Origin of the sequence: Nostoc sp., assembly GCF_036917395.1 — a bacterium.
Taxonomy (GTDB): domain Bacteria; phylum Cyanobacteriota; class Cyanobacteriia; order Cyanobacteriales; family Nostocaceae; genus Nostoc.
On record NZ_JBALDI010000073.1, the window covers coordinates 1 to 57,671 of the forward strand.

Sequence of the window (57,671 nt, forward strand, 5' to 3'; positions counted from 1 at the left end):
TAATCCTTCTTTCTATTCACTCTACTTTAGTTCCTATGTACTACTAAAGAGACTTTTTATTGATGTGTGACAGTTAGGGTGCGGAAGGTGGGCTATATGAGGTATGGCGGGAGAAACGGCGGTGATTTTCTCAAGAGTGGATGATTGAGGAATATCTTGGGCAACTGCTACCATTACCTGGCAAAGCGATCGCTTTAATCCTTCTGCCTGTTCTAAACCTGTAAGCTTATATTGGAAAAACTCCCTTAGCAGCTGATGTAGTTGGTAAATTCCCTCACCTTTGCGCTGAAGTAAATACAAATTTAACAACTTATCATCTCTAATTTCCTCTATTTCTTCCTCATCTTCCTCTGATACACACAGTTCCACCAACTTCCAAGGTATAGGTGCGGCGGCAAATAAACTTAGCAAACAACCAAGCTGCTTGTCATCATCCTCTAATTCCTGCCAACTTAACTCAAAGGCTGCCAACACACCCCGTTGTGCTGTCATGTTATCTTCTGACTTGGGCTTAGAGAGGGAACGCTCATCTAGTCGTTTTTCTTTCAATCGCCGTAACATTTCTGTTACAGACAAATCCCGTTTCCGCGTTAGATATCGCCCGACTAATTCCAAACCCAAAGGCAAATATCCCAGCCACTCACACAATTGATTTGCTACAGCTAATTCTTTTTCAATTCGCTCTGGTGTATCTTTTAGTAAAGACTTTAATAACTCCAGCGCCGCTTCTGGTTGCAGCACATCCAAAGATAATTGTGCTATGCCTCCAAAGTACTGACGTGTAGTCATCAGCACTTTAAACCGGGAAGATGGCGATGATAGATAAGGCTTGACTTGCTCGTAATCGCTGACATCATCCAACACTAGCAGCACATTACCCTCACGCCAATGCCGAAAGCAATATTGGACTTGCGCGAGTAATTTTTGGTTAGAATCTTCTGTTAAATTCTCTGCCGGGTTTAAGTCAAGCTGCGTTCTAGCAAACTGCACAATTTGAATACCCACATCTCCAGCCTTTGCCAGCAACCAGCAAATTCCACCTTTGTAAATTTCACGGTGAGCCATTGCATATTGTAAGGCCAGTTCTGTTTTACCCAGTCCACCCATGCCAGCGATCGCAGCAATGGCTACCTGATTATTTTCCTGCAACATCTGATGCAGGTTTTGCAGTTCATCTTCACGTCCAACAAACTTCATCACTCCACTCAGGGGTAAATTCTCGTAGCGTGTAGGAGTGGGTTTGGCTTTTCTAGCTTCAGTACGCTGTACACCTGGTAATTTTTCTCTACGGCGTTGCCATTCTTCACCAAACTGACGCAGGTTCCCTTCTTTATCATCTTTGTTTTGCCAAAGCGTCAGCTTAAAGTGCCAGTCCTCCGAACCTCGTGGATGTACGCGCAAATCTTCCAGAACACCCAAAAAATCTTTAAGTGCATTTAGCGCTTCTCGAACTTGTTCTTTCTCTAAACCAGCAAGTTCCGCCAAAACTCTTAGCTGTGTCCTCACAACTAGTTGCTTTGATGTTTGCCAGTTAAAGTCAATTTTAAAACGCTCACTGTTTTCTATCTCATCATTGGCATAAGCCAACAACGTTTTTAATAGCTGCCTTACCCGGGCTTCGACAACCTCACCATAGCTATCACGCGTCATCAGTCACTTTTGTTCAAATTTGGACAAAGTTTCGGGAATCCCCAAACTTAATCTAGCATCCCCAAACTCAAATCTCTGGGTATTCACTCATTACAGCCAACAGACAACTGCATTTGCTTTCACCGACTACCCCAAATTTACCGTTGCCTCAGCGTTAAAGGTAAAACCAATGAAGGCGACGAAATCGTTCAATATCAAAAAACTAGTGGCAGTTTTGTTATTTGTAATTCCCCTAATTGCAGACTGCTTAATGCCAGGTTCAGGTATTGTAATTGAGCTTGCATTCCTAATTTGGGAATTGTTGGAACTAGAAGAGACAGAAATAAAGGGAGATGATTTGAAAAAATAACTATAACGGTTCTCGTTTACGTAAGGTACATTTGTAGGGGCACGGCACTGCCGTGCCCCTACACCTCGCAATATAATGTTGTACCCCATCTGAATGGGAACCGCTATAGTAATTGCCCTTACAACACCATCATTCCAACTCAGAACACGAAACTTCGACCTCTGAACTCGGAATTTTGACCTTTCAGCTCGGAACTCTGACCTTTTAACTCGGAAGTTCGACCTCTGAACTCGGAAGTTCGACCTCTGAACTCGGAATTTTGACCTTTAAGCTTGGATGTTCCACCTTTTAACTCGGAACTCCAACCTTTTAACTCGGAACTTCGACCTTTGAACACGAAACTCTGAGATAAAAGCTTGAACGTTGAGGTTGAGAATTTGAATTTTACTACTTTGACGTGAAGCAATGCTTGAGTTGGGCTACACCTACGCAAAAAATTGCTGGAACCACAGGAGATAGAGGCGGATGATTTGAAGAAATAACCGATAAAAATTACATTTTCCACTGTAACAAACCCTTACCCCCAGACCCATTCCTTACAATAGAAAGGGATTTTATTCACTTTCCTTCTTGAGGGAATCTCAAAGTCAACACACCAACAGATGCAATTTGATACCCAACTGCTACCACGCATTAATGCCACATCCAAGAGAGAAAATGGTAAACAATATTATGTAGATGCCAACGGAAATCGTTTTCCTAGCGTTACTACAATCCTTAATGCCACCAAATCACAAGCAGACAGAGACAGATTATCAAACTGGAAAGCGCGTGTTGGTACAGAAGAAGCTACCCGCATTACTACATCTGCTAGTCGTCGGGGAACCCAAACACACAAACAAATTGAGCGCTACCTCCTTGGACAAAACCCTGTTTGTTCCGAAGCGAGTCGCCCTTATTGGGAGAGTATCAAGCCGGTTTTACAAGAAATCGACACAGTTAGACTGGTAGAAGGCTCTGTTTTTCATCATGATTTGAGCTATTCTGGCAAAGTTGATTGTATAGCCAGCTATCAAGGTATTCCCTGTATTTGCGAGTGGAAAACAGCAGACAAACCCAAAGGCTCAATTGAGCATTTATATGAACATCCACTGCAACTTACGGCGTACATAGGAGCAGCTAACGAATATTATCGAGATTATGGCATTCAGCTAAAGCACGCTCTCTTGGTAGTAGCGATTCCAGAAATGCCAGCAGAGGTATTTTGGTTTGAATCAGCAGTCATCAAAGATTACTGGGAGGAGTGGGAAAAAAGAGTCGCCCAGTTTTGGGAACGCAAAAGTGTTTGGGGTTAATCAACCCCTTCCCTACGGGACGCTACGCGAACGGGGAAGTCAAAAGTCAAAATTAATACCAATTTAAAAAAAGAATGCAACAAATAGACCATTTGTAGAGACGCGATGAATCGCGTCTTCACCCAAGGATGTGTTGCAATCATTAATTGAATTGGTATAAGAATCCCATAAATAAATTTAGTTAAAGCCAAAAACCAAAACCAGTGTAGGTTGGGTTTGACTTCGTTCAACCCAACCTACAAATATCTTTAACCCAAGCGTATTGGCATTGCAGAGAAGTTTTTAGCAGATATGGAAATTTCCCAATTTTAAGGTAGAGTCAATTATTAGTAATTAAAGTAAAGGAGTCAGCAATCGAGCCACTCTCACAGCTAACTTGAACGAAAAAGGTTTTTTATCGTACTCATCAAGATCAACAGGAACACAGACAGTTAAATCATCCTCTAACATATTTTTCACACTTTGGACAAACCGAGGGTCGGTAACAAAAGCCATAACTTCAAAGTTGAGGGAAAAAGAGCGACTATCTAAGTTAACAGTTCCTACCCCAGCTATATTTTCATCAATGACTATAATTTTCTGGTGCATAAACCCATTTTTGTAACGATACAACTTGATACCGATTTTTTCCATTTCGGTGTAGTAAGAGAAGGAACATAAATAAACAAATAAGTGATCAGGTCGATTTGGTAATAGAATTCGCACATCTACACCTCGCATTGCTGCCAGTTTTAAAGCTGACAAAGTTGCCTCGTCCGGTACAAAATATGGACTAGCAATCCAGAGATGAGTTTGAGCTTGATTAATTAGTTCAACGAAAAAAAGCTTACAAGCTGGTAGCGTATCTGCGGGGCCTGTAGGAAGAATGAATGCAGTTTGATTAGTTTCCTGATTAATTTTTACTTGCCAATTAACTTCGAGAAGTTTTTGAGTCGCCCAATACCAATCTCGCACAAAAGAGTTTTGTAGGCTTTGCACAGTTGGGCCTTCGAGCATCATGTGGGTATCACGCCAGGGACTCAAGCGAGGATTCTTTCCTAAATATTCGTCACCAATATTCAGTCCACCTACAAATGCTATTTCTCCATCCACCACCAAAATTTTCCGATGATTGCGAAAATTATATTGGAATCGATTACCCTGTCCTTTTGTGGTGTTAAATGCACTTACTGCAATTCCATGCTGTTCTAGAGACTCGATATAAGGGCGAGATAGTTTCTTGGAACCAATTTCATCGTAGAGAAAGTAGATATTTATTCCTTTCTTAGCTTTAGCAATCAATGCTTCTTTAAACTCATTACCAGCTTGGTCATCGTTAACAGTATAAAATTGGAACAAAATATAATTTGTCGCCGATGCAATCTTTTTCAGCATCGCTTCAAAGGTTTGCTGACCATTAATCAGTAATTCGGCAGCATTACCTGATGTGAAAGGAATTTCTGTAAAAGCCTCCGCTAATGGTTGCAACTCGGCTAGATTATTTGGTGGTGCAACCTGAAATTTAATAATTTCACTATAAATCGGCTGAATAAGGTTGTAGTGTTGTGCATAGACTGAGCGCAGTGTTTCAGCATATCCATGAAATTTAGTTCTTCCTAAAATCCAATACAACGGAATAGCTAGCCAGGGAAAGGTAATTAGAGAAATGCTCCAGGCGATCGCCCCTTGGGAAGAACGCACATTCATCACTGCATGGGCTGCATGTGCAACTCCTACCACATGAACAACAACTGTAGTTGTGCTAAAAATAGCTAGAATACCAGCATCTACAAGCATTTTAATTTTTTGGAGGATTGATATAAGTAAATTCTGCCAGCAATGGCTTATGATCCGATGAACAAATTTGGTCTAGCACCTTAGCACTGGCTTTCTTCACACTGAGATTTCGATAAAAGATATGATCTAAAGGGGGTGATAAGAGGAAGCGTTTAATTTTCTCCTTTTCATGAGGTGCGAAAATTACAGGCGTTAATCCCAATTGAGTTATTACTTGATTGAGGATAACTGCTCTTTTTTGACTCCAAGTATTGAAATCTCCCGAAAATATTAGTGGCCCACGATGTGTAGATAACACTACCTCTAATTCATTTAATTGTATTTTAAATTTATTTAAATCTACGAAATTGATCAGATGACTATTTATTGTCAGGATAGTGGTGCTTTTATCAGATAGCAGATACTCCGTAACTAAAGAAATTTTAGGAGTTTTAACAATTGGTTCATAATGTTTAGTAGTTATAACTTTTTTTGTAATTGGACTGATTGTAGCTGCTGTGAAAATTCCCGAATAAATTTTGTGATGAATATCTACAAAGTTCGGGGCAAAATTCCAATTCATTTTCAGCCAGGTTTCTAATTTATCTGCTTCTAACTTTAGAGAAAACTCTTGTAAAAATATGAGATTGGGTTGGTAGGTTTCAATTATTGTTGAAAAATCCTTTAACCAAATTTTATTATAGTTTTGTTTAGCAATATTCCAACTGAGAACTTTAATTGAGTTACTATTAATTTCTCTTTGAAGAGAATTATTTTTATCAATTGTGAGTTCTTGTAGACGAAGAAATCTATAATATGGAATAAATTTTGTAACGAGAGTGTTTACGTGTTCTTGAATATTAGGCATCTCATTTATCCTTAATCAATCCATCACAGCTAACACAGCTTTCGGCAATAATTTATCTTTAAACCAAACAATTCTCGCGGGAACATCATTTAATTTTACTCCCGCTTTTTCTAAATTAAGTCGCTCGGAAATTGCCAAAATTAAGTCGTCACGTTCAGCCCGCCGTACCTGAGAAAACTTCTTTTGTAAATATTCTGGCCGCCAATAACCAACAATTTCTAATAAAAAGGTGCGTCCATCAGAATGTACCAAGCGAAAATCAGGAATCATCACGCTACCCGGGATTGGGATCAAATCAACTTCTCGCTCTAGCGCCCAACCACTTTTCAACGCATCCCACTTATCAGCAAAGGATGCTTCTAGCATACTATCGTATGGCTTGCCTGGTGGATAATGGGATACCAAACCACATTCAGAATTAAGGGTGAAACGTCCAGTTTTCCAAGTATTTGTATAGGCGTCGCGGCTTTGGAGAATGGACGAAAGACTCCATTTGGTAACGTGAAGTAAAGCGGGAATAAGTTTTGCGATCGCTAATCCATATCGCGTACTAGGATTAAACAAACTCGTCGGCCCATCTATCGTAATTGTAAACCCGTGGTCAGCATCGCCCTCAATATAAGCCATCAATTGAAACAATTTTAAATAGCGAAACAACAGCTTATATTCACCCGGAACATTCCGATGAGCATTTAACACCAATTGACTGGCTTTATAAAACACACCCTGCACCTGAGATAAATTATATCTATTTAACAAATCTGGCGCTGTTGGTGCATCAAAAACAGTCAAAATCTTATTTTCAGATAAATCAGCATATAGTCCATTCCGAACCTGTTCTAGTAAAACTTCCCGTTCAAGTTCTTGAGTTAACTCATCAGCAACTTTCCCAAGAGTAACTTGTGTTGATTCCCGACTATAAACAGACTTTGAAGCCAACGAAAATACCCGTTCTCTTAACATTTGTGGTTCCAAAGGACTAATCACCTCAAAAGTGCAAAAACTACTTTTGAGAATATAAGCTAATCCCCGCTTTACCCGATAATCTGTAGAATCTCCTTCAAAATCAGTCAGCTGTCGCTCAAGCACACCCTGAGTCTTCCCCACCGCTGATTGAAAATAATTGATTAACTCAATCGCCAACTCCGAAGTTTTCTGATCAATCTTCAGTCTCTTCGGAATAATCTCCTCCCCGTTTTGGCGATGCATCAGTAAATCTGTCGGTAACATCTGAATTTTGGTTTTTAGATTTTGAACTTCCAGTTGAATAATTAATTTCTAGCTGTTCCGCAGCCTTCAAACTCCTTTCCTTCCCACTCCCATACACAACCTGTAACTTCCCTTTCTTCTCCTCCTCCTCTCTGCGTCCTCCGCGTCTCTGCGGTTCGTTTTCTCTTTCCACACCTCTTCGCCTAGCCGAAGTCCCCTCCTCACTCGTATCCTCCGCCACCACCTCATATAAAATCGCCTGTTTATTCTCAATATTTCCCTTCCGTAAAATCCTCCCCAACCGCTGAGTATACTCCCTAGCCGAACCAGTTCCCGATAAAATAATCGCCACAGAAGCCGCCGGCACATCAACACCTTCATTCAACACATGAGAAGCAACCAAAGTATTATATTTACCCTCTCGAAACTTTGTTAATATCTCATGCCGTTCCTTCACAGGAGTTTGATGAGTAATTGCTGGAATTAGCAACTCTTGAGAAATGCGGTAAACCGTCGCATTATCCGCAGTGAAAATCAAAATTCTTGCCGGATAATGTTCCGCCAATAAATTCACCAAAATTCGCAACTTCCCATCAGTCCCCAAAGCGATATCTTTCGCTTCCCGGTGTGCTAACATAGCTCTCCGTCCAGATTGCGATCTAGCACTCATTTGCACGAACATTTGCCAACCTTGAAGACTCCCCAAAGAAATCCGAGATTGCTTTAAAAAGTCGTTGCGCGTTTGAATTAATTGGTTGTATCTTTCCCGCTCAAGTTGCGATAACTTTACCTTAATTTGGACAATTTCATGTTCTGCTAACGCCTTCCCCGCCAAATCTTCAGCGCGTTTGCGATATACTTCTTCACCAATGAGGATATTTAAGTCAGCGTGTTTACCATCAGTGCGTTCTGGTGTAGCAGAAAGTCCAAGACGATAAGGTGCGATCGCATATTCAGCAATCACCCGATTAAAATCTGTCGGTAAATGATGACATTCGTCAAAAACAATCAACCCATATTGATTCCCTAACGTTTCGGCGTGAATTGCTGCACTATCATAAGTTGCAACTAAAATAGCTGTTCTATCCCGTGAACCACCCCCCAGCAATCCCACCTCAGCATCAGGGAAAGCCGCTACCAAATGTGCATACCACTGATGCATTAAATCCAAAGTTGGCACTACAATCAGCGTCGTGCGTGGCGTTGACTGCATCGCCATTTGCGCCAAATAAGTCTTTCCCGCCGCCGTGGGAAGCACAACGACCCCTTGTCTACCCGCCAGTTTCCAAGCCGCTAACGCCTCAGTCTGGTGAGGATAGGGTTCCATTTCCAGACTGGGAACCAAATCTATAGGATAAAATTTCTTTGCCTCATCAATAAAATTAACATCTTCCGCTTGTAGTGCTTCCACTAGCGATCGGTATCTAATCGCTGGAATGCGGAATTTTTGAACTCTATCATCCCATGTAGCATAGTCCATCCAACCTTTGCCACGTGGTGGTGGATGCAAAATTAATGTGCCACGATCAAAATTTAATGTAGGAGTACGAGCCATTTATGGGGATTGGGTATTGGGTATTGGTGGGGATTGGGTATTAGAAAAACTCTTCCTTATCTGCCTAGTCCCTATTTCCTAGTCCCCAATGCCACTCTATTGATTACTAATAACGCAAAAAGGTATCGGCTCAATCAATAATTTGGGGCAAGCAGTTACTGCATCTGCCAATTTTGGATTTTGGACTTTCCTGCGGAACGCTACGCGTAGCTTGCTTCCACGTTCGCGGAGCGTCTCGTAGAGAAGTGGTACGGCTACGCTCAGTCGAACGATTTTGGATTTTGGTGAAGCAGCGCGGTCTTCTCCCTACAGCCCTTTGGGCATCCTACGGCAGGCGTTAGCCTCTCCCAATGTGAGAAGGGGAGACGATGCCGCGCATAACGCAGGGGTAGCGAGCCTGCGTTATGCGCGTCTCGTAGAGAGCATTTGGGGGTTTCCCCCATGAGTCACTGCTGTTAGCGCAGCAGTAGCGTTAGCGAAGCGGTAGCGATAGCGCAGCGTTAGCGACGTAGGAGCGTCGGAACGAGCGTCCGTAGGAGCGTCAACCGTTCGCGCAGCGTCTCCGACAGGAGAAGGGATTGACCCCGGCAAGATTGAGTGTGGGGCAAGCCGAATTTTGGATTTTGGATAATGGAATTGTTCCGCCCACGCAACGTTGGGGCATGAACCGAAATAATTTTTAATTTTTCAATTCTTTCTTCTATTATTTAAAATCTAAAATTGTTACGAGTCGTGGCAACCAGGGACATCAAAGTATCCCAAGCCTTGGTTCCATCAGAGGTCTGAGTGCCATAACTAATGTATCGGCACTTTAAATACAAAAAAACCAGCCTCCCACAGCTGGTCTGAAAAATGTTTTTTTGTGTTGTCTTCTCAAGAGAGTTAAAACCCAATTGCGCGTTCCCAAAATGCAACAGGCAACTTTTCTTAACAATATTGTAACAGCCAACACAGATTTTTCTTGAATATTCATCAAAAAAAGATATGAGCAAAGCTAAAAAGCCTCTATCTATCAGGATAATTCAGCAAATTGTAGGGTATAGATGGAGAAGGTGAGCGGCAGCAGAGGGGAAAGATGTAATTTTTCATTCTGCCCCATGCCCAATGATGACCATTTGTGGTTTTCCCCAGAGGATGCTCTCCTGCTTGTAAATTGCAATTCCCGGTTTTGCTCCTTTGGGTTTGTAGACGTGTTTTAGCTGAGTGTAAACTACTGGCACTTGATCACTCTGACGGGCGCGACTGTAGTATGCAGCAAGATTAGCTACAAATTGCAAATCAGCTTCTTCTGCAACAGCACCCGGTTCTAGACGTAGTAGTACATGGCTCCCTGGAATTTCTTGAGCGTGGAACCATAAGTCATAATCTCCAGCTACACGAAAGGTCAATTGGTCATTCTGGCGATTGTTACGACCAATTAATACTTCAAAGCCGCTGGGAGTAAGGTAACGATGAAAGTTGGTGCTGGGGACTTCATTGGCGCTGCGGCTGCGGTATTCTGGATCTTCTAGATACTTTTGTCCAATCAACTCTTCGCGGATTTCTTCTAAAGTTCGCAAATCTTCTGCTGTTTGGTAGGTGTCTATCTGAGCGATCGCAGCCTCTACTTGCTCTAAATACTCAATTTCTGTCTGCACTGACAACAGTAGCGGTTCGACAGCAGAACGAGCGCGTTTGAGCTTTTGGTGCTGTTTGTAAAGACTTTGGGCATTTTGGACAGCATTTTTATCTGGCTGGAGGGCGATCGCTACTGGCAAACTTGTATCAAAATCAGAAAGGATAATTTCCTTCATCCCCGGTTCCCAGTTTTGCAGGTGAGCCATCAATAAATCAGCTTTTTGTCGATACTCATCGGCTTGATCTGATTGCTGCAAGCGCGTCTTAAAGGTTTGAGCTTTATTCCGTAATTTCGTCAGAATATTATTCAATTTCTGACTCAACTGATGGCGCAATTGAGAAAATAGCTGTTGATTGATCTGGTTACTGTAGTAGCGGTTAAGTAACTCCTGAATATCTTTGACGTTTTCAACTCCACCCCAACCCATTACGGTGTAGCCATCTTTTGTCCAAGCTGGTTGAAACTTACTGGAATCCAAGGCTTGCAGCCATTCTTGCCAGCGCTCAAATAGCCGTTGCCAATCGTCGGGGTGGAGAGTATCGGTGGATGTTTCTGGTGCAATATTTGCTTCTAATAGCATTAACTCCAGTAGGGCTGCACTCAAACCACTATAACTTTTTAGTAATTGCCGCTTGATTGCTCCTGGCACTAAACTTACCCGTTCTTGCCAACGTTGTTGGGATTCGCTCAAACTGGGGACAGTTCCAGTCAGTTTCGGTGGTGTTTCATAAGGTTGTCCGGTTTGGATGGGACGGACACTAGATTGTTGCTGACTGACTTGATGGGCTGCGGTGATAATTATATTGCTGGCGTCGGTGAGAATGACGTTACTATACTTGCCCATGATTTCTGCATAGACATGATATAGGGCGCTTTCTCCGGGACGACGGGCAAATTGCAAATCAATAACCCGCTCCCAAGGGGCGATCGCTTCAATAGCCACCAATGCCAAACCACTCAATTGATGTATCAGTTGTTGGCTAAAGGTAAAGGTATCTGGCGATCGTGGTGGTGGATCGCCAATACAAATATGTGCAGCTTGGGGATGCCAAGAAATCTGTAGCCAATCGCGCTGTTTGAGAGTGCGTAATGCCATAGCAATAGTGTAGCGATCGCGCTGGTAAACCTGTTCTAAGCGTGATGGTAGCCAGTTAGCGCGGATTTCGCTACAAGCAGCTGTGAGAGTGGTAAAGTCAACTGGTTGCAAAGCGATTAGTTATTAACATTCAAATGGTAGCGATCGCTATGCTTTTATTTTCGTTTAGTCAAAGCATAGCAGACCTCAACTATCATAGCGGTTACTTGGTTTGGTGATAGCTGCGAATAAAAAAAACGCAGAAATCTATTATAAAATAGACTTCTGCACTTATACAATAAAGTAATTTTTTATACAAATTACTTTTAATATCTAGTTTTGCTAGCTGAAGCGATCGCTGCCAAAGTTAAACCCAAAGTACTGTAATTGTCACTGCTTTAATTTTATAAGCAAGATGGGATTCTGTAAGTGTTATAACAATAAATGTAATTTTTATAACATTAAAACTGAAGTTATAAGTTTAGATTACACAGACATACACTTATGGTTACTAACGCAATTAATTCGGCAGGAAGTCTTGGTGAATTTACGATTGCTATTAATAACAGTTAAAAATGCAAATTTGTCAACCAAGTTATATACAAACAAATAGGCTAATTAATTCCCACTAATTAAACCAATAGTGCAAATCACTCACCCTAGAGAAATATTTAGAAGAAATGATTGAGTAATGGTGACTGAAGACTAGGAAAAGAAAATTATTGCTTACTTCCGAGTTACCCACTCACCATTATCTGTTACACAAGAGAATTATTTAGTAACCAAAGCTGGCTGTTTTACTGTTGACTGCACTAATTCGGCTGTTGACTCCACTAGTTCTTTTGCTGTTGATTGCACTAATTCGGCTGTTGACTGCACTAGTTCTTTTGCTATTGACGCTACTGGTTGTGGCTGCAACAGTTGGGTGTAAAGTTCACTCAGTTGATTTGCTACGCCATCCCAGCTAAACTGAGTTTCGACGCGCTTTCTACCAGCTTTACCTAATTCATCTCGCCATTCTGGATTTAAGAGAATTCGGTCAATGGCAGACGCAAAAGCATCTACATCTTGTGGTGGTGCCAATAAACCAGTTTCTTCATCAACCACAGTAAACTGAAGTCCGCCGACATCACTAGCGACAACTGGTGTACCGCTTGCCATCGCTTCGATCGCCACGAGTCCAAAGGGTTCGTAGTGACTGGCAACAACGCAAACATCGGCAGCTGCGTAATAAGTTGGTAAAATATCTTGACTGAGACGACCGGCAAAAGTGGTCAAGTCGCTCATCCCCAATTCGTTGACGATTTGCTCAATGCGATCGCGCTCAATCCCGTCGCTGTTACCTGGAGTACTACCACCACCAATAATTAGCTGGAGATTGTTGGAGTCCCGTAGCCCAGACTCGTTTACTGCACGTACCAAGGTTTCTATACCTTTGCGTGAGTCAAAACGTCCTACATATAATACAACTTTGGCTTCTTTCTCAATACCCAATTTATCTCTGGCTGCTTCTCTTGCAATCGAACCAAACCGCTGAATATCTGTACCGCAGGGAATGATGTCAATATTGCCTTTAGTGGAAACTAGCGATCGCATATGTTCCTTCTCTTGCGGACTTGTCGCCACAATTCGATCTGCTATTTCCAAAACCTGTTTTTCCACTGCTAATCGCTTACTAGCAATCAGAGGAATATTTTCTATAGTGTTATATTTGATTGCTCCTAAGGAGTGGTAGGTGTGAACCTGTTTACTTTTTTGGATTTTATTTAACTCCATCCCCACCCAACTAGAGTGCCAATAGTTAGTGTGAACTAACTGGTATATAGTGTCATTTTTTACTTGGAATTTAAGGAAATTTTCTATAAATTCTGGCAGAAAATCAAAAAGCTCATCTCGTGGCACAAACTCAAGGGGGCCAGCTTTTAAACGAATAGTTCGACAATTGTCGCTATGTTCAACAATTGAGTCTTGCTCCAAACTCACTTTGCGGGTAAACATATCAACTTGCCATCCTAGCTGCGCTAGTGCTTCACCCACGTGGCGCACATAAACATTTTGTCCCCCAGCTTCTTCTTTCCCTATTTCAATCGCCGGGTCTCCGTGGACGGAAATCAAGGCAATACGTTTTTCGGTGGTAGAGTTCATAGTTTGTGTGGTGCTGATTTTAACAAAGTTTTCGGCTATTCCAAGTCCGTGTATAGCACACTTTCCTAAATTGTTTAGGAACTTTGATTAATATTGATTTTAATTTACTATGTCTAATATTTTTTTACATCTTCTGCCAGAAGTATACTCTTAGGGCAAATATTTGTATTTAATTTCTATAGATGAAATTACTATAGTTATATCTAATACTTTTGATAGATGAAAATTATATTTTTTTCTTGTGTAGATAAAATTCCATAGATGAGATGCATTGACGTGAGTTCGACGAAGTTACAGTTGGAGTCAGGATTTAAAAAGGTTTTTTATCAGGCTTGTAGACCAAAGCACGTAGCTTACTAACTTGCAATCCGCTGTAAAAAGCAGTCACAGGCAGAGTAGCTAAACCTTTTAGGTCAATATTTAAAGAAGGTTTATTTTTTTAATAGACTGTGGCAGAAGTTTGCCTACCTTTAACTAGTTGCTCAGAACAACTTGTCTAGTTAATTGAAATGGTAGCTGGACTTACGGCAAACTGTACTAGTAGGTGTAAGCAACCAGCCCAGCTAAAAGATTGACCACACAATTAAGTACACTTAGTATTATACGTGTTCAAAAAACATTATTTTTTATAGATATTGTTGCGATCGCCAAATAAATTACTAAGACTTAATAGTGTTGTTTTTTACCCGTAATTAATTCTTCTTAGCATTTGATAATCCGGTATAATTTAAAACTAAAAAATGCCTACTTCTCACATTGAAGTTCAAACCAGTTACCACAGTCAACTCACCCCGTTGAACTCACATTGTATTAAGTAGTAAGAATAACTGTTAAATATTGATGCAAAATTGGGTGCTTTCTGGAATTTGCTTCGGAAAGTTTCAGATTATATTTTCAATCATTAATAAATTTCAGGAGCAAATCAGGTGTTTACTTCAACCTTACTCGCTGCTGCAACTACACCTCTGCAATGGAGTCCGACAGTTGGACTGATTATCATTATTGCCAATATCATTGCCATTGTCATTGGCAAATCTACCATCAAGTATCCCAACGCAGAACCAAAACTACCCTCAGTCAATTTCCTGGGTAATTTTGGTTTACCAGCCCTTTTAGCAAGTACCGCCTTTGGTCATATTTTAGGAGTGGGCGCTGTCTTAGGGCTGCATAACCTGGGAAGAATTTAGGTTTTTACCTAAGTTAGCCTTTATTTGATGATTCTTTTGTCTCCAGCTTTGAGCCAGAAAGTTAGTTCTCTGGCTCTTTATTTATTGAATACTGAGTTTTAATGTCTTAAATAGTGAGTGCAATCATAAGATATGGCTCTATTGTAGGGATCAATAATAAAAGCAAGTAACAGATTTTTTTAGCTGGATGAAACTTATTATCCTGTAGAGCTTTCTGAGAGTGCTTGCTATTCCAGATATTAACCAACTATTGCTATCCCTTTGAGAAGATATTTGAAAAATCGTAAAGTATACTAAAAACCCCACTTCCAAACCTCTTCCCCCTTGACTCTAACTTTTAACAAATGTCCACTTTAGCACCTTCATGGGGGCTTGTTGTAGTGCTTGAGTTAATTCAGTGCTGCTCTCAAATTTTACCTGAGAGATATCGCAGGCTTCGACGTTGACTGTGAATTTATCGTCCTGGAAGGTTTTGATTTTAAGTTGAATTAATTTCTGAAGTCAGAAATGTTAATGTAGATATTGAAGGGCGATCGCTCTGACTTCTTTAGTGTGGCTTAATATCTTTAGCCATTCTCAATTGAGTGTTAGATAGTCTATTGTTTATGGCGCAGATATATGTATGCACAGTATATATTGTACCAAAATTAATATCAGCAAATACTGCTCAGTTTAGATTCCCGACTTCTTAAAGAAGCCGGGAATCTAAGGGTCCAAAAATGATTTAAGATTGCTATAGGTTGAATATAGCTAAATTCTACCTAAAAAATCTTTGGTGTGGGCAAACAATGCAATAATTGCAAAATAAAGTTGGCTATTTGCCCACTGGATGATTGAGAATTTTCAACAATCTGTCAAAAACATTTGTGCCTCAAATCAACCTATACTCTAACTACAGCCTATGCAATTAAGAGTGACTTTGTAGCGGATCAGCAACGTATTTGAATGTTGGCTCAGAATTCCAAGGGCCACGCTCATCTTTACCATTACCGTTTGTAGATAAGTTGTAGTAAAGAGCAACAGTTTCATCTGGCTTAACATTACCAAAGAATGGTTCTGTCAACTTACCCAGTGAATCTAGAGCTTTCATAAACATCTGAGTATGAGAAATTTCTCGTGTTAACAGATGGACTAAAGTCTCTTGGGTTCCTTGGTCGGTTGCCAACTTGATCAATGCTTCGTAAGTCTGACGAGCACCAGCTTCTGCTGCAATGTTAGCTCTCAAATCACGCACTACATCTCCGCCTTCATTTAAGTAACTAGCAGTCCAAGTATTACCCTGGCTATCTAGAAAATGAGGTCCCACTCCTCGAACTGCAAATAGAGTGCTCTTAAAAGCCTCTGTTTGATCCACATCTTTGGTATGAGCTTCGATGAGTTTACCAACCATTTCTAAATGGCCGAATTCCTCGAGCGCGATATCTTGGAGCATATCTCTAATTCCAGCATTTTCAACATGGAATGATTGAACCCAATATTGCAGGGCTGCGCTAAGTTCTCCAGTAGCTCCACCAAACTGCTCTAGAAGTAATTGAGCATAACGAGGATTTGGTTCGCTAATCTTTACTGTATGGATCGGGTCTTTTTTGTGAAAAAACATGCTGTTATTCTTCCGAAAATAGTGTTCTTACAGGATGGATCGACTGAATTTTTTATCTGCGAGGATTTTTCAAGTTTTTTCTAGCTAATTGGAGACTTTATATGTTTCTAAAGCTGTTAGCTAGAAGACTGAAAAAACACAGTATTCGTTTAATGGTTGATAACTACCGATAAACAGTTAAGCATTGCTGCTTCTTCTGATTAATCCCCATAGATAAATAGCAACAATTGCGCCGAGCACAGCCACTAAAATACCAGGAAGAGTTAAAGCAACAGCCGCAGTATTTTGCAGAGTTCCTGCTTGTATCAAGGTAAATAGACTTCCACCGACGAAAGCACCAATGATACCCAAAACCATTGTGGAGACAATTCCACCACCTTGATAATCAGGATAAGTAGCCTTAGCAATCGCACCTGCCAAAAGTCCTAAAACTACCCAAGCAATAATACTCATAACTGCCTCAACCATTTCACTTATATATAACTTATCAACTTTTATTCACAATTCTTTCTACCACATGGGATAAATGCTAAATCCAAAAGTTAGACAAAAAATTTTACATCCAGATTGGATATAAATCTGCCTTATACCATTAAAATGCTAAATAAAAGTTTTTTCTAGATTAAGTCATGAATTATTCAAAATATAATCTTAGTCCTGATTGACTCCTAAACATAGATAATATTAACAAATTAATTTATCTTATTTTATATCTCTCTTAAGAGAGAAACATTTTATCTAACTTTTTGGGGATGCATCAAAAATATTTACTTACAAATAAAATATATATTTTCTGTGATAATTCATTATTAATTATATGTTATTGCATATAATAATCAACTAGGCTTTTTCTACAACTTTTATTTAACAACTTTATAAACTGAGCAAAGAGTAATTTTCTTAATCACTAATGTTTTGCGAAAATTAGCAAGAGCTTTTATGAAAAGCCAGATTTAGCCCAATACGCTTGGGTTAGAGCCTGGGGAGCCACAGCAACCAAGCGGTTTCCCGACGAGCCTTGCAAGCGGCATTTGAGGAACGAAACCCAACCTAAATTATCCTTAAATGAACTGTATTGAGATTTCATCAAAAATTTATTGTATGAAATTACACAAAAATTGCTCACACTAATTCTTGTAAATATTGAATATATAGCAATCCTAAATCATTCGTGAAAAGTTAGATCCCTGACAACTTTTACGAAGTCGGGGATCTGGACAGCGCAAATTTGAACGAAATCAAATAGGATTGCTATATCATATTCCCTCAACCTTTATTTTGAAGGTAGATTGAGGAGATAATATGTAGCCAAAATTTGCAGAAGTTATCTCAAATGGCACGGGAGAATTTTGTCTCTCGCGTTCTTGTGTGAGTATCAAATATTACGGCAATATTTCTGACTAGTAATCTACCGATATCTGTAATATGGATATGATTTTTTGATAAACTGACCAGGCTATCGGCTTCTAATGGTTTTAACGCCTCTAGTTCATCAGAGAAATATTCATCAAAATTGATATGATATTTGTTTTCAATATCTTGCTTATGAAGCTGAAAGTGAGACATAATCCCCATGATTACATCCCGTCTGATAATATCATTTTGAGTAAGTTTGATACCTTTACTAACAGGTAAAGCACCCGCTGCAAGTGTTTGATAATAATCCTTTAATTCCTTGTGGTTTTGAGCATAAGCATCTTCTAGCATACTGATGGATGTAGCACCAAAACCAAACAGTTCTGTTTCAGCATGGGTAGTGTAGCCCTGGAAGTTCCGCTTGAGAGTACCATTCCGTTGAGCGATCGCTAATTCATCATTAGTTTTAGCAAAATGATCCATCCCAATAAATAGATATTGGTTATTCGTTAATTCTTCAATGGTCATTTTCAGAATCTCTAACTTTTCTTCTGCTGGGGGTAGCGCCTCTTGAGGGATATTTTTTTGCGTTGGTTTTAGCCACGGTACATAGGCAAAGTTAAACACAACAATTCGGTCAGGGTCTAACTCAATAGTCTTTTTCACCGTCTCCCGAAATGTCTCACGGGTTTGATAGGGTAAACCATAAATAAGGTCTACATTCACACTTTCAAACTTAGCTTCTTTGACCCAACTCATGACATCAAAAAGCATTTCTTCTGGCTGGACACGATTAACAGCTACTTGAACTTGGCGATTAAAATCCTGAATGCCAAAACTAATGCGGTTAAACCCAATCTGTCTGAGAAATAAAATGTAGTTTCTATCGATATAGCGGGGATTAATCTCAATTGAGATTTCTGCTTGTGGATCGATGTTGAAATAGCGATTGATGTTTTTCCATAAATATTCTACTTGGTAACGATCCAAGTAATTAGGAGTACCGCCTCCCCAGTGGATTTGCAGCACTTTTCTGTCTGGATCGATTAAAGCTGAGGTGTTTTTGATGTCTTGAATTAAAGACTCTAGGTAAGGTTTGGCAATATTTTTGTTGTTGGAAATTACTGTGTTACAGCCACAGAAATAGCAAGCACTTTGGCAAAAGGGGATGTGGAAATATAAAGAAAGAGGGGTTTGACGTTGATTCGAGGCTGCGATCGCGGCTTTAAAATCAGTTTCAGTGAATGTTTCGCTTAACTCTGTAGCGGGCGGGTAACTGGTGTATCTGGGGGCGCGAGTGTCGTACTTTTGGATCAGATCCAGATCAAATTTTACATTAGGTAATACAAAAACCATTGAGTTGCTTTCCAATAAATGTGTGAGGGGAAAGGGGGATGAGAGAGGCAAAAATAATTACTGACAGACGCGATTAATCGCGTCTCCTAGCCGCAGCTATTTCGTGCTTTGATTAAACTTCCCTCTAACTCCTGAGCCATCTGTAAATTGAACCGAAAGGCATTATTAGCTTCTGCAACAATCCGTTCTGCTGTTATATCATCAATGGATAATGCATTTAATGCCTGACGATACTTATCCTTAAATGCCTTTTTGTCAGGAATTTGCTCAAAATTGTAAAAGGACGTGCCTTCATAGCCAGAAAGCTTTAGGGCTGACTGAGCAACTTTTTGTAGCATTTGACCCCTGAGAGATCGCCCATGTAGCGAGTGTAGGCATGACCTAGCAATAAGGCTGCGTTCACTAGTAGAAATTTCCCGAATGCAGTCAATGTAGCTCTGAGCAGCAGGTGAGGGTGTAATTTGCTCTCTCCAATTATCCCCACAATGTGCTTTTTGTCCGCACAGGAATTAGCGATCGCGGTGATGTGATTGATCTGGTCAAGAAAGAGGAGGCGGAGCCTCCCAAAATAGTTTCCCAGCCTGGAGGCTGGGAACGAGGGCAAAACAAGACTTTGGACTTATCTTAGTGCCATTCGGGTGAGAAACTAGATAGGAGCGTTCGCATTTGCTATTTCGGCGTTCGCATTTGTTATTTCGGCGTTCGCATTTGTTATTTCGGCGTTCGCATTTGCTATTTCGGCGAACTCATTTGTTATTTCGGCGTTCGCATTTGCTATTTCGGCGTTCGCATTTGTTATTTCGGCGTTCGCATTTGTTATTTCGGCGTTCGCATTTGTTATTTCGGCGAACTCATTTGTTATTTCGGCGTTCGCATTTGTTATTTCGGCGACTGGGTTGTTTGAGTGGCTGTGAAATGATCTGCCGATTACTTGCACCTTACTTTTGTCTCAAATCATCACAAATTGCTTGTAAGTCGTAGTTGAAAGCCTTTGCATGTTCTTCTCGTATTCTATCAGGACTTACGCACGGGTCATGAAAGAACGAACCACAGAGACACAGAGTACACAGAGGAATGAGAGTTTGAGAGGTTTTTTGCGTAAGTCCTATCTATAAATCTCTTCAAGAATTTCATCTTTCCACATATCTACTCTCCCCTTAGTAGGAAACTTGTGCAATTATATTTGAGGCTCTTGCAAGAAAAGTTTTTAGCTTTAATTCTGTAGAACCTGTGCGATCGCCTGAGAAATCGGTAAGCCAGGACAGCGTTCTAACCAGAAAAACTCGCCAACTGGGTTAACCTCAAGAAATACATGACGACCATCAGGAGTCAAAATAATATCAATAGCTCCGTAGTTCAAACGAAATTCTGCCATGAGTTTGAGCAGTTTCTCTTCGACATCTTCAGGCAGAGTGTATGACTCCCAAGCATCGAGTAACGCAATTCCCTGTTTGCGCCAATCGTAACGCGCCTGATCCAAAGCTTGAGAATCAACCGCAGCTGTCAGCACACGCTTACCGACAATAATTGTCCGCAATTCTAATGCCTTGGGGATTTTTTCTTGAAATGTCATTGGGCAGAAACGTAATCCATCGAGGTTGTCCAGATCCTCAGATGAAATTGGATTTGTAAACACAACTTTTTCTCGTCCTTGTTCATCGTAAATGGCAAAGGAAGAGAGCATCTTTGTAATCATTCCCTGCTTACACTCTTGGGCAAATTGCTTCACTGCCACTGAATTGTTTGTAGTTAGAGTGCGTGGCGTATCTAAACCTACCTCTCGTGCTATTTGTAATTGCAGTTGCTTATTTTCGGCTCGGCGAATATTTGGCAGAGGGTCGAGATGGAAACCCTTAATACTGGCAATCATTCCCTCAATGGTGACGCGAGATTCTTTCAGTGAGGCTTGTCTGAGTTGCTTGTCCATCGAGTCAGGAATTCTTGACCCAATTGCAATACGGCGATACCAAACTGCTGACACTTCACTCAAATCTAATGTTTGGTCATCTACGAGCAGAGTAACTCGTTCACTTCCAGCATAGTAAACATCTAAGGTGATTTCTGTGGGAAATCGGTCTGTGTCAAAACGAAATGCTTTCCCTCCTTGGGCTTCAATTGCCTGAATAACTAGAGGAATACTTTCGTTGTCTTGGCTGTGAGTAATGATTAAAACAGTCATTTAAAGGATGAATAATGAAGTACGGTACAGATAAATATAGGGGCTACAAGTTGGTTTTTAATTTTTAAGTAAGGGTATTATATTTAGGACTTGTTGAAAGTAGTGCATCTGCGATCGCATCTGCAATTGGGTATTCCAAATCTTTTTCCAGCATCCCCCACTCTCCTGTAGGATTAATTTCTAAAAAAACGTATTCCCCTGATGGCGTTTTGATGAAGTCAAATGCTCCGAAAATCAGTCCAAACCTTGCCATAAAAGCATCCAGGCAACGGATTAGTTTATCAGGTAATTGATATGGTTGCCAGGTAAGAACTTCTTTTGTCCCACGTCGCCAATCTTGGGTGGATGCTGCATATTCAGACGCATCCAGTGCGCCGACGAAGAGATTACCATTCACATACACTGCACGTAGTTCTAGCTGTTTGGGGATTTGTTCTTGAAACACAACTGGACAATAGCGCAGTGTTTCAGCATCAAGTAAGTCTTCTTCTTTAACGGCGCTAGTATACATGAAAAAAGAAGAGGCTTGCATCCCGTAAGAAAGAGGTCTGAGTAGCTTGGCAACCATTTTTCCTTTTACTTCCCCAAAAAACTCTCGTGTTTGTTGAGGATTGTTGGTGACGATAGTCCGAGGTATGACAAGACCAACTTCTGATGCAATTCTCAGTTGGCGTAACTTGTTTTCAGCTGCACTGATTCGTTGTAAATCATCCACCCAGGTAGCTCCCCTCAGACTGTCCCAAAAGCCATCTAAGACTGCGAGTGATTCACTAGAGCAGGCTGCTTGGAATTGTGGAGCCAATTCTTTACCTAAATCAGGTTGCCAGATCCGCCGCATCCATACAGCTTGTACTTGCTCGGTGTTCAGGGAGCGATCGCCATATTCCAGTTTATGATTACTGCCAGAGTTACTTAAATTCGCCTCGATTTGTACTGTCATCGGAAACTTATCAGTATTAAGGCGAAATGGCTGTGCGCCTCGTTTTGATACAGCTTCTGCAACTCTATCTATTGTAAAGTAATCACCACTATGGGTGATTAATAAAACTACATCACGGTCAACGTGCATAAAATATCTTCATTGAGTTCTTGTATTGTCAACTATTAAAAAAATAAAGCATTAAAAAAGTAAACTTAATTTTAATGGGAAGCCAACCCCTAGATGGAGTTGGCACTAACAGTCTTTTTATTCTAAGAATATTGTTCAAAACCACATCTCTGGTGTACTCAAAAGTATGCAGTTATTGTATTGCCCCTCCATGCTCGTCGCTGTCTGAAGGGGACTTCAAAGTAGTAAAAACCTGTTCATCACTATCAGAGGGAGCCTTTTTCGTTACTACATCTTCTTGATCGGATGGGTACTTCCGAGTTTCCCTCAATTCATCTTTTTTATGCTTATTGGTTACACCACAACGTCCGCCGCCAATCCCTTCTGATTCTTGATCAGATAGGTCTTCAAAGTTTTGCCCTTCTAAAAATCGGGCAAAGAAGGGTACTGCTTGTGAATTTAGTTCTTCTGGTTTATTTTCAGACATAATTTTTTCCTCAGTTTAAGTAATATAAATTTACACTGTTATCAATGATATTACATAGTGTTCCATCTATTAAGCATTAATTTCATGTGAAATTATTTGTAACATTTTGACCCTATTAAGTACTTCGCTGCAAAAGAGAATTAAGATTTAAGAGTGATCAAAGCCAAGCCATCGCTAGCCTCTAAGCTGGATTTATCCCCTTGGACTGCACTCTCGCAGACATTAGTGCAATTACCTTAACCTCTCACGAATGGGCTGTGAGTAAAATCATTTGATTCTCCTGTGCAAATATTCAATAACCCAATGGATGGCGGAAATCACCAACCACTTTGTCAAGTTGTTGAGCGATCGCCAACAACTCCATCTCGCGCCATCGCTTTCCCACAATCTGCATTCCAATCGGTAAGCCATTGTGAGTTTGCCCTATGGGAATCACCACCGCCGGATGACCACTAAGATTAAATGGTATGGTGTAAGCTCCGTTTGCCACCGCATGAGGATAGGATTTGCCCTCAATATCAATGGCGCTCCAAGCCGGACGATGAGTAAATGCAGGGGTTGCTGTCACAGGAGTAAGCCATACATCCCATGCTTCTAAGGCTTCATCGATTTGGGCAATGAAGCGATCGCGCTCGGTGAGTGTCTCGAAATATCCTCTTAAGCTGGGATTCAAAAGTTCTGGGAGAAAGCTGCTGAAATTTCCCAAGTTTCGCAGTTTTTTGTCACCTTGAGTTGCGGTGCGAAAGAGTAACTCTAAACTGCGTCGCAGATTATAGCCATCCTTGGGTTGGGCGTAGTTGTTGATGTATGCTTCCATCCTCCCGTGGAGGTTCCACACTGTCGATAGATCAAAGTCTTTGGGAAGCCAGCGTTCAATATGAGTACCTGCTTGAGCAAGTTTTTGCACGGCTGTCTGTACTGCGCCTCGAATTTGTGCAGCAACAGGAACCTCCACCCATTCATCAATCCAAGCAATTTTAAGCTCCTGCAAAGACTTGCCTGATGGGGTATCAAGGGGAATCGGTGGCACATCTGGGCGACGCAGATCCGCACCAGCGATCAGCGAGAAACAAAGGCGAATATCTTCGAGCGATCGCCCAAAACAGCCAATAGTCAACATTTGTCGCAAACATAGCGGCATTCCCGGTACTTCAGGGATACTTCCTGCGGTGGAAATACGGCGATCTGTTGGCTTTAAACCATACACACCACAGAAAGTTGCAGGCTGGCGCACGGAACCCGCAATATCGTTGCCTATATCTAATGGTGAAAGCCCGGCTGCAACAGCAGCAGCACTGCCTCCAGAACTCCCACCTGCTGTGTAGTCAAGATTCCAGGGATTATTTACCCGAGGAAACAGAGAATTTGTACTTTGAAAATCACCAGCCAGTTCGGCCATGTTCGTTTTTCCAAGGATAACGGCTCCTGCTGCCCGCAGCCTTGCTACAACGGTGGCATCCTGTTGAGGAATGTAGTCTTTGAGAGGAATATAACCTGCTGTGGTACGGAGTCCTACTGTTTCAAAAATATCTTTGATGGTTACAGGGACACCGTGCAGAGCGCCCCAGTGTTCACCTCTAGCTAGGGCTTCATCAGCAAGCTTTGCTGTAGCACGAGCATTGTCTTCGTCTAACGTGCAAATTGCATTCAGCTTTGAGTTATGTTTAGAAATCTGCGCCAGGTAAGCATCGAACACTTCAACAGCAGAGACTTGGCGATCGCGAATCATCTGAGCAAGTTGATGAGCGGGTAGGAAAACTAAGTCACTCATAGGTCGATTTCACCTCATTAATCCAGTCTTTGATTGCGATAAAGCCTTTGTTTCCCGTAGCAACCACCAAGGTGAATAAGGCAAGGCACAGAGGGAGGCTATGGCACTTTATAGACTAATTTTTCCCTGTTTATTATATTTTTACTAATATTACTAAATGCTTAATAATTCTACAGCACAATTAATCGTTCCTGAAACCTTAAAAAAACTCCCTACTTTTCCTACATGAATTCCTACTCGTATAGAATTCATAACTACTGGTTGTTAGGCTGAGAAATCAAGTACACACACTGAATTTTACGCAGAAACCTGTTTCTACCAAAAATCGTTTGAATAGTTCTCACAGCGAGCTTTATTAAAACTATACATAAGAAGCACTGGGTTTATGGTAAGTTTACGCTAGACAAAATTTGTTTCTCAATTTGCGCTTACAAATAATACCCCTTTTTGAAGAAATTTCCGATCATGTTTAGACAAGTTGCTTTTAAAACGCTTGCTGTTACAGTTAGTTGTGGAGTTTTTTAGTTGGTATTACGGTAAAAGCTCCCAAGGTAGATGCAGCTTCATTTGGATCAATTTCTCAAATTTATGTCTTTGGCGATAGCTATTCAGATAACGGAGCAGCATTGCAAATTTCAACCAATGCCGTTAATGCAGGTGTGCCCGATTCAACTCTTTTACCTGCCGATCCAGCTTTAGGATTGTATGATGTAGGGGGACGCTGGACTAATGGATCAACAGCAGTTGAAGTGTTAGCTAGAAACCTCCAACTAAACCTGACAGATTACGCGGTGGGTGGTGCTAAGAGTGGAAATGGAAATTATTACACTTGGCTAGATCCATACCAAAATACTGGCGTATTCGGTCAAATCGACCAATACAAGGCAGGACTTCAGGGACAAACTGCCGATAAGAATGCTCTATATATTATCTTCGCCTCAGCAAATGACTACTTTCAGTATAATGACTTTAATCAGCCTGGTACAATTACACAACTTTCCGCCCAAGGTGTAAGCAATATTGAAGAAGACGTGTCTAAACTAGCTGCACTAGGTGCAAAGCAATTTTTGGTAGTGAATTCTTTAAATCCTGCTATAGTGCCTGCGATAGTAGATGAAAATAAAGTTGATCAAGCAACTGAGTTTAGGGATTCATTTAATACGCTTCTTCGCTCCCGATTAAATGCTTTTAGTCAGCAGTTAGGCGTTGAAATTGCTGAGTACGATTATACTGGCATTAGTAACTTGATTCGCTCCAAACCAGGAGACTATGGTTTGATCAATGTGAATGATCCTTGCCAACCTACTTTTACTGAGATTAAGCCTGCGTGTTCAACGCCCGATCAATACTATTTCTGGGATGAATATCATCCAACTCGTCGTATACATGAAATTATCGGTGAGGACATGACAAAGTTTGTGGTATCTCAACAAGTAAAAGCAGTACCTGAACCATCCAATGTTCTCAGTTTGCTCTTTACTTTGGGTGTGATCGGCACAGTTACCAGACGTAAGAGAATATTATCTGGCCCAGCCACCATCAATAATTAATTTTTCCCAACTCCAAAAGACACTTCATTATTAAATTGACGACTTGTCTGATTAAACTCTCAATCGCACCACTACCAATAGGTAGTTTTTTTGCTAAAATTCTAGCGTAATTTAAACGCTCTTCACCATATACGCCTAAAATATAATTTCTCTGTGAAATCATTGTTTTACAACACTCTCCAGTGGCTGAAATGATAAATTCATCCATCTGCTTTATGAAGTTTAAAACATTACTTTTTCTCAAAGTGTTGTGTGCTTTATAAAACTAAGATTTACATTTTTTTCATCATTAAAAACAGTATATGCAAATCTTTGTAAATGTTCGGTGACGTGATAAAAATCATATTCCAGATTTAGGGCGAGTAGTTGGCGCTGGTGCTGACTTATTTTGCAGAATTGCAATTTCCCGCTGTGCATCTTGATAACTATCTTGTTCTCCTTGCTGCTGGAATAGTTTTGCAGCTTTTTTGAAATCTGCGATCGCTCCCTGTTTATTTTTTTGTTTGGTGCGAATCACACCCCGGTTATAGTAGGCTAAGGCATTGTTAGCATTAATGGCGATCGCTCGTGAATAATCCTGATTTGCAGCTTTTTTATTTCCCAGTTCTAGATAAGCATTACCACGGTTATTGTAAGCTGCTATATTATTAGGATCTAGTTTCAGTCCTTCGGTATAATCTTCAATAGCGCCTTTATAATCTCCGAAAGAAAAGCGGTGAATACCTCTGTGGATATAAGCTGCAATAAATTTAGGATCAATCTGTAAAATAGCATTGTAATCTTCAGTAGCTTCGAGTTGATCTCCCATATCACTGTAAACATCACCACGATTAAGATAAGCTTCTATATATTTAGGATTGATGCTAATTGCATCCGTATAATCTTTAAGTGCTGCATATTTTTGTTTATTGATAGATTGAGTTAAACCCCTTTGATAATAAGCTTTGGCATCACTAGGATTAATCTTAATTACTCTATCAAAATCTTGGATTGCTTCAAGTCTTTGTCTGAGGCGACGGTGGAGAATCCCTCGCTGCAAGTAGGCTTCGCTATACTGAGGCTTGAGAGCGATCGCTTTGCTAAAATCTCCAATTGCGCCTTTACTATCCTTCAGTTCAGTACGGGCTAACCCCCGGCCATAGTAAGCATATCCATTATCAGAATTTAACTTAATTGCTTGCGTATAGTCAGCGATCGCTTCTTTGTATTTGTTTAATTCAGACAAAGCAAATCCTCGGTCAAAATAGGCATTAGCATCTTGAGGATTGAGTAAAATGGCTTGGCTAGAGTCTGCTTTTGCTTGTTCATAGTCTCCTAATCGATAATAAGCATCGCCTCGCCGATTATAAGCCAAAGCGTTTTGCGGATCTAATTCAATAACCTGATTGAAATCTTCAACTGCTCCTTCATAGTTTCCGGCGTCATATTTATTTACTCCTTCTTGATATAATTGTTGTTGAGCATCACTTACAGATTTTAGCGACCTTAATTGCCATGCTCCAACACCAAGTGTGATACAGCCAGCTACCCCCGCTAGAATTAGTAATAATTTTTTATCATGCTGTTTTTGCTGATCGCGATCAACATTTGTTATATTTTTTAGATCATCTAAAACTTCGGTTGCATACTGGTAGCGCTTACGATAGTCAAAACGCACCATCCTATTAAGAATTTTTGCTAATTTTCTGTTAATTTTTAGATTTTTGTGAAGCCAAACTATTTCACCTGTGAGCTTATTTTTGTGACTTCGCAGTTGAGATATTTCCTTTGCTGGTAAACCTAGAAGTGCTGCGATCGCAACTATACCTAAAGCATATATATCGCTGTTGTATTTGAGGTTGCCGTTAACTTGTTCTCTCGGCATATATTCGAGATTATCAACGGTCTTGGTAATGGCTTCGTTAACAATAGCAAAATCAACTAAAACTAACTTTTTATCTGACTCACGACGAATAATATTTGCTGGTTTAATATCCTGATGAATCATCCCATAACTATGTACAATCTTCAAAATTTCTAATATGTCTGATAAAAGAGGAATAACTTGGTCTTCGCTCAGAGGTTGTCCCTGGATAATTTCATTAGTTAAAGGGTTACCAAGGATGAATTCTTGGACTATATATAATTTTTCCTTTTCTTCAAAATAAGTAATTAGCTTCTGGATTTGGTCGTGTTCCTGTCCTAGTTTTTCTAAAGTTGCTGTCTTACTGTCAAACAAGCGACGCAGGATGGTTAAAGTTTGAGAATTGCTACTATATGGACGTAACTGCTTTACTACAAATTGGCTGCCAGGAAGATTAACATCTTCAACTAGATATGTTTTCTCCTTTTCACCATCATTGAGAACTTTTAGTATTCGATAACGTCCATCTAGGAAATGAATATTCATCAATATAAATATAGTTTTATAAATTGCTTGATTATAGCTTAGGTGTTATTAATGTTAAAAATTAAAAATCAGATAAATGTGTAGACTGCTACGGCGTGTCTCTACAATCTGCTTACCAGAACAACGTGAGTTTGACGAACCTCTTCCACCTAGCCTCTCTCTCCTTGTAGGCTACGGTGGACACACAAGTTCTAAAAACCTAGCTTAATCAGGCTTTCCTCGTTCCCTCGTTTCCCCTCGTTCCCATGCTCTGCATGGGAATGCATTCATTGAGGCTCTGACTCAATATCTAACTTGAGGCAGCAGCCCCTAATTAGCCATTCCTATGCTCCGCATAGGAACGAGAGAAATCTCTCTCTGCTTTGGGGAGAGGTTTGCAGAGGAGTCATATCAAATCTATCGAACTCACGTTAACAATACAGGTCGATGTTATGCCATTGCAAGTCGATGTTATGCCATTGCAGGTCGATACATTAACAATGCGGCCGATGCATTAACATTGCAAGTCGATACGTTAGCAATGCAAGCAAAAAATAGTCTCTGTATCCACAACAAAGAGGGAGTTAGAGTCAGATTTTACGCAGGCACGACAAATTTCTCACTACCAGCCAGTTCAAAGGCTGCATGAATGGCTTGCAAAGCTTTAACACCTTGCTCTTGCGCCACGACACAACTAATTTTTATTTCTGAGGTGGCAATCATTTGAATATTGATTTGTTGTTGGGCTAAAGCTTCAAACATTTTAGCAGCAACACCTGGTTGTCCTATCATACCTGCACCGACAATACTCACCTTAGCGATCGCACTATCTAAAACAACTTCACCCCATCCTAATTCTGCTGCTACTTGAGTGAGCATTTTTTTGGCATTTTCCCCATCCATCCGTGAGACTGTAAAGGCAATATCCCGCCTGGGAACACCATCAATAACTCGACAGCGCTGAGATTGGATAATCATATCAACGCTGATATTATGTTGCGCTAATAGTCCAAACAGCTTCGCCGCCATCCCCGGACGATCTGGCAACTGGCGAATAGCAAGACGCGCTTGGTTCAAGTCTAAAGCAACGCCGCGAACGGGAGGAGTGGGGGAGGAGTGAGGAGAGACGCGATTAATCGCGTCTGTATAGGGGTTAGCAGGAGAGACGCGATTAATCGCGTCTGTACAAGGGTTAGGAGTTAGGAGTTCTCCCTTGCTCTTTGCTTCGATCTCAAAGGCGCTGCGGAGTGCTAGGACGGCGCGATCGCATTCGGCTGCATTGACTACGCAACTTACTTTCACTTCGCTGGTGGAAATCATTTGGATATTCACACCAGCTTCGGCTAAGGTGGCAAACATCTTTGCAGCAACACCAGGACGGCCAATCATTCCCGCGCCTGCGATGCTGACTTTGGCAATGTTATGTTCTATCATTACCTCGGCTTCGTCAAATTTGGGGTTAGATTGACTCCTCAGTGCTGGGGCGATCGCTGCTGTTACTGCTTCTGCCCGTTTTAATATTGGTGTGGTGACCGTAAAGGCAATGTCATTACTATTACCCTCATGAATTGATTGAATAATCAAATCTACGTCTACTTTTTGCCGAGAAATTTCGCCAAATAACCTTGCTGCTACGCCTGGTTTGTCGGGTACGCGCAATAAAGCAACCTTCGCTTGGTCAGTGTCAAATTCTACATGATCCACTGGACGGGCAATTTCTAGATTGATCAGCGATCGCCCTTGGGGTTTAGCTGATGTTACCCAAGTACCGGGGTCATCCGTCCAGCTAGACCTAACTACAAGGGGAACACCATAGTTACGAGCAATTTCCACAGCGCGGGGATGTAGCACTTTTGCGCCCAAGCTAGCTAGTTCCAACATTTCATTGCAGGTGATCGAATCCATCAACTGGGCTTCGGCAACTAAGCGGGGATCTGTAGTTAAAATACCTGGAACATCTGTATAAATTTCACAAAAGTTTGCTCGTAATGCAGCTGCGATTGCCACCGCCGAGGTGTCAGAACCACCACGACCCAAAGTCGTAATTTCCATCTCTCCAGCGCTGGAAGTACCTTGGAAGCCAGCTACTACAACTACTTTACCTTCATTTATGTGGCGAGTTAGGCGAGTAGTTTCAATATGCAAAATCCGAGCGCGGCTGTGTTCGGCTTCGGTAACAATTCCTACCTGAGCGCCAGTCATCGAGATTGCAGGCTGTCCGAGTTCCTGCAATGCCATACTGAGTAAGGCGATCGTTACTTGTTCGCCAGTAGAAAGCAGCATATCCATTTCCCGGCGGTTAGGATTTGGAGAAATTTCAGTAGCTAGTTTGACGAGTCCATCGGTGGTTTTGCCCATTGCGGAAACCACTACGACAATAGAGTTTCCAGCTTTAACAGTTTTATAAACGCGTTGTGCAACAGCTTGAATCCGTTCGACTGAACCGACAGATGTACCACCGTATTTCTGAACTATGAGCGCCATAACTTTTTATTTAATCAATTGTGCCTGCTTTCATCAACGCTTCCGCCTGGTAAGGAAGCCTTCAAGGCTTATCAGTTATATAGTTTACTAAATATCGCGGCGAATACCCTATAATAATTGACTATTCAAAAACTACATCTTCGTAGAGTGCTGCCATTGTTTCCTCAAAATCCACGCTGTTGAGTCGAAATGATTGATGGTCTGACGTGTAGGATTGTAAAACCCACAACCCTTGCTCATTGCGTCGAAAACACTCAACTCGTTGACGTTTTGTATTAATTAAAACATATTCTTGCAGACTTTCCAGGGTTTGATAATCGGCGAATTTGTCGCCCCGGTCAAAGGCTTCAGTAGAATTAGATAAAACTTCGACAATTAAACAGGGAAATCTTTTATAACCTGGGGTTTCTTGATCTCGTCGATCGCAAGTAACCATCACATCGGGATAATAAAAGCGATTCAGAGATTCAATTCTGGCTTTCATGTCAGCGATGTAAACACGCCTTCCGGAGCCGCGCACATGATTACGGAGGAGAGCGAATAGGTTTCCCGCAATTGTAACGTGTGGATCTAGCGCTCCAGCCATTGCGTAGATGTAGCCATCTATATATTCATGCTTGATATTGCTCTGTTCCTCCACTTGCAGGTATTCTTCAACGGTGACGTAGTTTTGTTGGGGCGAGGCTATCATAGTTGAAACTTTAGGATTTGAGTGATACTGATTTCTAGGGTAGCGTTTGCTGTAGATTGAAGTTGGTTTTTGAGAGAGATTTTGGAGAGATAATTTTATGTTAGGTCTAGACAGAATTACATTTTACCCTAGCATTATGGGTGGACAAGCTTGCATTTGCGGAATGCAAATTCCGGTTTCTTTATTAGTCAATTTGGTAGCTAATGGAAAACCTGTAGAAGAATTTTTAGAAGAATATCCTGATTTAATCTATGAGCTTTTTTACAACTTTCTCTAAAGAAAGCGATCGCCTCTAGCAGTCAGGGCAAACGCATCTAAATTACTTTTGATCGCAAACAAGCTTAAGAACCAACGACAAAATCGGCATTTCTCGTTTGGTTTACAGGACTTACGCACAGCTAACGGAAAATCGAACCACAGAGGCGCAGAGGTCACAGAGAAATGAGAGTTTGAGAGATATTTTGCGTAAGTCCTAGTTTAGTTTCCAAGACTCAAAGCGATTTTTACGACGGGCTACGCCTACGCTAAATTTATGTCAATAAGTGGCGATTAATATAATTACCTTCCAGCCTATTGAGAATAAAATCTTCTTGTTGATATAATGCGTTTGTCCTGCACTGATGGTTGATTAGTTTGCAGTCGTTAGATGAAATCATCAGTCATTATTGAACGGATATATAGTCAAGCTAACTATCTTTGCATTTCCCCCTGTTGTATACATCCTGAACTGTTTATTGGATGCATCAGGAAAGAATAAACCGCTTAACACGATTCGTCCATCGCCCGCAAACACTTCTACCGAACTTCGATCTACAAGAATCCGAAGTTTTAAGATGCTATTATTCGTACTAGATACCACAATAGGCACCTGAGCGATCTGCGATCTTGTACTGGGTTGGGCGTTCTTTGAACCTGACATGAGTCGCTGATTTATTGGTGCTGCAAGCGGAACAGAGGTAGACAACCATTGACCGATAAACCCAGACTCTGGTTGAGTTAATTCTGAAGTCGATCCACCCGCTTCAGAAGCAGAGCGCGTTAGTGATAGCTCTCCCTTGTCAGCACCAGTACGTCGCCATGTCAACACCATTCCTTGCGCTGTATTACCCGCTCGAAGCTGAATCTTGATTTGGGAGTTGACTTTGGGCAAACCTGCAACATCAATTGCTAGGTCAGCATCGAATGCCGTGGAACGAAAATTCTTCAGCTCATCTGGTGTCTTGTTGGTCAGGGGTTTATCCTGCAACCGAGTAACACGCCCAAGCGCAGAATTTCTTAGAACCGTTAGTTCTTGAACTGGAGTTTGAGTCAGCCAATAGCTGCCATTATCTCTAATCAGCCCCAAGTCTCGTGGAATGCTCAACTGTCCTCGCCAGGGCGTTGTTGGAACTTGGTGGGCGTAATGCCAATTATCTTGCCAGGCCGCTAAGATTCGTCGTCCTGGAGTGTTAGACCAAGTTTGAGGTGCATAAAAATCTGACCCAAAATCTAAAAGTCGAGGCTGTGACTCCTGCTTGAACTGCTTACCATCGAATTGGCCGATGATATAGAGACTACGTGACGTGAAATTTCGTGACCTTTCACATTGCTTTTTGAGGGCAGGGGCAGTGAGTGGCATTCCAGTACTGTCTCGAAAACCCTGGCAGGCCACAGGCGGAGTGAATCCTTCGCTGTAGGTTAGTACCCACTTGGTTTCGCTAGTCTTGGAATTGCTGACGGGTAACTCAATCAAATCTGGGGTTTCGACAAAAGGGCCTAAAGTGGTGAGGCTGCTGTAGAGGGGAAGAGAGGACAGAAAATTCCACTGTTTGAGATTTGCAGACTCGTAAAGCTCGATTTTGTCTCCAACAGCTAATATCATGACCCAGCGCCCTTTATAGGGGAATACTTTCGGATCTCGAAAATCTGGTTTAGCAGATGATAAGTTAGGCAACACACTCTCCGGTGCTTTAAAAGATTCGCCTCCATCGCAGCTAGCAGCAAGCCACTGATCTTGGAGGGTGACGATTGGAGTATTCTTCGTGAATATGGAAGCAACACAAAGGTTTGAGCAGACGCAGGGTAGCTGTTTTGCTGCCTCACCACTAACGACCACCGCCGACCCCGAAAAGGGAGACCAGACTTGATTTTGATCGTCACTACTGCCAAGAAGATCCATCGGCGGATTGAACATGGCGTCTCTGCGCCCAGACCAGTGAACCAAATCAGTGCTAACCGCATGTCCCCAGTTTAGTTGACCTCCATTATCCCTGGAGAAGGGAACTGCCTGATAATAGAGATGGTACTTCCCATTGACGTAGACAAGACCGTTGGGATCGTTCATCCATCCCCATGAGGGGGCAAAATGAAACAAAGGTTTCCATGAACTGTTGGGATATGCCTGCACATTCAGCCGAACTGTTTCAGAACCTCCCTTGGAGTAATAAAGGTTTGGGGCGATTTTAACCGTCAGGTTAAAATCTTGATTTTTAGGGACATCGAGAGGTACAGCAACTTCCAGTAGAACCTGCCCTTTGGCTCTACCCTGTGCAAGTCCTTTCTTACTAAGAAGCCTGACACCAATTCGTGCATCTGAGGAAGCGATCGAAGTCGCAAAATCAATCCCATCTCCTATAACAGTAATACGACGTGTTTCACCTTGATGAACACTACCACCTCCAACAACCTTTTCGATCGCAGACCGAGCAGGAGCAGGAAAAATCAACAAAGCTGCGGTCGCATAGAGCATAGAAACAATACGCACTTTCATCGCTCTTCTCCAAAGAATATCCTTACAATTCCGGCTGAAACTTCACCACCTTGACGCCAGGAAGTCAAGTGATCGCTTGTAGATTTCACTCTAAAGTAAAGCCTCACCATCTTGATATTCTTTAATTTTGCCGTATAAACTGGTAACTGTTTCTTGAACAAACAGTTTTTCTTTAACTTGCAAATAGTCACCTTCACTGAGTTTGCAAGCTGCCCAAAATTTCATTACCTTAGATGGTTCTAAATGAGCAAGTAAAACCTGCATCACTTCTTGTAAATTTTCTTGTTCGTTAATAACTTTAATTTCCATTGTCTATCTCCAAAATAAAATTAGTTGGGTTGATTACTAAGAGTGATAAATCTTGGCAGCGGTTGACTAATCTCCGATCGCAAGTAATAAAATAATTACTTTGGGAAGCCTCCGCACACGCTACATAAAGTGCATCGATAGGTTTAATTCATTGTTGTTCTAATTTTTCTGCTCTCACTCTAATATTTTCATCTATTAATACTCTCAAGGCAGCTATTTGTAAATATCGCTCCATCGATTGCTGATTTACAAGAAAAGGGTTACGGCTATTTTCATATTTTAGAACTGAAGAACTAACTAATTCTATTAATCTTGCCTCCACCATTTGTAAAATTAAGATGATAGCTTGTGTTTCTAGAAATATTTTTGGCTGTGTTTGGTCGTCAAACGGACGATTATAAATACTGGTATCTAGATAAACCCTGGTCATACAGTTTTTTTACAACTTTCTTTAAACAAACGCGATCGCCTCTAGCAGTGCGATCCACGCGTTAGCGTTCCTGGAGCGTTCCGCAGGAAAGCTTACCGTTGGCGTAGCTCAAGGTAGAGAAGGTATTGCCTGTCGATTTACACTTCTTTTTTAGGATCGCCAGCTTTTGGCTCAATGATATACCAAAATGAATGCGTGAATTACTCAAATGAGTAAGCAAACTGGGGTTTGAGAAAGTAAAAGCTGCTTTTGCTTGCGGAAAACATCAAAATGTGAAATTAAAAGCTGCTTTTGCTTGCGGAAAACACCAAAATGTGAGATTAAAAGCTGCTTTTGAGTAAGTCAAAACTGCTTTTGTTTGCGGAAAACACTAAAATGTGAGATTAAAAGCTGCTTTTGAGTAAGTCAAAGCTTCTTTTGCTTGTGGAAAACACCAAAATGTGAGATAAAAAGCTGCTTTTGAGTTAGTCAAAGCTCATTTTGAATAAGTAATCAGGCATTTTTACTTAGTTCAATATGAATTTTAGTTTAGGCGATCGCAAATCTAACTTTTAACATGGTACGCTTTGCACAAAACTTGCCTATTCTGGATTTGAGGAAAGGCGATCGCGAAGATTTGCCAAGTTTTCACGACAAGCAACAGTATTGGGATGATTCACCCCTAACCGCCGCTCCAAAATATCCAAAGCTTGGATGTAAAGGGGTTCGGCATCGCTGTATCTGCCTTGGGAGGAGTAGAGATACGCTAGGTTGTTGAGGCTAGTGGCGACATTTGGATGTTCTTCTCCCAGCAGCTTGCGACAGAGTGCTAGAGCTTGGATGTAAAGGGGTTCGGCATCGCTGTATCTGCCTTGGGAGGAGTAGAGTCCCGCTAGGTTGTTGAGGCTAGTGGCGACATCTGGATGTGATTCTCCCAGCAGCTTGCGCGACAGTGCCAAAGCTTGGATGTAAAGGGGTTCGGCTTGGCTGTATCTGCCTTGGGATTTGTAGAGTGCCGCTAGGTTGTTGAGACTTTGTGCGACATCTGGATGTGATTCTCCCAGCAGCTTGCGCCTGAGTGCTAGAGCTTGGATGTAAATGGGTTCGGCTTGGCTGTATCTGCCTTGGGAGTAGTAGAGTCCCGCTAGGTTGTTAAGACTTTGTGCGACATCTGGATGTGATTCTCCTAGCAGCTTGCGCCTGAGTGCCAAAGCTTGGATGTAAATGGGTTCGGCTTCGCTGTATCTGCCTTGGGAAAGGTAAAGCTCCGTTAGGTTGTTGAAACTTTGTGCGACATTTGGATGTGATTCTCCCAGAAGCTTGCGCCTGAGTGCCAAAGCTTGGATGTAAATGGGTTCGGCTTCGCTGTATCTGCCTTGGGATTTGTAGAGTCCCGCTAGGTTATCGAGGCTAGAGGCGACATTTGGATGTGATTCACTCAGTAGTTGACGCAAAAGTGCTAAAGCTTGGATTAAAAGGGGTTCGGCTTCGCTGTATCTGCCTTGGGATTTGTAGAGTAACGCTAGGTTGTTGAGGCTAGTGGCGACATCTGGATGTGATTCTCCCAGCAGCTTGCGCCTGAGTGCCAAAGCTTGGATGTAAATGGGTTCGGCTTCGCTGTATCTGCCTTGGTAGTCGTAGAGTGCCGCTAGGTTGTTCAGACTAACTGCGACATCTGGATGTGATTCTCCCAGCAGCTTGCGCGACAGTGCCAAAGCTTGGATTAAAAGGGGTTCGGCTTCGCTGTATCTGCCTTGGGAGTTGTAAAGTAACGCTAGGTTGTTGAGACTTTGTGCGACAGATGGATGTGATTCTCCCAGCAGCTTGCGCCAGAGTGCTAGAGCTTGGATGTAAACGGGTTCGGCTTCGCTGTATCTGCCTTGGTAGTCGTAGAGTGCCGCTAGGTTGTTGAGACTTTGTGCGACAGATGGATGTGATTCTCCCAGCAGCTTGCGCGACAGTGCCAAAGCTTGGATGAAAAGGGGTTCGGCTTCGCTGTATCTGCCTTGGGAGTTGTAAAGTAACGCTAGGTTGTTGAGACTAACCGCCACATCTGGATGTTCTTCACCCAGCAGCTTGCGCCTGAGTGCCAAAGCTTGGATGTAAATGGGTTCGGCTTCGCTGTATCTGCCTTGGGAACGGTATAGTTCCGCTAGGTTGTTGAAGCTAAGTGCGACAGATGGATGTGATTCTCCCAGCAGCTTGCGCGACAGTGCCAAAGCTTGGATGAAAAGGGGTTCGGCTTCGCTGTATCTGCCTTGGGAGTTGTAAAGTAACGCTAGGTTGTTGAGACTAACCGCCACATCTGGATGTTCTTCACCCAGCAGCTTGCGCCTGAGTGCCAAAGCTTGGATGTAAATGGGTTCGGCTTCGCTGTATCTGCCTTGGGAACGGTAGAGTAACGCTAAGTTGTTGAGGCTAAGTGCCACAGATGGATGTTCTTCTCCCAAGCGTTTTTTAGTGATTTCTAGACACTGCTTACACCAAGGTACTGCTTTGTCATACAATCCCTGACCTTGATAAAACCGAGCGTTGCCGAGGAATGGCCAAATTAAATCATCATCACTGACATATTGAATGAGATTCTTCGCTACTCCTACTATGTGAGGTATGGCGGAGGTGACATCGTTGATTTGCTCAAGGGTGGGTGAGTCAGGAATATGTTTAGCAACTGCTACCATTACCCGACAAAGCGATCGCTTAAGTTCCTTTGCCTTTTCTAAACCTGTACACTTATATTGGAAAAACTGCCGCAACAGTGGATGCAATTGGTAAATTCCCTCACCTTTGCGCTGGAATAAATGTAGATTCAGCAAGCTATCATCTCTAATTTCTTCTAAATCTTCGACATCTTCCTCTGGTAAACACTGTTCCACCAACTTCCAAGGTATGGGTGCGGCTGCAAATAAACTCAATAAACAGCCCAATTGTTTATCGTCGTCCTCTAATTCCTGCCAACTCAACTCAAAGGCAGCTAACACACCTCGTTGTGCTGTCATGTCGGCTTCCGACTTAGATTTAGAGAGGGAACGCTCATCTAATCGCTTGTTCTCCAACCGCCGCAACATTTCTGTTAGAGATAAATCCTGTTTCCGCGCCAGATAGCGCCCTACTAATTCCACACCCAAAGGTAAATATCCCAGCCACTCACACAACTGATTTGCTAAAGCTAATTCTTGCTCAATTCGCTCTGGTGTTTCTTTGAGTAAAGACCTTAATAACTCCAGCGCCGCTTCTGGTTGCAGCACATCCAAAGATAACTGTGCGATGCGTCCCAACTTCTGGCGCGTAGTCATCAGCACTTTAAACCGAGAAGGTAGCGACTGTAAGTAAGGCTTAACTTGCTTGTAGTCGCTGACATCATCCAGTACTAGCAGCACATTACCCTCACGCCAACGCCGCCAGCAATATTGCACTTGCGCGAGTATATCAAAATCTTCTGGCGGCTTTAAATCAAGTTGCGTTCTCGCAAACTGCACAACTTGAATGCCCACATCCCCAGTTTTTGGTAGTAACCAGCAAAGCCCACCGTTGTATGTTTCGCGGTGCTGGATGGCATATTGTAAGGTGAGTTCTGTTTTACCAACTCCACCCATCCCGGCAATAGCTGCGATCGCAACTTGTTTATTATCCTGCAAAAGTTGGTGCAGTTTTTGCAATTCTTCTTCACGCCCGACAAATTCCACCACCCCACTCAGGGGCAAATTTTGCGGTATTCCAGTTGGGGGATTTAACTTTACCCGTTCCCCTTCAGGCGGCTGTAGTCAGAAGTTTAAGGTGTTACCAGAAATAGTATTAGTTCCACCTTTAATATTTATCCCCTTCCAATTTTCAATAATAGTGTTCGTAAGTTGAGGTTGTGCCTCATTAGCTACAGCTCCCACTGCTTGAGCAATTTCAGGATCTTTCTTTGCCGCTTCCTCTACTTGCTGCCCAATAAGATAAGCTTGACCATAATCTAAAGGTTGTGCTTTAGCCTGTTCGATAACCTTTGCCGTGCTAGGTTCCTTGCGTTTGAGCAGAACTAACAACTTTTCGCCTTCGTCCCAAGCCTTTTCGCCGATGATTTCACCAGTTTTTTCAAAAGCCTTGATGATGACCAAGGTTGCGATCGCAGCTGCTGTCAGTGATACTGGCTCCATAAGTTTGCCAAAATACACGAGATTTTACTTATGGTTCTCAGTCTAACAGTCTCTAAACAGGTAATGAAAAACAAATAGCAGAATAAATTATAAAATAATTTAAGGGACGACTCCAACAGGTGAAATCGTCCCTCCCAACTTATAAAAGTGAAATATTCGCTATTTGCTTACCCTGAAAGGTTCAACCCACTCATCCCAAGAGCGATCGTAGCCATCATAAGTAACTTTATAAAGATTGTTACTAACTTCTAAAATCTGTCCTTGATACCATATCCCCTTCCACAAAATTCTTACTGAATCTCCCGTTTGAAATGATGCCCGAAAGCGTGAATATGCAACCCATTCATTGCAGGAACTATCATAACCATCGTAGGTAATATGGCACTGATCATCATTAACATTAAGAACCGTTGCCGGATACCATGTTTCCTGCCAAAGAACCTCAGCCTTTTGTCCCACAGCATAGGGTGAAGCAGCAAAACTACTGGGAATCAATGTTCCTACCCAAGTTTCCCTAATCTTCATAGCAAACAATACTCTGTTTTTCATAATTTTTTCTATCCTCAATCAGTAAAACCGAATTTTGATGATGATTTCTGGAAATCTCATTCAAAATTTGCCACTAACTGTTACTATCTTTATGGAATTGAATTAGCGATCGCCTCAGCAAAAATTATGATTTTCCGCCGCTATTTGTAAAGATATCGCTGAAGTATTCCGTATTTTAAATTAACAGCAGTTACCGATTTTACTTAATTGAAAGTTTTAGATCGCCGACTTCTTTAAGAAGTCGGGGATCTTGTTGTTCGTGTTCATACTGAAACGGGACTTTAGAGTTTATTGATATTTTTGAAATTACCGGATCTCAATCTAATTTCATAAAGTCCTAGCAAACCCGCCGCTATTAGCAAAGGTAAGAAATAGTAGACTCCCCGATAAGCCAGCAATGAACCCAAAATTGCTGCACCAGAAACTTTTGAGGAGAGAATCAGCAAAATTATAGTTTCAAACACTCCCAAACCACCGGGGACATTACTAACAACACCTGCAAACATCGCTAGTAAGTAGATTCCCAAAAAATCCAGATAAGACAAAGATATATTAGCAGGAAGCACAGCATAAAGAACTGCCGCTGCAAAAATCCAGTCAAAGCTTGAAATTGCTATCTGTGCAAGGGATATTTTAAAAGAAGGAAATCGAAATTCTTGTCCACGAATTATTAACGGTTGTTTAATAAGAATACTTCCTAGCAAATAGATAGCTACCAATACCAGAAAAATCACGCCGATGGGACGCACAGTGATAAAAGGTAAATGTAGTTGAGTGGGAATTTTCAGTGGGTTGACAAGGAACAAGAAACCTGCAACGGCAAACATCCCCAACCAAAAAGTAAAATTGGCAAAAGCAATTACTTGAGCGATCGCAACTGCTGACACTCCCCAACTAGCATAAAATCGATAACGGATAGCACTGCCAGTCAGCAAGGCAAAACCGATCGTATTACTGAACGCAGAGCTAATAAAGTTGGTTAAAGCAATCTTGTTCCAACTTAGGGAACGATTAATGTAGCTAAAACCTAAGATATCATACCCAATCATCACTAGATAGCCCAAGGCTGTCAGCCAAATTGCCCAGCTTAAGCGACTTTTGGGAATAGCAGCTAGAGAGTTGAGGATATCACGATAATTATACTCACGCAATTCGTTAGCGATCGCCCACAGAGAAAGCACTAGCAGTAATAAGCCGAACAGTGTGCTGAAATTGTGTTGCAACTTTTTAAGCATAGTGAAGAAACTTATCCTAACTCTTGACTTTTAATTTACAACCAGTCGTAAAGTTTCCATCCTGTTGACACAGCATTGACAAATTACTTGCGTAAACTTGATGATTGCCAGCACCAACTGCCAAATGCCCCATACGCTTCAAAGATGAACTACAAACAATCTAAAATTCTCTTGCTAGTTTCAGTATTAACTCTAGTTAGCTGTAATTACCGTCAAACTGTAGCAGCAAAAATACCTCAACAGCAGGATTTACAAACCCAACCTAATGCTAGCGACGTAGCTACTTCCTTAACTTACAAAATTGAAACTTACGATAGTCAAGTAATGGGCGCAAGTCGTACCTACGGCGTTTCTTTACCCCCTGGCTATGGGCAAAACCCAAAACAAAGCTATCCTGTAATCTTTCTCCTCCACGGTGGACATGGTAACCCCACTGATTGGTTTATTCAAAACAAGGGACAAGCTCTCAAGACTGTGGAACAACTTTATACTACAGGGAAGTTGCCACCCAGTATCATCATCACACCAGATGGCAACGACAAACGTGGCTCTAGTCCCTACCGGGACCCTGAATATATTGATGGTCCTAACGGTAAAGTCTCCACAGCCGTGGGGGATGAGTTAGTAAAAGTTGTGCAAAGCCGTTATCGGACACTAACCAATCCAGATTTTTGGGCAATAGGTGGTTTATCTTCTGGTGGTTGGGGAGCAATCAATGTAGGATTACATAACCCGGATCATTTCTCGATCTTATTTAGTCATAGTGGTTATTTTCAGGATAAAAGCGGCCCAATCAATAGTCCAATAACTTATATCAAAACCATTCCTCCACAAGCTAAAAAAAGGTTGCGGATATACTTAGATTCAGGTAAATCAGATGTTGAAGAAATCGACCAAGCCGAACAATTTGCTAAAGTCCTAAACGAACTAAAAATTTATAATCTATTTCGTGAGTTCCCTGGCAGTCATACCTGGAAATACTGGCGGAAACATTTAGCCGATTCTTTGACATTTGTGGGGGAACAATTTAAATCTTCTAGTATAGCAGATAAATCTGAAAAATTAGATTTATCTGCTAAAAATACTCAAAAATAATCCAATTTTATCAAAATTTAAATATTGAAAACTCTGCTGTAAAATTGTAGCAGATTAACTATAAGTAAGTTTGAATAGAGGTAACTTTTTTTACCAACTAAAAGAAGATGAAAATTTCTAAATTTTTAATTAGTTTGGCAGGAGCGATCGCTATCCTTACTATTAGTGGATATTATTATGTATTTATCTTAGGTGCGCCGCAACTAGACCCGCCCCAAAAACAAGCAAATACTGGGCTAAAGTTTCAATTAGCAACCTTCAACTCCCAAGCGATGGGTGCAGTCCGTAACTACGGCGTGATTTTGCCCCCTGGTTATAACAAAAATCAGCAAAAGCGCTACCCTGTGATATTCTTACTACACGGTGGTCATGATGATGCCCGTGCTTACGCTGATAAATATGCAATTTTAGACATACTGCATAAGCTTTATCAAAATGGAAAATTACCACCATCGATTGTGATTACACCTGATGGTAATGATAATCGCGGTTCTAGTCCTTTGTATGATCCTGATTACTTTGATGGGCCGAATGGCAAAATAGGGACTTTGATTGGTTTAGAATTAGTACAAGTTGTCAAGTCGCGCTACCGCACTTTAGAAAAACCCCAGTTTTGGGCGTTGGGAGGTCTTTCTTCTGGGGGATGGGGGGCTTTTAATATCGGATTACGCTATTTGAACAACTTTCACATTCTGTTTAGTCATAGCGGTTACTTTACTGATAATAGCGGTTCACAAAATAGTCCCCAACAAATCGTGCAACAGCTATCACCTGAAGATAGGAAGCGATTGCGTGTTTACCTGGATGCGGGTCTGAACGATACTAATTTACTGGCTTCTACCAAAGCCTTCAACGAAACCTTAAACAATTTAGGCATTGCTCACGTATTTTATGCCTTTCCAGGAGGTCATGGTTTGTCTGGTCCTGATATAGGCTGGAACTACTTCCACAAGCATCTTAAAGATTCGCTCTCCTATGTGGGGGAACAATTCAAAAAAGTTAAGAGTTAAGAGTTAAAATTTGAAAAATCAGGTTCTACCGCTCTGGTTGTGCTACGACATTAAAATTAAGGTGTTATGAAGAAAATTCAAAACGTCAAAACTTAATCTGTATAAGTAACACAGCCGATAAAACTAGTTTGTTTATTATTTTAGTCCCTAAAGAGAGTGGTAGAGCCAAAACTCCTAACTTCTAATTAATACTTTTAGACTAATGACCAATAATTTAAAAACTCAGATTGGACTTTGGAATGTAGCTTTCCTTACAGGTTTAGTCGGAGTAATAAATTTGTTATCAGCAGTGACACCTAACCTATATGGGCGAAATCACTGGTTGAAGGAATTTTTACCATTTGAAATTCGTGCCACTGGTCATGTATTTGCAGCGCTGACTGGGTTTGTTTTACTCACACTTGCTACTAACTTATTACGGCGAAAAAGAATAGCCTGGTTACTTACCATTGGTTTACTAGTGATTTCCATTTTCAGCCACTTGCTGAAGGGATTGGATTATGAAGAAAGTCTCCTCTCTGGAGTTTTGCTGCTGCAATTAATCTGGATGCGCCATTTTTTCACAGCAAAATCAGACCGTCCTTCAATCGCACGGGGAGTTCGAGTGCTAATAGGCGCTTTATTATTTACCCTGGCATACGGTACTGTTGGATTTTACTTGTTAGATGGCAAATTTTCAGAAAATTTTAATTGGGGTGAAGCGATAGTTCAGACTTTAGCGATGTTTTTCACCGAGGATAATTGGGGACTGCAACCAAAGGGCCGATTTGGAGAATTTTTTGCTAATTCTATCTATATTATTGCCGCGGTTACTATTACATATGCAATATTAATGCTGTTGCAACCTGTGTTTTGGCGGAATTTAGCAACCCCAAAGGAACAGCAAAAGGCAAAAGAAATTGTCGAGCAATACGGCCGTTCTTCTTTAGCAGCATTGACCCTATTAAATGATAAAAGTTATTATTTTAGTCCGACTGGTAACAGTGTAATTGCTTATGTTCCCAAAGGACGGGGTGCGATCGCCTTAGGAGATCCCATAGGCCCGATTGAAGACCGCAAAGAGACAATTATTGCTTTCTGGCAGTTTTGCCAGCGCAATGATTGGTATCCTGGCTTTTACCAAACTTTGCCTGATGATATTCAGCTTTACAAGTCGTTGGGGTTTAAGGTACTCAAGATTGGAGAAGAAGCGATCGTTGACCTGAAAACTTTTACCTTACAAGGTAAAGCTGGTAAAAATTTTAGACCATCAATCAATCGTTTAACTAAGCTAGGATACCAAATCGACTTTCACCAACCACCCATCACCAATGATTTGTTGCACCGACTCAAACCTGTGAGTGATGAATGGCTGAAGATGGTACAAGGTTCAGAAAAACACTTTTCTTTGGGTTGGTTTGACGAAGCTTACCTGCGAGAGTGCGAGATTGCTGTGATGTATAATCCCGAAGGTCAGATTAGCGCCTTTGCCAACATTGTCCGGGAGTACCAACTCAACGAAGCGACCATTGACATGATGCGACACCGCCCGTCCATCGAAAATGGCACAATGGACTTTCTATTTATTTCCCTACTCCAGCATTTTAAAGAGTGTGGCTACGACAGCTTTAATTTCGGTCTTTCTGCCTTTGCGGGAGTTGGAGACAACCCAGAATCGCGTCGCTTGGAGAAAGTATTGCGCTATCTTTACCAACATTTGAGTCGCTTCTACAATTTCAAGGGACTGCACTCCTACAAAGACAAGTTCCGTCCCGATTGGGAACCACGTTATTTGATTTACCCCAGTTTAGCCACCTTACCCGATGTAGTTGTGGCATTGATTCGCGCAGATTCAGGCGATCGCCTCTTTGATTATTTCAAACCCGGTGCCTAAATAACGAATTTATACAAAGTTACTCAGGGGCACAAAGGTTAGAAAGCTTCTATTCTGGCGTTATTCAGCAGTATGGCAGAAATGCTCGGTGGCACAATAACACCTCATTGCAGGGCGATGTCTACACAATTTTATTTTTTATAGTATAATTGTACTATGAGATGATGTAATACCATTTCACTTTAATAATGATACAAATACGTTGCTAGGGGCATGGCATTGTCCATTAGTGTCAACTTAAGCTAAAACCTCGTTTCCAGCCTCTGGCTGGAAATGCTCCTCATTGCGGTGCTGCTAGTCTTAAGACAAAGCCTCTCATTAAGCATTCCCAGTCGGAGACTCTTAAGGAGACAAATAGATTCTTGACCTCTTTATATGGATGGTGACAATATGGCAAGTAATCAAATTTCTCTGCTAGAACTCATCCAAATTTTTGCAGAATATCGCAACAATATCATCATCAATATTAAACATCTGCAAGAAGATTATCAAAGAACAGGTATCAAGCGTATTAAAGGTGTTAGAAACGAAAACGGGGAACTGCTTCAACCTTGGTTGCAAACAGAATATATAGATAATGCTGAGTATGTTGGTATGGGCGAATTTCAATTTAATCGCAATACTGCTACTATTAACATGCTTGTCAAACGTCAAGTCAAACTTACCAAATTTGAAGACCAAACCCCCACTCTTGAGGTAGCAGGTTTGCTGGTAAATGACCTCAATAGTTTTAATAATTACACGATTGTAAGTGACGGCAAAATAAATGTGAAGTCCTTAAAAATCAAAATTAGCAGTAAAAAAGCTTTTGACTTGCTCAAAGAAAAGGGTGTGGTGGATGCAAAAGATTTTGACTTCAATACTGAATATTCCATCCAGCTAGATAACTTGCCGCTTGTAGCCTTTGATAGTTGTTACAGTAGCATTGATGGACTATTCTATCAGCTAGCAGAAATTAAAGTGCTTGCTAGTATTATTGCTGCTCACTTGAAAAAAGAGTCAGATGTATTTATAGCGGCACAGTTAGATGAGTTTCAAAAGCACTATTTGTCCAAGAATATTTATATCAACTTTCCTACAACTAACGAATACACTGATGTCAATCAAGCTTTATTTCATGGGACTATTGACTCAAGATTGAGCTATAAAATCGACATTGGTAGTCAAGAGATTCTTAACCTCAGGAAGTTACATTCTGCAAACAAATTTCTAAATAGAATGTATCGTCTTTATGACAAAGAAACCGAAGAAATTATTATTAAGCCGAGTTTTGAGGTGGCATTTAATGAGAATCTCACTGTTAGGCACAGGCTACTGTCATCACGCACCAAGATTACGAAAGTTGACGAGTTTATGAAACCAATTTTTGATGATTTTCTTGGGCTTGAGCAAAATGGCATAGTTGAAGGTATTCTTAAAAAAGTTGGTGCTGATAGTTTGGCGCAGTTATTGAAGAATAAACAAACTGGTAAGCAAATCAGCAAAGAGGAAATGGTTGCTGCTTTGACAGCAGCGAATACTAAGTTAGAGCAATATGTAGAAAAAATCTACCGAGATCAGATATCTCCTTTGGTATTTTACATTGGTTGTACTGGACTATTGCCGGATAAAATGGAAGCAAAAGCTATGACTGCTGAGGAAGTTGCAGCTAAATATCCAAATTTACAATTTTCTAAAGATGAGCAAGAAGGTACTTTTTTTGCAGTTGGTGATACTATCATCAGCATCTATGCAAAAACTGAATATTACAGCAAACTTATTTCTGTCAGTATAGACAATCAGATTGCATAGCCAATACGGTTCAGTTAAGGAGAATCGTAGGTTGGGTTTCACTTCGTTCAACCCAACCTAGGCAGTTTATGGTTTTTGACGCTAACTGAACCGTATTGGATTGCATAGCAGTTCTAATTTTTGCTTATTATACAGTAGTGGCACAAGTTCTTGTGCCACTACAAATATGTCTTATAAATCTAATTGATGACTGCTGGAAAAACCGCATATAAAATGCAAAAATATTAAGTATTTTTAGTATTTTTGCATTTTTTGATTATCAGCCAGTAGATTTGGCTGTATGGGTTTATTTTGTCGAATAGGGATCTCAATTATAAACGTTGCTCCTTCTCCTAAAGATGAAATACATCGCAGTTGACCATGATGTTTTTCTGTGACAATTTGATAGCTAATTGACATCCCTAAACCAGTTCCCTTTCCTACTACTTTAGTCGTAAAGAAGGGATCGAATAGACGTTGTTGAACTTCTTGTGACATTCCCACTCCATTGTCAGCAATCTCAATAGCAACCCAATCTGAGTTGAGTAACTTAGTACGGATAGTGATTTGCGGATTGCAACTTGACTGCTGGTTATTGATATATGACTCTTCCAAAGCATGGATCGCGTTAGTGATGATGTTCATAAATACCTGGTTAAGTTGACCAGCGTAACATTCTATTAGAGGGAGTTGATCATACTCTTTAATAATTTGGATTTGGGAACTGTCAGGCTTGGCTTCGAGGCGGTTTTGCAGAATCATTAGCGTACTATCAATACCGCTATGGACATCTACTGCTTTCATTTTTGCTTCATCCAGTCGTGAGAAGTTCCGCAACGACAGTACAATGTTGCGAATGCGATCGCTTCCCATTTGCATGGAATCTAGTAATTTTTGTAGGTCTGGAATAACAAAATCTAACTCGATCGCTTCTATTCCTTCCTGAATCACTGGTGTTGGATGAGGATATTCTTTTTGGTAAAGTTGCAGTATTTATAACAATTGTTGGATGTACTTTTTAGCATAAGCGATATTGCCATTGATAAAGTTAATCGGATTATTAATTTCGTGAGCTACACCCGCCACCAATTGTCCCAGAGAAGACATCTTCTCTGTTTGAATTAGTTGTGCTTGGGTCTTTTGTAATTGTTCAAGGGTTTCTTGAAGTTGTTGATTTTTTAAAGTTAATTCCTGCTCTCGCTGTCGTAAAGCAGCCTCTGCTTTTTTGACAGCAGTAATATCTAAACCCATTTCTACAACCATCGGCTCACCATTCATATCCTTGAACGGATAATCATAAATCTGATATACCCGGCCTGTTTTACTATCCACCCATTCCCAGAGTTGCGGAGCGTTACTGTGAAAAACGGCAAAGGTGGGACATTCCGGACAAGGTTGCTTTAATCCGGCGATCGCCTCGTAACAACGTTTCCCTGTGGGATCTCCAAATACCTCACGGAAGCGTTGGTTATAAAATCCCACCCCGTAATCCTTGGGTTGCAGATAGAGAAAGGCTGGTAACTGATTGAGTAGGTTATAAAGGCTTTCCCGTTCAGTTTGTAGCGCTTCTATTCGCCGCAGTTGTTGGCTGATGTCTTTACCTACTGCATAAATGAGTCCCTTTTGAGAAATTGATAAACTCCAACACAACCACCGATAACTACCATCTTTATGAAGATAACGACTGTCCCAGTGCAACTGTTGCTGTGGTTCCGTTGGTAAGTGACTGATTGTGATATCCTCTGGATGCACTAATCCCAGCCACGGATGGCCGATTAAGTTTTCCGCTTTCCATCCCAACACTTGTTCCCATGCTGGATTCACTTGCTGGTAAAAACCATCTTGTCCGATGATACAGAATAGATCAGATGAAAGGTTAAAAAAGTCTTCCAAATCAAACACAGTAATTTTGCCACTCAAGTTCTGCCTACAAGGTAACTAGGCCTATCCACTAACTTCAATGTTAAGATTACTGATGAAATCAATCGATAAAATAATATCAAGTGAAGTTGTGGCGCTCAATGGGAAAACATTGTGCAGTTCTTATGACAAAGGTAGCCACCAAGGCGCAATTCAAATAGTAAGTGTCTGGGCAAGGTGCTAGAATTGGTTGCCCTCAAGCTAGCAGATCAAGTAGCAGCAGCGCCAACAGAAAAACTGCTACGGCTTCAGGAAATTGATCGCATCTATCACGCCAGAGAGATTCTGTTACAGAATATCAGTAATCCACCTTCATTAATCGAACTAGCTTGACAGGTGGGTATTAACGAATCCACTCTCAAACGTGGATTCCGTCAAACTTTTGGGAATACAGTGTTTGATTTTTTACACGATTATCGCATGAAACAAGCTAGGCAATTACTATCACTGATATTTCTAATGCCCAACTGTGTTACAAGAATGGCGATCCGTTTACGTTGATAGTCATAGAAAATATGAGATTATTTTTCAATAAACTTGAGAAAAATTTAATCAACTGCAACAATGACAATTACCCTTTCATCCTCAAACTATGATGAACTATGGGAGCAAAGCTGGCAGAATACCCATCGTCTATATCAATCAGACGACTTCGACGATATCTTTGATTACCCTAAGCATTTAGGGACAGGATACAGGCGATTAATTTGGCTTCAGGATGGGTTCTGGCTTCGCGTTCGGGAATTTGAATGCCGAGAATTTATTCGTTGTGATGATTATGAAGAAGGATGGACGGCATCAGTCTTGACATTTTTTATTTGCGGCGATGCTGGAGTAGTGATTCACAAGCCAAACGACTACTTCCACGAAATTAGCGGACAGAATTGTTTCGGATTTGGCTCTGCGATGGAGACAGAAGAGTGGCCTGCGAACCAACGAATCTTCAGAGTCCAGATTTGCATGGAGCCTTCTTTCCTCAAATCCTATGGTAGCAACCAGCTTGACTCTCTGCCATTGCAGTTAAAAAATTTGATTGAGGGAAACAAGCAGGAAGATTTCAATCTGCTGGGAACAACCACTCCAGCCATGCAGCTAGCAATTGGACAGATTATAACTTGCCCTTATCGGGGATGGATGAAACAGCGATATCTGGAAAGCAAAGCCCTAGAATTATTAGTTTTGCACCTAGAGCAAACCGTCAAGCGCGAACAGGGTTTAAATTTAGTCACAAACCTCAAGTCTACTGACATTGACCGCATTTATGATGTTAAAGAAATTTTACTGCGGCATTTTGATAATCCGCCATCTTTACTAGACTTGGCAAAGCAAGCTGGAATTAATCACAACAAGCTTAAGCGAGGCTTTCGTGAGATTTTTGGCACAACTGTATTTGGCTACCTGCACGATTATCGTATGGAGAAAGCGCGGCAATTGCTTTGTGAAGGCAAGTTGAGCGTAGCCACAGTGGCAAATATAGTGGGCTACGCCAATACTGGGCATTTTGCTGTGGCTTTCAAACGCAAGTTTAGCATTAGTCCCAGCGCCTGTCGCTTAGGAGAAAAGCCTACTATTTGAAATTTATCAAAGATTTGGTCTTATTAGAGTTGCAAGCGGTCTTCTTTGAGCGGAAATAGTCACTGAAATCCTGTATGCTCCGTATAACTTAATTAATTGCTAATTCATTTCAACAACTTTGTGAGTCAAAGAGGAAGTTTTCCTTGATGAGTTGCCAAGGAGGGTATTGGCTTTTTTGTGTGTGAGGAGTTATGAAGGTTCAGCGATCGCCTAATTTATTATCTTTTGTTGTCAGTTTATCTGGATGCATCACGAGTGTCTTGATGTCACTTGTTGCTCAACCTGTTTGGGCGCAAAGTACAAGAACTGCCCCTATTACAATATCCACTAAGGTTAGTGCAGACTCTACTCAACTAATTACCAAAAAACAGGTTGTTGAACCGATTCAAAAGATTCAACAAAGGCAGATAAAGCATTTTATCAGCAGCGCCCAACAGTTAGTGCAGTCGCCAACACCAGTAACAGTGCCAACTCCTGAATTAGTGCAAGTGACGCAAGTTAAAGCAAATCCTACTTCTAAAGGTGTGGAGGTGATTTTACAGACTAGCAAAGGGGAACAGTTGCAAATCACAAATCGCAGTGCTGGAAATAATTTCATCGCTGATATTCCTAATGCTCAACTGCGTTTACTTAGTGGTGAAGCATACACATTCCGGTCCCAAAAACCAATTCAAGGGGTTACTGAAATCACAGTAACAAACTTTGATGCCAGTACTATCAGGGTAACGGTGACAGGTGAAGCGAGTTTGCCAACAGTTGAGTTGTATGATAGTCCAGATGAGGGTCTAATATTTTCTGTTGCGAGTGCTGCATCTTCCGCACAACAACCTCAAACGCCATCAACTCCTGCAAGTCAACCATCAACACAAAATGATGAACCGATTGAATTGGTGGTAACAGGTGAGCAAGATGGATATGGTGCAACTGATGCTTCATCTGCAACTAGAACTGACACACCCATCCGCGATATTCCTCAATCCATTCAGGTAGTTCCTCGGCAGGTGATTGAAGATCGGGTGATCACTGACCCAGATGATACTGTCAGAACGGTAAGCGGTGTGATCCCCTCCAATCCCTCCTATGAAGGAGGGTTAAGTTCTTTTTCTATTCGGGGCTTTGACAGTAGCTCGAATATTCTCAGAAATGGTGTCAGAGACATCGATTTCGGCTCAATATCTAGAAACGATCTCACGAATATAGAGCGCGTTGAAATCTTGAAAGGCCCGGCTTCTGTGCTATATGGTCAGGGATCTTTAGGTGGTGCAGTGAACATTGTCACCAAACAGCCATTACGCGACCCTTTCTATAACCTTGAGTTTCTCGCTGGGAGTTACGACCTCTACCGAGGTGCAGTGGATTTTTCCGGCCCACTCAACGATAGTCGTACTGTGCTATATCGCTTAAATGCTTTTTACCAAGACTCAAATACCTTTATTGACTTTAGTCGTAATAATCGTTGGTTAGTTAATCCGGTTGTTAGCTGGCAGATTAGCCCTAATACTAAACTTACCATTGAAGGAGATGTGTCGAAAACAGTCAGTCAAACTTCTGCCGGCTTACCTGCTATGGGTACGGTGCTGCCCAATCCCAATGGTAAGATTCCCATCAATCGCTTTATAGGTGAACCAACTGACTTCGAGACTTTCTCATTTGCCAGAATTGGGTATGACTTGCAGCATCAGTTCAGCAAAGATTGGTCAGTACGAAATGTCTTTCGGTACGCAGTTTTAAAAAGAGGAGGGGGTGGATTTACTGGTGGTAGCAGCCTTGACTCTGATGGTCGAACTCTCAACCGCTATTACTTTGATGATCCAACTCCAAATACAAAAGATACCACAAACGGCTTTATTGTAGCGACTGACTTGACTGGTAAATTTCAAACTGGGTCGATTAAGCACACACTTCTGTTTGGAACTGAAGTATATAATACTAAACGCACAAATAATGACTATATCATTGGCGAAGTTGCACCGCTTGACCTGTTCAACCCGGTATATGGCTCTCCCAGAGGCGCTGTTGAAGATAGAGGTAATAGTACTCAATCAGGGGGATTTGTTGGGGTTTATCTTCAAGATCAGATTGCTTTAGCAGATAACTTGAAATTAGTGCTAGGTGGACGGTATGACTGGGCTAATCAGGAGTCGAAGGATTTGATCGCAGACACTAATACAAGCCAATCCGATGAAGCATTTAGCCCCCGATTTGGAATTGTCTATCAACCCATTCAGCCAATTTCTCTCTACGCTAGCTACAGTCGATCATTCAATCCTAGCAGTGGTACAGATGCCAATGGCAATTTATTTAAGCCAGAAACTGGAACTCAGTATGAAGTGGGTATTAAGGGAGATTTGAGTAACAAACTGTCTGCAACTTTGGCATTATTTGACTTGACTCGCTCTAACGTGCTGACGACCGATCCCAATCCCAATAATTCTAATTTTTCTATCCAAACTGGGAAACAACACAGTCGCGGCATCGAGTTAGACATTAGTGGTGAAATTCTGCCAGGATGGAGTATTGCGGCTGGTTATGCTTATATTGATGCCCGCATCAGTGAGGACAACGATTATCCTGTGGGCAACCGCTTAGTTAATGCGCCAGAAAATTCCTTTGGTTTGTTCACATCCTACAAATTTCAATCCGGTAGTTTAGAAGGATGGGGGTTAGGCTTGGGTTTGTTCTATGTTGGAGAACGAGAAGGGGATCTAAATAATTATTTTACCCTACCGAGCTATTTTCGCACAGATGCTTCTATTTTCTACAAACGCGATCGCTTGCGAGCTGCTGTCAGCATCAAAAATCTCTTCAACGTTGATTACTACGAATCATCTTCTGACATTCTCAGAGTCTTTCCAGGGGAGCCTGTGACGGTGCAGGGAACAATTTCGTGGCAGTTTTAACCTTAATCGAATACAAAGGAGTATTCTTTCATGCACTCAAAAAAACTCCGAGACTTTGTATTCAGGCTACACCGCTATATCGGGTTAGCTATAGGTTTGATTGCAATTATTATCGGTCTAACGGGTAGTTTGTTAGTCTTTCATGATGAAATTAGTGACTTTTTATTGCATCGTCAAATTGGAACGATTACTCCTGGTGGCAAACGCTTACCTGTGGAAGTTATCCTCAATCAGGTGAAAACAGCCTATGCAAATCAACCAGGCGTAACAATCGATCGGATTTATATGTCTGCAAAGCCAAATGCTCCAGCAGTTGTTGTTCCCAGAAAACAGGAAAACGATTTAGCTGAACTCTATGTCAACCCTTACACTGGAGTAGTTCTTGGAAACAGTCAGGAAATTTTTTCCGAGCGCTTTTTCTACGTTGTCTACGAACTCCACTACAGTTTATTGGCAGGCAAAACTGGATATGCGATCGCTGGGATTGCTGCCTTATTGATGTGTATCCTCAGTATTACAGGCATCCTCCTCTGGCCCGGTTGGAGAAAACTGTTCAACGGCTTCAAAATCAAGCTTGATGCTCATCCAAAACGGGTTAACTTTGATATTCACAAAGTTGCAGGCATTGTTACAGCTATATTTATTGCCCTCACAGGCTTCACTGGTTTCTGCTGGAATTTCTCTGATTACACTAAACCCATCATCTATGCAGTGACATTTACCCGCAAGCCAGCATCGGAACCTGTCTCTGTACCTGTTCCTGGTAAAACTCCACTCCAACTAACAGACCAATTAAAAACTGCTCGTGCTACCTTCCCAAATGCTATGCTGGGGACGATTTACTTTCCCCGTAAACCAGAAGATGCTTTGAGTATTCGCTTTAAGCTACCTCAGGATGATGATGAGAACGGGCAAAGTTATGTTTATCTTGACCAGTACAGTGGTAAAGTGTTGCGAGTGGATAACATATTGGAGATGCCGTTGGGCGATCGCGTCCTCAACTCTTTTGAACCACTCCACTACGGCACTTTTGGCGGAATACCTACGCGCATTCTCTATGTCTTCGTTGGACTTGCACCATTAATTCTATTTATCACTGGCTTTGTGATGTGGCAGTATCGTCACCCTACAAAACCACATATTTATACAACATCAAATTCAAATTTGCTGAATTAACATTTTTATGAATCAGTGATTTCGGACTCACGCAACAGCAACCAAAGGCAATAAACCTACGGTTTGTGGTGCGATGCCTGCGGCGGGCAAAGCCATCGCATAGATGTAATATATCTAATTAACAGCGATCGCCATTGCACAGTACAACACACGATGACAATTAACATCACGGTTTATGATTTTTGGGATTTGAGAAAAGCAGCAAATCAAAAATTCCTGATCGATCCAATCCATCCACAAGATTATCTTTGTCGATATCCTAAAGAACTGGGCGCAGGCTATTATCGCTGGATTCGGCTTCGTGAAGGCATTACCATCGAAATTCTAGAAACCTATTTACCGCAGTCAATCAAGTGGATCACTCATGCTCATCACCAAAACAGTTTAGAATTTGGATTTATTTTAGCTGGGTCAGGGCAAGATTTTGATGGACAACGAACAAAGTCAGGAGAAGACTATATTTTTGGTGGTGTGTATCCACAGTCGAATAACTCCATTGATGAAGCAGGTAATCTCAGATGGGTGAGTTTAATAATTAAGCCAGAAACGCTGAGGACATTGATAGAAAGTTACGGAGAACAACTACCGCAAGATATAGAAAAAGCGATCGCAGGTGTCCCAGAATATTTTAACCTACGTCCTAGTTTAATTACCCCAGCCAAACAAGTTGCGCTCCAGCAGATTCTTCATTGTCCTTATCAGGGACTAACACGCAAAATGTATCTGGAGAGCAAAGTGCTAGAATTAGTTTCCCTCAAGCTAGCTGATCAAGTAGCAATGCCAACAGAAAAGCTGTTACGGCTTCAAGAAATTGATCCCATCCATCACGCCAGAGAGATTTTACTAAGGAATATCGGTAATCCACCTTCATTAATCGATTTAGCTCGACAAGTGGGTATTAACGAATACACTCTCAAACGCGGGTTTCGTCAAATTTTTGGGACTACAGTATTTGGTTACTTACACGACTATCGCATGGAACAAGCTAAACAATTACTGCTGTCAGGGCAAATCAAAGTCGAACAAGTCGCTCAAATAGTTGGTTATGTTAACCGCAGTCGATTTGCTAGTGCATTTAGGAAAAAATACGGCATAAATCCCAAAGCATATCAAACGCAAAAGAATATTTAGACCTATTACTGTATTAATCTACTCCCAAATTCCAATTATGGCGCAAAAAAATTCCGTTTTGGAGCCATTTTTTTAGTTGAAATCCTGTATTGTACTAGCAATAGCAATTTGAGAAGCTTTCTCGACTAACGAGCAAAAATATTTGCTCTGTTGCTAACGCCTGTTGAATTTATCTTGGTGTGAGGAAAATATGTGGAATTTCAAACTGCCATTGTTGGCGGCTACTTTGGTGTCGGTGTTTTTTGGACAGACTGTATTGGCACAGCAAATTAGTCATAGCCAGAATCTGACAAACAACCTCAAAATCCGTAGCTTACGCCAGATAAAATTGCCAATAACTCATGCAAATAGAAGGATTAGGCAATTAAGTGAGCTAGAACCTGTTTTTACTAGCGCTCAAATGTTATTGGTGCAGTCGCCAACACCCACATCAGAAGTTGTGCAAGTTACAGCTGTCAAAGCAAACCCCACCAATAAAGGTGTGGAGTTGATTTTACAAACATTGAAGGGGCAACAGTTACAGCTGGTAAATCGCTCTAGTGGGAATAATTTTATCACTGATATTCCTAATGCCCAACTGCGCCTAGCGTCGGGCGATACGTTTACTTTTCGCTCAGATAAACCAATAGCGGGTGTTAGCGAAATCACGGTAAGTAACTTTAATGCCAATACTATCAGGGTAACAGTCACAGGTGAAGTGAGTCAGCCAGTTGTGGAGTTGTTTGATAGTCCAGATGAGGGGATAATTTTCTCTGTTGCCAGTGCTTTATCTGCGACGCCATCACAGCAGCCACCGCAAACACAACCAACCCAAACTAGTCAGCCAGAGAATCAGACACAACCAAAACCATCAGCTTCGGGTGATGAGCCGATTGAGTTAGTGGTGACTGGCGAACAAGATAATTATCGTGTCACAAATTCATCAACTGCTACCAGAACCGATACACCTCTACGTGATGTTCCCCAATCGATTCAAGTTATCCCGCAAGAGGTAATCAAAGATCAGCAAATCACGCGGATTAGCGATGCGACCCGCAATGTGTCCGGCGTATCACCTTTAACAGGCTTTGCCAATGTATTTGATATCTACACGATTCGAGGATTTACCAACTACAACATTCTGACAAATGGTTTCAAAACCAACAGCTATCCTCCAGCTACAGCCAGCGTAGAGAGAGTTGAAGTTCTTAAAGGTCCTGCCTCTGTATTGTATGGTCAGATTGAACCGGGCGGTGTCGTCAATTATGTGACTAAGCAACCCTTGAGCGATCCCTACTACGCAGCAGAATTTACAGCAGGTAGTTTCAGTTTTTATAGGGGTACCATCGACTTTTCTGGACCACTTACTGATGACAAAAAATTACTCTATCGCTTGAATGTTGCTTACGAGAATTCTGGCAGTTACCGGGATTTCTATAATTACGATAATTTCACTGTGTCCCCTGTCATCACTTATAAGCCTAGCGAAAACACAACTCTCACTTTTGAATACCAGTATGGTAGACGACGTGGAGGATTTGATCGCGCCTTTCCACCGAATAACCCCGCTCTGACGCTTCCCATCACTCGCAACTTCGGAGAGCCTAATGACTTTAACAATCTAGACTATCATCGCGCATCTTTAACGCTGGATCAGCATTTCGGCAAAAATTTACAACTGCGAAGCGCTTTTCTTTTCCAATCGTTCGTTGATAACAGTGCCTATGTCAACATTAACATCATTGAACCAGATGGTCGTACTTTGGAGCGCGACTACTCAGTAAACGACAATCTCCTTACTAAAGACTACTCCTGGCAAACTGATTTAATTGGTAAGTTCAACACTGGTTCAATTGCCCATCAACTACTTCTAGGTTTGGAGTTGAGTCGAAGCACATCACCACCTGGTCTTTTATCTAACTATAACTATAGTACTGGCTTAATCAATATTTTAAATCCTGTCTATGGTGCTGGCCGTCCTACAACCCTAGAAAATGCTACTTATTATTCTGGCAAAACCGACACACTAGGTCTTTATTTGCAAGACCAGGTAACCCTACTATCTAATTTGAAGTTGCTGGTTGGTGGTAGATACGATTTTGTTGATAGCGTCAATAGTACAAGACCATTAGGTGGAGACATCAATAGCTCTGAGTTTAACGGTAATGCCTTTTCGCCCCGTGTGGGATTAGTCTATCAACCCATAGAGCCAATTTCGCTCTATGCTAGTTACAGCCGTTCCTTTGTTCCCAA

The 57,671-nt window shown here is 41.4% G+C and carries 41 protein-coding genes and 6 pseudogenes (1 of these 47 running past the window's edge); 18 read left to right on the forward strand and 29 right to left on the reverse strand.

Features of this window, described 5'->3' with window-relative positions:
- Nucleotides 1–33: 33 nt before the first annotated feature.
- Nucleotides 34–1,650 (reverse strand): NB-ARC domain-containing protein, encoded by a 1,617-nt coding sequence (locus V7K46_RS24525; protein ID WP_335117767.1) that lies wholly within the window; start codon nt 1,648–1,650, stop codon nt 34–36.
- Nucleotides 1,651–1,819: 169 nt separating this feature from the next.
- Here V7K46_RS24525 and V7K46_RS24530 point away from each other — a divergent pair, with 169 nt between their 5' ends.
- Both V7K46_RS24530 and V7K46_RS24535 read left to right on the forward strand, forming a co-directional pair.
- Nucleotides 1,820–1,999, forward strand: coding sequence for a hypothetical protein (locus V7K46_RS24530; RefSeq protein ID WP_335117769.1), 180 nt, complete (start codon nt 1,820–1,822; stop codon nt 1,997–1,999).
- 602 nt (nt 2,000–2,601) lie between these two features.
- Nucleotides 2,602–3,294 (forward strand): PD-(D/E)XK nuclease family protein, encoded by a 693-nt coding sequence (locus V7K46_RS24535; protein ID WP_335117772.1) that lies wholly within the window; start codon nt 2,602–2,604, stop codon nt 3,292–3,294.
- A gap of 333 nt (nt 3,295–3,627) precedes the next feature.
- Here V7K46_RS24535 and cls read toward each other — a convergent pair whose 3' ends face one another.
- The 6 genes and pseudogenes from cls to V7K46_RS24565 form a co-directional block, all read right to left on the reverse strand.
- Nucleotides 3,628–5,070 (reverse strand): cardiolipin synthase, encoded by a 1,443-nt coding sequence (gene cls / locus V7K46_RS24540; RefSeq protein ID WP_335117774.1) that lies wholly within the window; start codon nt 5,068–5,070, stop codon nt 3,628–3,630.
- Nucleotide 5,071: 1 nt separating this feature from the next.
- Nucleotides 5,072–5,917, reverse strand: a complete 846-nt coding sequence (locus tag V7K46_RS24545) for an endonuclease/exonuclease/phosphatase family protein (protein WP_335117776.1) — start codon at nt 5,915–5,917, stop codon at nt 5,072–5,074.
- A 15-nt stretch (nt 5,918–5,932) separates the two neighbouring features.
- Nucleotides 5,933–7,147: a DUF790 family protein gene (locus V7K46_RS24550; protein WP_335117778.1), complete on the reverse strand. Its 1,215-nt coding sequence runs from the start codon at nt 7,145–7,147 to the stop codon at nt 5,933–5,935.
- Nucleotides 7,077–8,681 (reverse strand): DEAD/DEAH box helicase family protein, encoded by a 1,605-nt coding sequence (locus V7K46_RS24555; protein ID WP_335117780.1) that lies wholly within the window; start codon nt 8,679–8,681, stop codon nt 7,077–7,079. Before V7K46_RS24555 ends, V7K46_RS24550 begins: the two co-directional genes overlap by 71 nt.
- A 1,085-nt stretch (nt 8,682–9,766) precedes the next feature.
- On the reverse strand, nt 9,767–11,506 hold the full coding sequence (locus V7K46_RS24560) for an Rqc2 family fibronectin-binding protein (RefSeq protein ID WP_335117782.1): 1,740 nt from the start codon (nt 11,504–11,506) through the stop codon (nt 9,767–9,769).
- 777 nt (nt 11,507–12,283) lie between these two features.
- Nucleotides 12,284–13,519: pseudogene (locus V7K46_RS24565) on the reverse strand (glycosyltransferase family 4 protein); the annotation flags it as partial.
- A 926-nt stretch (nt 13,520–14,445) separates the two neighbouring features.
- On the opposite strand from V7K46_RS24565, the gene psaK reads away from it, so the two are divergent.
- Nucleotides 14,446–14,706: a photosystem I reaction center subunit PsaK gene (psaK, locus tag V7K46_RS24570; protein WP_298920297.1), complete on the forward strand. Its 261-nt coding sequence runs from the start codon at nt 14,446–14,448 to the stop codon at nt 14,704–14,706.
- A 907-nt stretch (nt 14,707–15,613) separates the two neighbouring features.
- On the opposite strand, the gene V7K46_RS24575 is transcribed toward psaK, so the two are convergent.
- The 4 genes and pseudogenes from V7K46_RS24575 to V7K46_RS24590 all read right to left on the reverse strand — a co-directional run.
- Nucleotides 15,614–16,306, reverse strand: a complete 693-nt coding sequence (locus V7K46_RS24575; RefSeq protein ID WP_335117786.1) for a manganese catalase family protein — start codon at nt 16,304–16,306, stop codon at nt 15,614–15,616.
- A gap of 177 nt (nt 16,307–16,483) precedes the next feature.
- The gene (locus V7K46_RS24580; protein WP_335117788.1) at nt 16,484–16,759 is read right to left on the reverse strand and encodes a GlsB/YeaQ/YmgE family stress response membrane protein; all 276 of its coding nucleotides are present in this window, start codon (nt 16,757–16,759) and stop codon (nt 16,484–16,486) included.
- Between the two features lie 876 nt (nt 16,760–17,635).
- Nucleotides 17,636–19,018: an oxygen-independent coproporphyrinogen III oxidase gene (hemN, locus tag V7K46_RS24585; protein WP_335117790.1), complete on the reverse strand. Its 1,383-nt coding sequence runs from the start codon at nt 19,016–19,018 to the stop codon at nt 17,636–17,638.
- Between the two features lie 86 nt (nt 19,019–19,104).
- A pseudogene (locus V7K46_RS24590) lies at nt 19,105–19,500 on the reverse strand (biliverdin-producing heme oxygenase); the annotation flags it as partial.
- A 5-nt stretch (nt 19,501–19,505) separates the two neighbouring features.
- Here V7K46_RS24590 and V7K46_RS24595 point away from each other — a divergent pair.
- Nucleotides 19,506–19,646, forward strand: a complete 141-nt coding sequence (locus V7K46_RS24595) for a hypothetical protein (protein WP_335117792.1) — start codon at nt 19,506–19,508, stop codon at nt 19,644–19,646.
- An 18-nt stretch (nt 19,647–19,664) separates the two neighbouring features.
- Here V7K46_RS24595 and V7K46_RS24600 read toward each other — a convergent pair whose 3' ends face one another.
- The 5 genes from V7K46_RS24600 to V7K46_RS24620 form a co-directional block, all read right to left on the reverse strand.
- A complete protein-coding gene (locus V7K46_RS24600; protein WP_335117794.1) occupies nt 19,665–19,955 on the reverse strand; it encodes a hypothetical protein in 291 nt (96 codons plus the stop codon).
- A gap of 276 nt (nt 19,956–20,231) precedes the next feature.
- Nucleotides 20,232–21,197, reverse strand: a complete 966-nt coding sequence (locus V7K46_RS24605) for an MvdD family ATP-grasp ribosomal peptide maturase (RefSeq protein WP_335117796.1) — start codon at nt 21,195–21,197, stop codon at nt 20,232–20,234.
- Between the two features lie 64 nt (nt 21,198–21,261).
- Entirely contained in the window at nt 21,262–22,266 is a 1,005-nt protein-coding gene (locus tag V7K46_RS24610) for an MvdC family ATP-grasp ribosomal peptide maturase (RefSeq protein ID WP_335117798.1), read from the reverse strand.
- 172 nt (nt 22,267–22,438) lie between these two features.
- Entirely contained in the window at nt 22,439–22,732 is a 294-nt protein-coding gene (locus V7K46_RS24615) for a microviridin/marinostatin family tricyclic proteinase inhibitor (RefSeq protein ID WP_335117800.1), read from the reverse strand.
- Nucleotides 22,733–23,024: 292 nt separating this feature from the next.
- Nucleotides 23,025–24,503: an amidase gene (locus V7K46_RS24620; RefSeq protein WP_335117802.1), complete on the reverse strand. Its 1,479-nt coding sequence runs from the start codon at nt 24,501–24,503 to the stop codon at nt 23,025–23,027.
- A gap of 509 nt (nt 24,504–25,012) precedes the next feature.
- Here V7K46_RS24620 and V7K46_RS24625 point away from each other — a divergent pair.
- Nucleotides 25,013–26,053 (forward strand): SGNH/GDSL hydrolase family protein, encoded by a 1,041-nt coding sequence (locus V7K46_RS24625; protein ID WP_335117804.1) that lies wholly within the window; start codon nt 25,013–25,015, stop codon nt 26,051–26,053.
- A 22-nt stretch (nt 26,054–26,075) separates the two neighbouring features.
- On the opposite strand, the pseudogene V7K46_RS24630 reads toward V7K46_RS24625, so the two are convergent.
- Together V7K46_RS24630 and V7K46_RS24635 are read right to left on the reverse strand one after the other, a co-directional pair.
- Nucleotides 26,076–26,398, reverse strand: a pseudogene (locus V7K46_RS24630) (ISLre2-like element ISCst1 family transposase); the annotation flags it as partial.
- On the reverse strand, nt 26,394–28,442 hold the full coding sequence (locus V7K46_RS24635) for a tetratricopeptide repeat protein (RefSeq protein WP_335117806.1): 2,049 nt from the start codon (nt 28,440–28,442) through the stop codon (nt 26,394–26,396). The pseudogene V7K46_RS24630 and the gene V7K46_RS24635, both read right to left, overlap by 5 nt.
- Nucleotides 28,443–28,518: 76 nt before the next feature.
- On the opposite strand from V7K46_RS24635, the gene V7K46_RS24640 reads away from it, so the two are divergent.
- Nucleotides 28,519–28,650 (forward strand): hypothetical protein, encoded by a 132-nt coding sequence (locus V7K46_RS24640; protein WP_335117808.1) that lies wholly within the window; start codon nt 28,519–28,521, stop codon nt 28,648–28,650.
- 368 nt (nt 28,651–29,018) lie between these two features.
- Here the strand turns inward: V7K46_RS24640 and V7K46_RS24645 are convergent, their stop codons facing one another.
- Together V7K46_RS24645 and V7K46_RS24650 are read right to left on the reverse strand one after the other, a co-directional pair.
- Complete coding sequence (locus V7K46_RS24645) at nt 29,019–30,905, reverse strand: aspartate kinase (protein WP_335117811.1); 1,887 nt, start codon at nt 30,903–30,905, stop codon at nt 29,019–29,021.
- Between the two features lie 121 nt (nt 30,906–31,026).
- Nucleotides 31,027–31,596, reverse strand: a complete 570-nt coding sequence (locus tag V7K46_RS24650) for a Uma2 family endonuclease (RefSeq protein ID WP_335117813.1) — start codon at nt 31,594–31,596, stop codon at nt 31,027–31,029.
- Nucleotides 31,597–31,693: 97 nt separating this feature from the next.
- Between V7K46_RS24650 and V7K46_RS24655 the strand changes: the two genes are divergently transcribed.
- The gene (locus tag V7K46_RS24655; RefSeq protein WP_335117815.1) at nt 31,694–31,873 is read left to right on the forward strand and encodes a DUF433 domain-containing protein; all 180 of its coding nucleotides are present in this window, start codon (nt 31,694–31,696) and stop codon (nt 31,871–31,873) included.
- Between the two features lie 378 nt (nt 31,874–32,251).
- Here the strand turns inward: V7K46_RS24655 and V7K46_RS24660 are convergent, their stop codons facing one another.
- The 7 genes from V7K46_RS24660 to V7K46_RS24690 all read right to left on the reverse strand — a co-directional run bounded on the left by V7K46_RS24660 (nt 32,252) and on the right by V7K46_RS24690 (nt 40,989).
- On the reverse strand, nt 32,252–34,345 hold the full coding sequence (locus tag V7K46_RS24660) for a glycoside hydrolase family 32 protein (RefSeq protein WP_335117817.1): 2,094 nt from the start codon (nt 34,343–34,345) through the stop codon (nt 32,252–32,254).
- 90 nt (nt 34,346–34,435) lie between these two features.
- Nucleotides 34,436–34,654 (reverse strand): hypothetical protein, encoded by a 219-nt coding sequence (locus tag V7K46_RS24665; RefSeq protein ID WP_335117819.1) that lies wholly within the window; start codon nt 34,652–34,654, stop codon nt 34,436–34,438.
- Between the two features lie 148 nt (nt 34,655–34,802).
- Nucleotides 34,803–35,084 carry a hypothetical protein gene (locus tag V7K46_RS24670; RefSeq protein ID WP_335117821.1) on the reverse strand — a complete coding sequence of 94 codons (282 nt, stop codon included), beginning with the start codon at nt 35,082–35,084 and terminating at the stop codon, nt 34,803–34,805.
- A gap of 581 nt (nt 35,085–35,665) precedes the next feature.
- On the reverse strand, nt 35,666–38,767 hold the full coding sequence (locus V7K46_RS24675; RefSeq protein ID WP_335117823.1) for a tetratricopeptide repeat protein: 3,102 nt from the start codon (nt 38,765–38,767) through the stop codon (nt 35,666–35,668).
- A gap of 60 nt (nt 38,768–38,827) precedes the next feature.
- On the reverse strand, nt 38,828–39,205 hold the full coding sequence (locus tag V7K46_RS24680) for a hypothetical protein (RefSeq protein ID WP_335117825.1): 378 nt from the start codon (nt 39,203–39,205) through the stop codon (nt 38,828–38,830).
- Nucleotides 39,206–39,364: 159 nt separating this feature from the next.
- Complete coding sequence (locus V7K46_RS24685; protein ID WP_335117827.1) at nt 39,365–39,754, reverse strand: agenet domain-containing protein; 390 nt, start codon at nt 39,752–39,754, stop codon at nt 39,365–39,367.
- 281 nt (nt 39,755–40,035) lie between these two features.
- Nucleotides 40,036–40,989, reverse strand: coding sequence for a lysylphosphatidylglycerol synthase domain-containing protein (locus tag V7K46_RS24690; RefSeq protein ID WP_335117829.1), 954 nt, complete (start codon nt 40,987–40,989; stop codon nt 40,036–40,038).
- A gap of 144 nt (nt 40,990–41,133) precedes the next feature.
- Between V7K46_RS24690 and V7K46_RS24695 the strand changes: the two genes are divergently transcribed.
- The 4 genes from V7K46_RS24695 to V7K46_RS24710 all read left to right on the forward strand — a co-directional run bounded on the left by V7K46_RS24695 (nt 41,134) and on the right by V7K46_RS24710 (nt 46,758).
- Entirely contained in the window at nt 41,134–42,084 is a 951-nt protein-coding gene (locus tag V7K46_RS24695) for an alpha/beta hydrolase (RefSeq protein ID WP_335117831.1), read from the forward strand.
- A gap of 107 nt (nt 42,085–42,191) precedes the next feature.
- Nucleotides 42,192–43,094 carry an alpha/beta hydrolase gene (locus tag V7K46_RS24700; RefSeq protein ID WP_335117833.1) on the forward strand — a complete coding sequence of 301 codons (903 nt, stop codon included), beginning with the start codon at nt 42,192–42,194 and terminating at the stop codon, nt 43,092–43,094.
- Nucleotides 43,095–43,296: 202 nt separating this feature from the next.
- Complete coding sequence (locus V7K46_RS24705) at nt 43,297–44,967, forward strand: phosphatidylglycerol lysyltransferase domain-containing protein (RefSeq protein ID WP_335117835.1); 1,671 nt, start codon at nt 43,297–43,299, stop codon at nt 44,965–44,967.
- 390 nt (nt 44,968–45,357) lie between these two features.
- On the forward strand, nt 45,358–46,758 hold the full coding sequence (locus tag V7K46_RS24710) for a hypothetical protein (RefSeq protein WP_335117837.1): 1,401 nt from the start codon (nt 45,358–45,360) through the stop codon (nt 46,756–46,758).
- A gap of 234 nt (nt 46,759–46,992) precedes the next feature.
- On the opposite strand, the pseudogene V7K46_RS24715 reads toward V7K46_RS24710, so the two are convergent.
- Nucleotides 46,993–47,961: pseudogene (locus tag V7K46_RS24715) on the reverse strand (sensor histidine kinase); the annotation flags it as partial.
- A gap of 363 nt (nt 47,962–48,324) precedes the next feature.
- Nucleotides 48,325–48,639, reverse strand: a pseudogene (locus V7K46_RS24720) (PAS domain S-box protein); the annotation flags it as partial.
- 73 nt (nt 48,640–48,712) lie between these two features.
- On the opposite strand from V7K46_RS24720, the pseudogene V7K46_RS24725 reads away from it, so the two are divergent.
- The 7 genes and pseudogenes from V7K46_RS24725 to V7K46_RS24755 form a co-directional block, all read left to right on the forward strand.
- Nucleotides 48,713–48,832: pseudogene (locus tag V7K46_RS24725) on the forward strand (ISAs1 family transposase); the annotation flags it as partial.
- Between the two features lie 2 nt (nt 48,833–48,834).
- Nucleotides 48,835–48,990 carry a hypothetical protein gene (locus V7K46_RS24730; protein WP_335117839.1) on the forward strand — a complete coding sequence of 52 codons (156 nt, stop codon included), beginning with the start codon at nt 48,835–48,837 and terminating at the stop codon, nt 48,988–48,990.
- 231 nt (nt 48,991–49,221) lie between these two features.
- Nucleotides 49,222–50,232 carry an AraC family transcriptional regulator gene (locus tag V7K46_RS24735; RefSeq protein WP_335117841.1) on the forward strand — a complete coding sequence of 337 codons (1,011 nt, stop codon included), beginning with the start codon at nt 49,222–49,224 and terminating at the stop codon, nt 50,230–50,232.
- A 191-nt stretch (nt 50,233–50,423) separates the two neighbouring features.
- Complete coding sequence (locus V7K46_RS24740; RefSeq protein WP_335117843.1) at nt 50,424–53,132, forward strand: TonB-dependent siderophore receptor; 2,709 nt, start codon at nt 50,424–50,426, stop codon at nt 53,130–53,132.
- 30 nt (nt 53,133–53,162) lie between these two features.
- A complete protein-coding gene (locus V7K46_RS24745) occupies nt 53,163–54,308 on the forward strand; it encodes a PepSY-associated TM helix domain-containing protein (RefSeq protein ID WP_335117845.1) in 1,146 nt (381 codons plus the stop codon).
- 63 nt (nt 54,309–54,371) lie between these two features.
- Nucleotides 54,372–55,439, forward strand: a complete 1,068-nt coding sequence (locus V7K46_RS24750; protein ID WP_335117847.1) for a helix-turn-helix transcriptional regulator — start codon at nt 54,372–54,374, stop codon at nt 55,437–55,439.
- A gap of 190 nt (nt 55,440–55,629) precedes the next feature.
- A protein-coding gene (locus tag V7K46_RS24755; RefSeq protein WP_335117849.1) for a TonB-dependent siderophore receptor crosses the window boundary here: on the forward strand, nt 55,630–57,671 show its 5' portion. The gene runs 619 nt beyond the window's last position; only the first 2,042 of its 2,661 coding nucleotides appear in the window; its start codon is at nt 55,630–55,632; its stop codon lies off the right edge, out of view.

Bases quoted from the DNA above. Each gene is read 5' to 3' on its own strand.
- V7K46_RS24640 (WP_335117808.1), top strand. From the start codon at position 28,519: ATGTGTAGACTGCTACGGCGTGTCTCTACAATCTGCTTACCAGAACAA.
- V7K46_RS24605 (WP_335117796.1), bottom strand. From the start codon at position 21,197: ATGACTGTTTTAATCATTACTCACAGCCAAGACAACGAAAGTATTCCT.
- hemN (WP_335117790.1), bottom strand. From the start codon at position 19,018: ATGGTTTTTGTATTACCTAATGTAAAATTTGATCTGGATCTGATCCAA.
- V7K46_RS24555 (WP_335117780.1), bottom strand. From the start codon at position 8,681: ATGGCTCGTACTCCTACATTAAATTTTGATCGTGGCACATTAATTTTG.
- V7K46_RS24700 (WP_335117833.1), top strand. From the start codon at position 42,192: ATGAAAATTTCTAAATTTTTAATTAGTTTGGCAGGAGCGATCGCTATC.
- V7K46_RS24655 (WP_335117815.1), top strand. From the start codon at position 31,694: ATGTTAGGTCTAGACAGAATTACATTTTACCCTAGCATTATGGGTGGA.
- V7K46_RS24680 (WP_335117825.1), bottom strand. From the start codon at position 39,205: ATGGAGCCAGTATCACTGACAGCAGCTGCGATCGCAACCTTGGTCATC.
- V7K46_RS24670 (WP_335117821.1), bottom strand. From the start codon at position 35,084: ATGACCAGGGTTTATCTAGATACCAGTATTTATAATCGTCCGTTTGAC.
- V7K46_RS24710 (WP_335117837.1), top strand. From the start codon at position 45,358: ATGGCAAGTAATCAAATTTCTCTGCTAGAACTCATCCAAATTTTTGCA.
- V7K46_RS24735 (WP_335117841.1), top strand. From the start codon at position 49,222: ATGACAATTACCCTTTCATCCTCAAACTATGATGAACTATGGGAGCAA.
- V7K46_RS24705 (WP_335117835.1), top strand. From the start codon at position 43,297: ATGACCAATAATTTAAAAACTCAGATTGGACTTTGGAATGTAGCTTTC.
- V7K46_RS24530 (WP_335117769.1), top strand. From the start codon at position 1,820: ATGAAGGCGACGAAATCGTTCAATATCAAAAAACTAGTGGCAGTTTTG.
- V7K46_RS24685 (WP_335117827.1), bottom strand. From the start codon at position 39,754: ATGAAAAACAGAGTATTGTTTGCTATGAAGATTAGGGAAACTTGGGTA.
- V7K46_RS24550 (WP_335117778.1), bottom strand. From the start codon at position 7,147: ATGTTACCGACAGATTTACTGATGCATCGCCAAAACGGGGAGGAGATT.
- V7K46_RS24615 (WP_335117800.1), bottom strand. From the start codon at position 22,732: ATGTCTGAAAATAAACCAGAAGAACTAAATTCACAAGCAGTACCCTTC.
- V7K46_RS24525 (WP_335117767.1), bottom strand. From the start codon at position 1,650: ATGACGCGTGATAGCTATGGTGAGGTTGTCGAAGCCCGGGTAAGGCAG.
- V7K46_RS24695 (WP_335117831.1), top strand. From the start codon at position 41,134: ATGAACTACAAACAATCTAAAATTCTCTTGCTAGTTTCAGTATTAACT.
- V7K46_RS24740 (WP_335117843.1), top strand. From the start codon at position 50,424: ATGAAGGTTCAGCGATCGCCTAATTTATTATCTTTTGTTGTCAGTTTA.
- V7K46_RS24745 (WP_335117845.1), top strand. From the start codon at position 53,163: ATGCACTCAAAAAAACTCCGAGACTTTGTATTCAGGCTACACCGCTAT.
- V7K46_RS24660 (WP_335117817.1), bottom strand. From the start codon at position 34,345: ATGAAAGTGCGTATTGTTTCTATGCTCTATGCGACCGCAGCTTTGTTG.
- V7K46_RS24580 (WP_335117788.1), bottom strand. From the start codon at position 16,759: ATGAGTATTATTGCTTGGGTAGTTTTAGGACTTTTGGCAGGTGCGATT.
- V7K46_RS24665 (WP_335117819.1), bottom strand. From the start codon at position 34,654: ATGGAAATTAAAGTTATTAACGAACAAGAAAATTTACAAGAAGTGATG.
- V7K46_RS24690 (WP_335117829.1), bottom strand. From the start codon at position 40,989: ATGCTTAAAAAGTTGCAACACAATTTCAGCACACTGTTCGGCTTATTA.
- V7K46_RS24620 (WP_335117802.1), bottom strand. From the start codon at position 24,503: ATGAGTGACTTAGTTTTCCTACCCGCTCATCAACTTGCTCAGATGATT.
- V7K46_RS24645 (WP_335117811.1), bottom strand. From the start codon at position 30,905: ATGGCGCTCATAGTTCAGAAATACGGTGGTACATCTGTCGGTTCAGTC.
- V7K46_RS24650 (WP_335117813.1), bottom strand. From the start codon at position 31,596: ATGATAGCCTCGCCCCAACAAAACTACGTCACCGTTGAAGAATACCTG.
- V7K46_RS24610 (WP_335117798.1), bottom strand. From the start codon at position 22,266: ATGCACGTTGACCGTGATGTAGTTTTATTAATCACCCATAGTGGTGAT.
- V7K46_RS24545 (WP_335117776.1), bottom strand. From the start codon at position 5,917: ATGCCTAATATTCAAGAACACGTAAACACTCTCGTTACAAAATTTATT.
- V7K46_RS24635 (WP_335117806.1), bottom strand. From the start codon at position 28,442: ATGAATATTCATTTCCTAGATGGACGTTATCGAATACTAAAAGTTCTC.
- V7K46_RS24575 (WP_335117786.1), bottom strand. From the start codon at position 16,306: ATGTTTTTTCACAAAAAAGACCCGATCCATACAGTAAAGATTAGCGAA.
- cls (WP_335117774.1), bottom strand. From the start codon at position 5,070: ATGCTTGTAGATGCTGGTATTCTAGCTATTTTTAGCACAACTACAGTT.
- V7K46_RS24535 (WP_335117772.1), top strand. From the start codon at position 2,602: ATGCAATTTGATACCCAACTGCTACCACGCATTAATGCCACATCCAAG.